51 protein-coding genes, 1 rRNA gene and 1 riboswitch are annotated in these 57671 nt (G+C 60.8%); of the genes, 18 read left to right on the top strand and 34 right to left on the bottom strand.

All coding sequences use genetic code 11. The annotated features are described in order from the left end of the window. Positions 1–102: 102 nt before the first annotated feature. Positions 103–1449 carry a hypothetical protein gene (locus ACFQ6Y_RS28880; RefSeq protein ID WP_378640131.1) on the top strand — a complete coding sequence of 449 codons (1347 nt, stop codon included), beginning with the start codon at positions 103–105 and terminating at the stop codon, positions 1447–1449. A gap of 21 nt (positions 1450–1470) precedes the next feature. On the opposite strand, the gene ACFQ6Y_RS28875 is transcribed toward ACFQ6Y_RS28880, so the two are convergent. The 3 genes from ACFQ6Y_RS28875 to ACFQ6Y_RS28865 all read right to left on the bottom strand — a co-directional run bounded on the left by ACFQ6Y_RS28875 (position 1471) and on the right by ACFQ6Y_RS28865 (position 5315). Continuing rightward, entirely contained in the window at positions 1471–2838 is a 1368-nt protein-coding gene (locus ACFQ6Y_RS28875; RefSeq protein ID WP_378640129.1) for an acetamidase/formamidase family protein, read from the bottom strand. A gap of 113 nt (positions 2839–2951) precedes the next feature. Further along, complete coding sequence (locus tag ACFQ6Y_RS28870) at positions 2952–4070, bottom strand: methyltransferase (protein ID WP_378640127.1); 1119 nt, start codon at positions 4068–4070, stop codon at positions 2952–2954. Between the two features lie 129 nt (positions 4071–4199). After that, positions 4200–5315 (bottom strand): Glu/Leu/Phe/Val dehydrogenase, encoded by a 1116-nt coding sequence (locus ACFQ6Y_RS28865; protein WP_378640125.1) that lies wholly within the window; start codon positions 5313–5315, stop codon positions 4200–4202. A 219-nt stretch (positions 5316–5534) separates the two neighbouring features. Between ACFQ6Y_RS28865 and ACFQ6Y_RS28860 the strand changes: the two genes are divergently transcribed. Then, positions 5535–6047, top strand: a complete 513-nt coding sequence (locus tag ACFQ6Y_RS28860; protein ID WP_003941343.1) for an Lrp/AsnC family transcriptional regulator — start codon at positions 5535–5537, stop codon at positions 6045–6047. 46 nt (positions 6048–6093) lie between these two features. Then, positions 6094–6555: a 6,7-dimethyl-8-ribityllumazine synthase gene (locus ACFQ6Y_RS28855; RefSeq protein WP_003941401.1), complete on the top strand. Its 462-nt coding sequence runs from the start codon at positions 6094–6096 to the stop codon at positions 6553–6555. A gap of 56 nt (positions 6556–6611) precedes the next feature. Here the strand turns inward: ACFQ6Y_RS28855 and ACFQ6Y_RS28850 are convergent, their stop codons facing one another. The 4 genes from ACFQ6Y_RS28850 to ACFQ6Y_RS28835 form a co-directional block, all read right to left on the bottom strand. Continuing rightward, positions 6612–6818 carry a hypothetical protein gene (locus tag ACFQ6Y_RS28850; protein WP_241896139.1) on the bottom strand — a complete coding sequence of 69 codons (207 nt, stop codon included), beginning with the start codon at positions 6816–6818 and terminating at the stop codon, positions 6612–6614. A gap of 160 nt (positions 6819–6978) precedes the next feature. Continuing rightward, positions 6979–7479: a DUF3558 domain-containing protein gene (locus ACFQ6Y_RS28845; RefSeq protein WP_378640121.1), complete on the bottom strand. Its 501-nt coding sequence runs from the start codon at positions 7477–7479 to the stop codon at positions 6979–6981. A 23-nt stretch (positions 7480–7502) separates the two neighbouring features. Further along, the gene (locus ACFQ6Y_RS28840) at positions 7503–7712 is read right to left on the bottom strand and encodes a hypothetical protein (RefSeq protein WP_378640118.1); all 210 of its coding nucleotides are present in this window, start codon (positions 7710–7712) and stop codon (positions 7503–7505) included. A gap of 223 nt (positions 7713–7935) precedes the next feature. Then, the gene (locus ACFQ6Y_RS28835; protein WP_166502978.1) at positions 7936–8430 is read right to left on the bottom strand and encodes a DUF3558 domain-containing protein; all 495 of its coding nucleotides are present in this window, start codon (positions 8428–8430) and stop codon (positions 7936–7938) included. Positions 8431–8643: 213 nt separating this feature from the next. Between ACFQ6Y_RS28835 and ACFQ6Y_RS28830 the strand changes: the two genes are divergently transcribed. The 3 genes from ACFQ6Y_RS28830 to ACFQ6Y_RS28820 all read left to right on the top strand — a co-directional run bounded on the left by ACFQ6Y_RS28830 (position 8644) and on the right by ACFQ6Y_RS28820 (position 12190). Continuing rightward, a complete protein-coding gene (locus ACFQ6Y_RS28830; protein ID WP_378640115.1) occupies positions 8644–10320 on the top strand; it encodes an FAD-dependent oxidoreductase in 1677 nt (558 codons plus the stop codon). 9 nt (positions 10321–10329) lie between these two features. Then, positions 10330–11766 (top strand): ATP-binding protein, encoded by a 1437-nt coding sequence (locus tag ACFQ6Y_RS28825; protein WP_378640113.1) that lies wholly within the window; start codon positions 10330–10332, stop codon positions 11764–11766. 70 nt (positions 11767–11836) lie between these two features. Next, positions 11837–12190, top strand: coding sequence for a UBP-type zinc finger domain-containing protein (locus ACFQ6Y_RS28820; protein WP_378640110.1), 354 nt, complete (start codon positions 11837–11839; stop codon positions 12188–12190). Between the two features lies 1 nt (position 12191). On the opposite strand, the gene ACFQ6Y_RS28815 is transcribed toward ACFQ6Y_RS28820, so the two are convergent. Next, positions 12192–12530, bottom strand: coding sequence for a hypothetical protein (locus tag ACFQ6Y_RS28815; protein ID WP_378640107.1), 339 nt, complete (start codon positions 12528–12530; stop codon positions 12192–12194). Positions 12531–12563: 33 nt separating this feature from the next. Then, positions 12564–13154, bottom strand: coding sequence for a DUF3558 family protein (locus tag ACFQ6Y_RS28810; RefSeq protein WP_378640235.1), 591 nt, complete (start codon positions 13152–13154; stop codon positions 12564–12566). An 83-nt stretch (positions 13155–13237) separates the two neighbouring features. Here ACFQ6Y_RS28810 and ACFQ6Y_RS28805 point away from each other — a divergent pair, with 83 nt between their 5' ends. Then, positions 13238–14293, top strand: a complete 1056-nt coding sequence (locus tag ACFQ6Y_RS28805) for a 2,3-butanediol dehydrogenase (protein ID WP_003941279.1) — start codon at positions 13238–13240, stop codon at positions 14291–14293. Here the strand turns inward: ACFQ6Y_RS28805 and ACFQ6Y_RS28800 are convergent. From ACFQ6Y_RS28800 to ACFQ6Y_RS28790, 3 genes are all read right to left on the bottom strand, one after another. Next, positions 14283–14606, bottom strand: a complete 324-nt coding sequence (locus ACFQ6Y_RS28800) for a 4Fe-4S dicluster domain-containing protein (RefSeq protein WP_378640104.1) — start codon at positions 14604–14606, stop codon at positions 14283–14285. The two genes, ACFQ6Y_RS28805 and ACFQ6Y_RS28800, sit on opposite strands and share 11 nt — an antisense overlap. Next, positions 14603–16192, bottom strand: a complete 1590-nt coding sequence (locus ACFQ6Y_RS28795) for an FAD-dependent oxidoreductase (protein ID WP_378640101.1) — start codon at positions 16190–16192, stop codon at positions 14603–14605. The genes ACFQ6Y_RS28800 and ACFQ6Y_RS28795 overlap by 4 nt, the downstream gene beginning before the upstream one ends. A gap of 105 nt (positions 16193–16297) precedes the next feature. Continuing rightward, positions 16298–16522, bottom strand: a complete 225-nt coding sequence (locus tag ACFQ6Y_RS28790; RefSeq protein WP_378640098.1) for a hypothetical protein — start codon at positions 16520–16522, stop codon at positions 16298–16300. A gap of 244 nt (positions 16523–16766) precedes the next feature. Here ACFQ6Y_RS28790 and ACFQ6Y_RS28785 point away from each other — a divergent pair, with 244 nt between their 5' ends. Next, the gene (locus ACFQ6Y_RS28785) at positions 16767–17147 is read left to right on the top strand and encodes a helix-turn-helix domain-containing protein (protein ID WP_378640096.1); all 381 of its coding nucleotides are present in this window, start codon (positions 16767–16769) and stop codon (positions 17145–17147) included. Here ACFQ6Y_RS28785 and ACFQ6Y_RS28780 read toward each other — a convergent pair. The 5 genes from ACFQ6Y_RS28780 to ACFQ6Y_RS28760 all read right to left on the bottom strand — a co-directional run bounded on the left by ACFQ6Y_RS28780 (position 17144) and on the right by ACFQ6Y_RS28760 (position 22938). Next, positions 17144–18937: an AMP-dependent synthetase/ligase gene (locus ACFQ6Y_RS28780; RefSeq protein ID WP_378640093.1), complete on the bottom strand. Its 1794-nt coding sequence runs from the start codon at positions 18935–18937 to the stop codon at positions 17144–17146. The two genes, ACFQ6Y_RS28785 and ACFQ6Y_RS28780, sit on opposite strands and share 4 nt — an antisense overlap. Next, entirely contained in the window at positions 18934–19395 is a 462-nt protein-coding gene (locus ACFQ6Y_RS28775; protein ID WP_003941330.1) for a MarR family winged helix-turn-helix transcriptional regulator, read from the bottom strand. The genes ACFQ6Y_RS28780 and ACFQ6Y_RS28775 overlap by 4 nt, the downstream gene beginning before the upstream one ends. Positions 19396–19480: 85 nt before the next feature. Further along, complete coding sequence (locus ACFQ6Y_RS28770) at positions 19481–19612, bottom strand: putative transporter small subunit (protein ID WP_003941363.1); 132 nt, start codon at positions 19610–19612, stop codon at positions 19481–19483. A gap of 27 nt (positions 19613–19639) precedes the next feature. Continuing rightward, positions 19640–21292, bottom strand: coding sequence for a sodium:solute symporter family protein (locus ACFQ6Y_RS28765; RefSeq protein WP_378640233.1), 1653 nt, complete (start codon positions 21290–21292; stop codon positions 19640–19642). A gap of 389 nt (positions 21293–21681) precedes the next feature. Next, the gene (locus ACFQ6Y_RS28760) at positions 21682–22938 is read right to left on the bottom strand and encodes a plasmid pRiA4b ORF-3 family protein (RefSeq protein ID WP_378640230.1); all 1257 of its coding nucleotides are present in this window, start codon (positions 22936–22938) and stop codon (positions 21682–21684) included. A gap of 380 nt (positions 22939–23318) precedes the next feature. On the opposite strand from ACFQ6Y_RS28760, the gene ACFQ6Y_RS28755 reads away from it, so the two are divergent. Next, positions 23319–23906 carry a hypothetical protein gene (locus tag ACFQ6Y_RS28755; protein WP_378640091.1) on the top strand — a complete coding sequence of 196 codons (588 nt, stop codon included), beginning with the start codon at positions 23319–23321 and terminating at the stop codon, positions 23904–23906. Between the two features lie 45 nt (positions 23907–23951). On the opposite strand, the gene ACFQ6Y_RS28750 is transcribed toward ACFQ6Y_RS28755, so the two are convergent. The 7 genes from ACFQ6Y_RS28750 to ACFQ6Y_RS28720 all read right to left on the bottom strand — a co-directional run bounded on the left by ACFQ6Y_RS28750 (position 23952) and on the right by ACFQ6Y_RS28720 (position 34264). Then, the gene (locus ACFQ6Y_RS28750; RefSeq protein ID WP_378640088.1) at positions 23952–24974 is read right to left on the bottom strand and encodes an HNH endonuclease; all 1023 of its coding nucleotides are present in this window, start codon (positions 24972–24974) and stop codon (positions 23952–23954) included. Positions 24975–25123: 149 nt separating this feature from the next. After that, the gene (locus ACFQ6Y_RS28745; RefSeq protein ID WP_378640085.1) at positions 25124–25615 is read right to left on the bottom strand and encodes a hypothetical protein; all 492 of its coding nucleotides are present in this window, start codon (positions 25613–25615) and stop codon (positions 25124–25126) included. Next, complete coding sequence (locus tag ACFQ6Y_RS28740; RefSeq protein ID WP_003940667.1) at positions 25612–26466, bottom strand: ParA family protein; 855 nt, start codon at positions 26464–26466, stop codon at positions 25612–25614. The genes ACFQ6Y_RS28745 and ACFQ6Y_RS28740 overlap by 4 nt, the downstream gene beginning before the upstream one ends. A gap of 33 nt (positions 26467–26499) precedes the next feature. Continuing rightward, positions 26500–29424, bottom strand: a complete 2925-nt coding sequence (locus ACFQ6Y_RS28735) for a Z1 domain-containing protein (RefSeq protein WP_378640082.1) — start codon at positions 29422–29424, stop codon at positions 26500–26502. Continuing rightward, on the bottom strand, positions 29421–30938 hold the full coding sequence (locus ACFQ6Y_RS28730) for an ATP-binding protein (RefSeq protein WP_378640080.1): 1518 nt from the start codon (positions 30936–30938) through the stop codon (positions 29421–29423). Before ACFQ6Y_RS28730 ends, ACFQ6Y_RS28735 begins: the two co-directional genes overlap by 4 nt. Beyond that, positions 30931–33054 (bottom strand): hypothetical protein, encoded by a 2124-nt coding sequence (locus tag ACFQ6Y_RS28725; protein WP_378640078.1) that lies wholly within the window; start codon positions 33052–33054, stop codon positions 30931–30933. Before ACFQ6Y_RS28725 ends, ACFQ6Y_RS28730 begins: the two co-directional genes overlap by 8 nt. A 109-nt stretch (positions 33055–33163) precedes the next feature. Next, positions 33164–34264, bottom strand: coding sequence for an LLM class flavin-dependent oxidoreductase (locus ACFQ6Y_RS28720; RefSeq protein ID WP_378640076.1), 1101 nt, complete (start codon positions 34262–34264; stop codon positions 33164–33166). A 296-nt stretch (positions 34265–34560) separates the two neighbouring features. On the opposite strand from ACFQ6Y_RS28720, the gene ACFQ6Y_RS28715 reads away from it, so the two are divergent. Continuing rightward, entirely contained in the window at positions 34561–35562 is a 1002-nt protein-coding gene (locus tag ACFQ6Y_RS28715) for an MBL fold metallo-hydrolase (RefSeq protein ID WP_378539370.1), read from the top strand. A gap of 42 nt (positions 35563–35604) precedes the next feature. Here the strand turns inward: ACFQ6Y_RS28715 and ACFQ6Y_RS28710 are convergent, their stop codons facing one another. Continuing rightward, the gene (locus tag ACFQ6Y_RS28710) at positions 35605–36525 is read right to left on the bottom strand and encodes a universal stress protein (protein ID WP_378539369.1); all 921 of its coding nucleotides are present in this window, start codon (positions 36523–36525) and stop codon (positions 35605–35607) included. After that, the gene (locus ACFQ6Y_RS28705; RefSeq protein ID WP_378539367.1) at positions 36522–37967 is read right to left on the bottom strand and encodes an amino acid permease; all 1446 of its coding nucleotides are present in this window, start codon (positions 37965–37967) and stop codon (positions 36522–36524) included. Before ACFQ6Y_RS28705 ends, ACFQ6Y_RS28710 begins: the two co-directional genes overlap by 4 nt. 160 nt (positions 37968–38127) lie before the next feature. Here ACFQ6Y_RS28705 and ACFQ6Y_RS28700 point away from each other — a divergent pair, with 160 nt between their 5' ends. Both ACFQ6Y_RS28700 and ACFQ6Y_RS28695 read left to right on the top strand, forming a co-directional pair. Continuing rightward, complete coding sequence (locus ACFQ6Y_RS28700; RefSeq protein ID WP_378640074.1) at positions 38128–39921, top strand: alanine racemase; 1794 nt, start codon at positions 38128–38130, stop codon at positions 39919–39921. A gap of 31 nt (positions 39922–39952) precedes the next feature. Continuing rightward, positions 39953–40795, top strand: coding sequence for a hypothetical protein (locus tag ACFQ6Y_RS28695; RefSeq protein ID WP_378539364.1), 843 nt, complete (start codon positions 39953–39955; stop codon positions 40793–40795). On the opposite strand, the gene ACFQ6Y_RS28690 is transcribed toward ACFQ6Y_RS28695, so the two are convergent. Next, a complete protein-coding gene (locus ACFQ6Y_RS28690; protein WP_378539452.1) occupies positions 40796–41770 on the bottom strand; it encodes a TauD/TfdA dioxygenase family protein in 975 nt (324 codons plus the stop codon). A gap of 234 nt (positions 41771–42004) precedes the next feature. Here ACFQ6Y_RS28690 and ACFQ6Y_RS28685 point away from each other — a divergent pair, with 234 nt between their 5' ends. Beyond that, positions 42005–42430 (top strand): nuclear transport factor 2 family protein, encoded by a 426-nt coding sequence (locus tag ACFQ6Y_RS28685; RefSeq protein WP_378539362.1) that lies wholly within the window; start codon positions 42005–42007, stop codon positions 42428–42430. A 3-nt stretch (positions 42431–42433) separates the two neighbouring features. Here ACFQ6Y_RS28685 and ACFQ6Y_RS28680 read toward each other — a convergent pair whose 3' ends face one another. Continuing rightward, positions 42434–42667, bottom strand: coding sequence for a hypothetical protein (locus ACFQ6Y_RS28680; RefSeq protein WP_007729258.1), 234 nt, complete (start codon positions 42665–42667; stop codon positions 42434–42436). A gap of 280 nt (positions 42668–42947) precedes the next feature. On the opposite strand from ACFQ6Y_RS28680, the gene ACFQ6Y_RS28675 reads away from it, so the two are divergent. Continuing rightward, entirely contained in the window at positions 42948–44441 is a 1494-nt protein-coding gene (locus ACFQ6Y_RS28675; RefSeq protein ID WP_020970156.1) for a stealth family protein, read from the top strand. Positions 44442–44492: 51 nt separating this feature from the next. Here ACFQ6Y_RS28675 and ACFQ6Y_RS28670 read toward each other — a convergent pair whose 3' ends face one another. The 3 genes from ACFQ6Y_RS28670 to ACFQ6Y_RS28660 all read right to left on the bottom strand — a co-directional run bounded on the left by ACFQ6Y_RS28670 (position 44493) and on the right by ACFQ6Y_RS28660 (position 48307). Then, entirely contained in the window at positions 44493–45860 is a 1368-nt protein-coding gene (locus tag ACFQ6Y_RS28670; protein ID WP_264613078.1) for an NtaA/DmoA family FMN-dependent monooxygenase, read from the bottom strand. A 20-nt stretch (positions 45861–45880) separates the two neighbouring features. Beyond that, entirely contained in the window at positions 45881–47227 is a 1347-nt protein-coding gene (locus tag ACFQ6Y_RS28665) for an LLM class flavin-dependent oxidoreductase (RefSeq protein ID WP_378539360.1), read from the bottom strand. Then, positions 47210–47323: riboswitch (SAM riboswitch) on the bottom strand. It overlaps the preceding gene by 18 nt. 78 nt (positions 47324–47401) lie before the next feature. After that, positions 47402–48307, bottom strand: a complete 906-nt coding sequence (locus ACFQ6Y_RS28660) for a phosphodiesterase (RefSeq protein WP_378539359.1) — start codon at positions 48305–48307, stop codon at positions 47402–47404. A gap of 339 nt (positions 48308–48646) precedes the next feature. Between ACFQ6Y_RS28660 and ACFQ6Y_RS28655 the strand changes: the two genes are divergently transcribed. Together ACFQ6Y_RS28655 and ACFQ6Y_RS28650 are read left to right on the top strand one after the other, a co-directional pair. Continuing rightward, a complete protein-coding gene (locus ACFQ6Y_RS28655; protein ID WP_378449227.1) occupies positions 48647–50020 on the top strand; it encodes a dicarboxylate/amino acid:cation symporter in 1374 nt (457 codons plus the stop codon). 171 nt (positions 50021–50191) lie between these two features. Beyond that, the gene (locus ACFQ6Y_RS28650; protein ID WP_378640071.1) at positions 50192–50551 is read left to right on the top strand and encodes an excalibur calcium-binding domain-containing protein; all 360 of its coding nucleotides are present in this window, start codon (positions 50192–50194) and stop codon (positions 50549–50551) included. Between the two features lie 51 nt (positions 50552–50602). Here ACFQ6Y_RS28650 and ACFQ6Y_RS28645 read toward each other — a convergent pair whose 3' ends face one another. Next, on the bottom strand, positions 50603–51730 hold the full coding sequence (locus ACFQ6Y_RS28645; RefSeq protein ID WP_378640069.1) for an alpha/beta hydrolase: 1128 nt from the start codon (positions 51728–51730) through the stop codon (positions 50603–50605). A gap of 111 nt (positions 51731–51841) precedes the next feature. Here ACFQ6Y_RS28645 and ACFQ6Y_RS28640 point away from each other — a divergent pair, with 111 nt between their 5' ends. After that, complete coding sequence (locus tag ACFQ6Y_RS28640; RefSeq protein WP_378640067.1) at positions 51842–55024, top strand: SNF2-related protein; 3183 nt, start codon at positions 51842–51844, stop codon at positions 55022–55024. Positions 55025–55137: 113 nt separating this feature from the next. Continuing rightward, on the top strand, positions 55138–55713 hold the full coding sequence (locus tag ACFQ6Y_RS28635) for a TerD family protein (protein ID WP_003940660.1): 576 nt from the start codon (positions 55138–55140) through the stop codon (positions 55711–55713). Between the two features lie 81 nt (positions 55714–55794). Here ACFQ6Y_RS28635 and ACFQ6Y_RS28630 read toward each other — a convergent pair whose 3' ends face one another. After that, positions 55795–57084 (bottom strand): plasmid pRiA4b ORF-3 family protein, encoded by a 1290-nt coding sequence (locus ACFQ6Y_RS28630; protein WP_378640064.1) that lies wholly within the window; start codon positions 57082–57084, stop codon positions 55795–55797. A gap of 495 nt (positions 57085–57579) precedes the next feature. After that, positions 57580–57671, bottom strand: a 5S ribosomal RNA gene (rrf, locus tag ACFQ6Y_RS28625); the annotation flags it as partial.

The following is a 57671-nucleotide window of genomic DNA, read 5'->3' as shown; positions in this document are numbered from 1 at the left end:
GCCTGTGACCCGCTGCAATCCGGTCGACCGGAAAAGGACAGCAGCATTGTCGGAGCCTCGCGTTACCGTATAGGTCTGAGCTTTTGCGGAAGGAGGTGGCTGATGAGCGCAATGGGCTTCGATCTCGATGTCAGTGTCGACCGGGCATGGGCAGAATTTCAACGTCGCCTCGGCGATCACATTTCCATCATGGTCGACGGCGACGTGCTTGCCGTGGAATCGTCCACCGGCGACTTCGATCCAGCTGACGGCGCAGCGCCATGCGTTCAGTTCCTCGTGTGGGACAAGAACACAGTCCGCTGCGAGGTTCCTTCCAACGACTTCCTTCATCCGCGCTATCGACTCGAAGACGCCGATGAACAAAAGTTGATCGCACTGGGATGGAACCCACCGTCCGAGAATCTCGAGGATCCGAACAACTCCCCCGCCTTCTGCGTCGACAAGGCACAGAACTGGGCCGATCAGCTCGCAGCGATGACAGTCGCCGCCTTCCGTGACGTATTCGGTGTGCAGCACCCGGCCTTCCTCGCCAGCGATCTCACCGGCAACGAGCAGACTCCGGATTTCGATCCGTCGGTTGTCGAGTCGACAGAACTTCCGACACTCGACCCCACCGCGGCGTACATGCCCACCGATATCGACCATCTCAAGGAGTTGGTCACTCTCGCATTGATTCCTATGCTCGGCACTCTTCCCGAGCGGGACAGCGACGGGGACATACCAATTCGTGTCGGCTCGACCGTCATGTTCGTGGGTCCGCTGTCCGAGTCCATGGACGTGCAGTTGTTCTCGCCGCTCGTTCAGGACATCAGCAACCGCACCCGCGCAGCCGAGGTCATCGCCGATCTCAACCGCAAATGGTCACGCATCAAGTTCGTCTTGATCGACGACCGTTTGTCGGTGTTCCTCGAGGTAGCGGGTTCACCATTCGTTCCGAAGCAACTGACGGATACGTGCGCGGCCTTGACGTCCTTCCTGCGCACCGTGGACGACGAATTCGCCGCACGTGTCGGCGGAGACCTCTTCTTCGCGAACAAGAACGGTGATTCTTCCTCGCTACAGCCCGATCTGACGGCCGAGGACCTGCCTCCCGAACTCGAGACCCTACTGCACCTCGATCTGGATGTGGCCGAGGATCTCGATGCGGTGGCGGATGTCTGCGGTCGCGATCGCGATCTGATTCTTCAGCTCCTCCACATCAGTAACGAATGGCAGATTCAGCTGCGTAGTCAGGCCGTCGACGCCCACAGTCGCGGGGACGCCGAAGAGGCTGCGGGCTACGAGGATCAGGTCGGTGGGTGGGAACTCATGGTCGACCGCCTGCGCGGGGCTTTGCGACTGGTAGTCCTGCCCAATTCTCGAACCGAAACACCGGCGAAGCCGCAACCTGAGCAGATGGGCCTGTTCGCCGATCCCTTGCAGCAGAGCCTCTTCGACGATCCGTCCTGAGACGACGGATCGCCCTTCTCACTATTCGAAGTGGGATTTGAAGATCTGGCCGTGGACGCCCACGGTTCGATCGACTACCTGTGAGACCGTGAAATCCGCTGCGGCAGAAAGATAGGCGTAGGCCGTCGCTCGATCCATTCCGCGATCATGCTCGAGGAAGTCGAGCGCGTTGACCACCGCGCGCCGCATGGCACCGTTGAGGTCACTGTTCTGCCCGTCGACCGAACCGTTGGGGTCGGACAGGCCGATCGGAATCCAAGCCTCCTCGGTCTCTGCGAACGGGTATCCGAATGCCACCGACGGGGCGTCGCCGGAATCCTTCTTGCACACGCTCAGTCGGAACGTGCCGCGCAGCGAACCTTCCATCGCCGTCAGCGCTGCCTCACCATCGCCCATGGCCATGTGTGGGTCACCGACGTAGAACAGGGCGCCTTCGGCAAAGACCGGCAGGTAAAAGGTTGATCCGACGCCGAGATGCCTGATGTCGATGTTCCCGCCGCCCAGCGTCGGAGGAATGGAGTTCGACGACGGGGATGTCGGATCGGCGTCCGTGGAGTAGGCAACTCCCATCATTCCCATGAACGGACGCAAGGGAAACCGCACCTTCGACTTTCCGAAGGGCATCACGCCTTTGCCGTCTTCGATCGCTGTGAAAGTGGAAACACCGCCGTACTTCAACGGATCCTTTGTCGCCCGCCCGTCCGTGGCGACCGGCGGCATGACTTCGTCCAGAGTGATTCCCGCCGGAGCGGTTCCATCTGCCGTGACGGCGAGAGCGCCCTTGCCGTGTCTGCTCGACACAACACCGTACGGCACGCGGGGAATGGCCTCGAGGGTCTCGATCTTGAGTACGTCCCCGGGCTGTGCGCCCTCGACGAAGACGGGTCCGGTGACGACGTGCGGGCCGTCCTTGTCGAAGTTTCGTTCGGTTCGGTTGTATTCGGCCGCAACGGCAATCGCGTCCTCGAGCACGTCTTGCTCGGAAACGCCTTTACTGCCGAAGTATTCGAGGGGATTGCGACCTTGATCCTCGAGAATTCCCTCGTGCGAGAGGGCGTCGATGGTGACGGTCTGGCCCGACTTCATCCGCATCACTTCGCGGGTATGAATGTTGGGCACATAGCCCCACATGACGTCCGACGGATCCGAACTCAGATAGTGATCGCCGCTGACATTTCCGCGGCCCGGTTGCAGTATCGGAACACCATCGGCGAATGGCAGTGCAGAGGAGGATGATCCAGCCGGCGATGCGTTCGAGTGCGCGCACCCCGAAGCCACACCGGCAACTCCTACGCCCGCGCCGAGGGCAGCGACTGCCCTCATGAATCCGCGTCGGCCAAGTCCTTTCGTCAGGTCTTCGGCTGCGTTGCGGGCAAGAGTGTTTTCCATCGAGTTTCCTCCGGAGTGCGTGACGATGTGCGACTGCGAAGAAAGCTAGACCCGATTTGTTACTCGTTCATTACCATTTCATGGCAAGGAAATACCTTTGACTGAGAATGAATTCAGCGACGGCGAAGCCGCCAGAGCGAGGTCGTCTCTCTTGCCCGGGCTGCGTGAAGCGCATCGGTTCGGTCACTGACCTTTGCGTGCGTCGGCTTGACGTCCATGCGGTCGACAACGGTGAGTCCACCGGCCGCGATCAGGTCGTGCAGTTCGGATCGCGTTCGGAGACCGAGATGTTCGGCAATGTCCGAGAGGATCAGCCACGCTTCTCCCCCGTCGTCCAGATGCGCTGCGACACCAGTCAGGAAGCCCTTCAGCATCGCTCCAGCGGGGTCGTAGACGGCGTATTCGATGGGCGAGGTGGCCTTGGCCGGAATCCAGGGAGGATTGCAGACCACCAACGGAGCGGTGCCTTCGGGAAAGAGGTCTGCTTCCACCACATTCACCTGATCGCCGTAGCCAAGCCGCGAGAGGTTGCTACGGGCGCATTGCAGTGCCCGGGGGTCCTGGTCGGTGGCTGTCACTGTCTTGACGCCGCGCTGCGCCAGTACGGCGGCAAGAACGCCGGTGCCGGTGCCGATGTCGAAAGCCGATTCCATCGACGGCAGTGGTGCAGACGCGACCAGATCGACATACTCGCCGCGGACGGGTGAGAACACTCCGAAGGCGGGATGGATGCGCTCGTCGAGAGCCTCGATGAAAACACCTTTGCGGTGCCACTCGTGAGCGCCGATCGCGCCGAGGATGTCACGCAACGAGCGAACCGACGGCTCACCGGTAATCCCGAAGGCTTCGGTCAACGCCAGTTGCGCGTCCGGGGAGCGCCGAAGTGGAATCGACAAATCTGCATCCAAGGGAATGAGCAGCATGCCGAGAATCTGCGCACGACGCCCTTGGGTCTGCCGGTGGAGATGGAAGGCTTTGGCCGGATCGTCGGAGGCTCGGCGCGGCTTGCGGTCGATGCGCGACGCGACGGCCTTCGTCAGTTGGCGAGCGTTCTGAAAGTCTCCGCGCCACAGCAGCGCCGTGCCTTCGCACGCCAAGCGATAGGCGTCGTCGGCCTTCATCGTGTCGTCGGCGACGACGATGCGCTTGGGCGCCGGGGCGTTGCTCGTCGAACCCCAACGGGCCGATTGTTCGGCGTCGTTCTCGGTCCACACAGCGAATTGTTCAGTCATGTAAGCCCTTCCGGCGTCCGACGCATGGCGGCCGGTCTACCGGCTGAAGTGGTCCAGATCTGCAAAATCTGCTTGTCTGGTGTCCACACTAGTCGGGACCGGCCGCGCTACATGACTGTGAGAGGGATGTCAGCCCTTGGCGACGCGAGCTGCCTCGGCGATCCGAGCCTCGGCGACCGCGTCAGCAGCCTCGCCGGCGAGGATTCCGTCCTTCTTCGACTTCGCGAAGATCTCGGTGACCGTGTCGAAGATCTTCTCGACCTTGAGCTTGACCTCTTCGGCCGAGTTGCCCTTCAGCTCGCCGGCGACCTGGATGAGGCCGCCGCCGTTCGCCACGTAGTCAGGGGTCCAGGTGATGCCGCGGTCACGGAGGATGTTCTCGACCTCGGGGACGGTGAGCTGGTTGTTGGCAGCGCCGCAGACAACCTCGGCCTTGATCGAGCGTGCGGTCGTGTCTGTGAGGGTTGCGCCCATCGCGCAGGGTGCGTAAACGTCGAGATCGGCGTCGACGATGCTGTCGACGATGCTCACCTGCGGGAAGTCCGCCTTGACACGGTCGAGCGCTGCGGCGTTGACGTCGGTCGCGAGAACGGTTGCGCCGTCTGCGAGGAGGAGCTTGATCAGCTCGTAGCCGACCTTGCCTGTGCCCTCGACACCAACGGTCTTGCCCGCGAGCGACGGAGTGCCCCAATGCGACTGCGCTGCGGCGCGCATCGACTGGAATACGCCGAGGGCCGTCATCGGCGCGCTGTCGCCGGAACCGCCGACGGTGGCATTGCGGCCGACGACGAAGTCGGTGTTGCGACCGATGATGTCGAGATCGTTGGAGTTGGTTCCGACGTCACCAGCGGTGATGTAGCGGCCACCGAGGGTCTGGACGAATTTTGCGTAGGCGCCGAGCAATTCGTCGGTCTTGGCCGTTGCGGGGTCGCCGATGATGACAGCCTTGCCGCCGCCGAGGTCGACGCCGGCAACCGCAGCCTTGTAGGTCATGCCGCGCGAGAGGCGCAAAACGTCTGTGACTGCGGCGGATTCGTCGGAGTACGGGTAGAAGCGCGTTCCGCCGAGCGCGGGGCCGAGCGTCGTGGAGTGGATGGCGACGATGGCCTTGAGGCCGCTCGCGGGATCCTGGAAGAAGCTCACCTGCTCGTGGGGGTAATCGCGCAGGTAGTCGGCGCGATCGAACACGCCCGCAGTGTCGTCATGGGAAACAACGGAGTTCACGGGCTCGGCGGTGAGAGTCATTGTGGGATAGACCTTTCCGAAGGATTAACGGGGCGCAGTCGAAATATTGGGACGAATTGGCCATTGGGTACTATTAGGGACAAATAACCCAAAGAGAATCCCGCTGAGCAATTCGTGGAACCAATGCTCTGCCTGAGTTACGATTTGGTCAATGCAAATCTCTTGAACTAGTCAATTCGATCATCCAGTGACTCATATCACTGAGGAGAGGTTCACAAAGTGCTCAGCATCGACAAGCTCGACGTCCAGTTGCTCGGACTGCTCAGCAAGGACTCGAGGATGAGTGTGGCCGAGTTGGCCAACTCGTTGGGCGTCGCCCGCAACACCGTCCAGTCGCGAATGAAGCGCATGGAATCCAACGGACTTCTCACCGGGTTTCGGCCGAATCTCAATCTCCCCGAGGTCGGTATCCCGATTCAGGCATTTGTCGGTCTGGAGCTCGAGCAGGGCAAGATCAGCGCAGTGGCCCGCAGTCTGACCGAGTTGCCCGAGGTGATCGAAATTCACGCCACAACCGGCCGCGAGGATCTGCTCGTTCGGGTTGCCACGTCGACGCACGCGGCATTGCAGAAGTTGGCCGAGCAGATCGTGTCGCTTCCAGGCGTCACGCATTCGACCACGACCATCGCTCTGACCAATCCCCTTCCGTATCGAATTCAGCCTCTCCTCGAGCACCTCACCAATGACGCCGGCTGGGGTCGTTCGACTGCCTTCCCCCGCCAGCAGGACTAGGACGGGTGGTCGCGTCGATGCTTCCCGGTGCGCTAGTTTCATGGTTATGAGTGAGATCCAGGGACAGCGCATCGCGTTCATTCAGGCGACGTGGCATCGCAACATCGTCGACCGTGCACGCGACGGATTCACCGACGCGATCGTCGAGCTCGGCTACCCCAAGGACACGGTTGATTTCTTCGAGGTACCGGGGGCTTTCGAGATCCCGCTGCATGCTCGACGGTTGGCCAAGACCGGCCGCTACCAGGCGATCGTCGCCGCAGGTCTGGTCGTCGACGGCGGTATCTACCGGCATGACTTCGTGGCGACGGCTGTCATCGACGGTCTGATGCGCGTGCAGCTCGACACCGACGTTCCGGTCTTCTCGGTGGTTTTGACGCCGCATCACTTCCACGAGCACGCCGAGCACGTCGACTACTTCAGCACGCATTTCGTGAAGAAGGGCGCCGAGGCTGCGCGCGCGGTCGACGCCACCGTCAAGTCGTTGAAGGCCCTGCCCACCAGCTAGTCGTTACCCAAGTCTCGCTGAGTCGAATGCCATCGGCTCAGCGAGATTTTTTGTGTCTATCGAGGGGTGTCGACGCTTGCCAGTGCGGAGGCGTTCGAGTCGTCGACTTCGCCGTAGCGGTCGACGCATTGCTGGAAGAAGTCCCGCATCTCGGTGACCACCTGGATGTGGCTGGTCAACGACTTCTCCAACGAATCTTCACCATCCTTAGCTTTCTTGGAGAACTTCTCGGCCAGGTTGATTCCAGATTGGAGCGTTCCCATCCCAGAAACATTCGCTATCACGAACAGATTTCTGCGCATCTGATCGAGTTCGCCAAGAAACCCATTGCATGCCGCAACCACATCACGTGCGATGTCTGGCTCAACTTCCAGCCGCGAGTCGTCAGACCCATTGCTTCGATCAGACCAGCTCACCGAGACCTCATTTCGGTAGCGTCGGTTCAAGATTGACCGACAGACGCTGCACAACAACACAACTGGACTCTTGCCGAACCTCAGACAGCTTTCGTTCTACGTTGAACCAGATTGAGCCGTGTTCGACCGAGAAAGCAAGATAACAACCATTGTTGTCCTCGTCGTCGACGCGCTGATACTCGATACCACGCCGCCCACCGACATTAAGTTCCTCGAACCCTCGGAAATCAGGATTCCGTCGAACATCGTCGACGGTGTACGACGATGAATACACGGTCAAGAAATACCAGGACCCGCTCCACCCACAGATTTTCCATCCTGGCTGCTCCACGCCCGCCGCACCAGCTTCCTCGGTAGCCGGATCAAGCCCAACTTCTTCCAGAACCGAGTCCGGAATGTCCTTGCAGGGATCGAACAATCCCTCTTGGCCGGACGCAGGTTGCGGCGCCCCTTGCAACGATGCACTGCACCCCGCCGCCAGTGCGCCCGCGAACAGTACGGCCGCCACCCTGTTGGCCTTCATCCGAGAACTCACGAACCCGGAAGATCCTGGCCCGCGAGCGTGACCGCGTTGGAAGTATCGACACCGCTGTAACTGTCCAGACACTTCTGGAAATAGTCCCGCATCTCGGTGACAACCTGGACGTGGCTCTTCAGCGCCTTCTCCAACGAGTCCTCCCCACCGACGGCCTTCTTGGAGAATTTTCCAGCGAGGTTTTCCGCGGAGGTCAAAGATCCCATGCATTTCACATCGGACACTCCGCCGACCATCCCCAACGCGCCCTCCAACACGAGCAGGTAGCTGTCACAGGCACCAATAAGCCCGTGAGCGACTTCCGGATCCAATTGAAAGGAAGGTCCACCAGCGTCTAGGTCCCACAACAGCGATAACGCTGGTCGGCTGCTAAGGAGTATCTCTGGATTCGTCACGTCGCTCCCCCGTCCTTGCCGATGCCTCGGTCGATCAATTCGGCCATAAACCCTCGAACCTCCCCGCGAACCCAAATGCCAATTGACAGGTCGGCTCCTCGATCGGGCGAATTCCCTTGCGGTAGACCTTCAACCAAACCGACCCTTGCCCTGTATCCACAGCGACGTAACACGCGCCGTCATCCAAGTCCGCCGTCCTTCGGAACTCGATAGCCTTGCGCTGTCCAACCTCGATATCGCGCAGCTGCGCATAGTCCGGATTCGCCCGGATGTCGTCCGTCGAGTGCTCGTTTGCGTACATCGCGGCGAAGTACCACGAGCCTGACCAGGTGCAGATCTTCCACCCGGGTTGCGCAACACCCGCGATGTCAACTTCCTCGGTCGCCGGATCAAGCCCCACTTCCTCCAACACCGAGTCCGGAATGTCCTTGCACGGATCGAACAAACCCTCTTGGCCGGATGCAGGCTCAGCCGCCCCCTCCACGACTGAGCTGCATCCTGCCGCAGCCCACACCAACATCCCAGCCATGAGCAGTCGCCCAACCCCCACCGACCCCCGCATGGCACCCCCTGTTGATGTGGACCCACTCTATTGGATGCATCAGAGACCCCATCGGTTCCCGCAATCTTGAAATTCCCAGGTCACGATCGCCGGTTCACTCAGAGCGCATCTCCAGCGATTGACGCTCAGCTCAGCAGTCGCATACTGGAGAGGTTGACCACGACTTCGGGAAGGCACCGAGTGAGCGCACCGAAAGCCCCGGCCAAACCAGCGATCCTCAGCGTCGACGACGATCCTGGTGTTTCGCGTGCCGTCGTTCGAGACCTTCGCAAACGGTACGGCGAGAAGTACCGAATCATTCGCGCGGAGTCCGGCGACCAGGCTCTCGAAACCTTGCGTGAAATGAAACTTCGCGGCGATGCAGTCGCTGTGATCGTCGCCGATTACCGCATGCCTGGTTTGAGTGGAATCGAGTTCCTCGAACAGGCAATGGACCTGTACCCCGTAGCTCGGCGCGTTCTACTGACCGCCTACGCCGATACTGATGCTGCGATCGACGCCATCAACGTCGTCGACCTCGACCACTACCTTCTCAAGCCGTGGGATCCGCCGGAAGAGAAGCTGTACCCCGTCATCGACGCGCTGCTCGATGCCTGGGCTAGCTCGAGCCATCACCCCTCCGAGGAAACCAAGGTGATCGGCCATCGTTGGTCCGAGCGATCATCCGATGTTCGAGAGTTCCTGGCACGCAACCAACTTGCCTATCGCTGGTACATGTCGGACGAGCCTGAAGGTCAACGACTTCTCTCGGCCGCCGGCACCGACGAACTGCGCCTTCCCGTCGTCATCGCATCCAACGGAGATGTCCTCGTCGAGCCCACCGACGCCGAACTCGCCGACAAACTCGGGCTGAGCACCACTCTCTCCGAAGACTTTTACGATCTCGTTGTCATCGGCGGCGGCCCCGCCGGTCTGGGAGCCGCCCTGTACGGCGCTTCGGAGGGGCTTCGGACGGTTCTCATCGAACGGCGAGCGACCGGCGGTCAGGCCGGCCAGAGTTCGCGGATCGAGAACTACCTCGGCTTCCCCGACGGAGTCTCCGGCGCGCAGTTGGCCGATCGGGCGAGGCGCCAGGCAACCAAGTTCGGCGCCGAAGTCATCACCGCTCGCGACGTCACCGGTTTGGAAATCAACGGCTCGGCCCGCACAGTGCGTTTCGACGACGGTTCGTCGGTCGACGCCCATTCGGTTATCTTGGCGACCGGTGTTTCCTATCGCCAACTTTCGGCACCGGGGCTCGATACCTACACCGGCCGAGGGGTTTACTACGGATCGGCCGTCACCGAAGCCGCTCGGTGCAGCGAGCAGGATGTGTACATAGTCGGCGGCGCCAATTCGGCAGGCCAAGCTGCGGTCTACCTCTCCCGCGGAGCTAGGTCAGTCACCATTCTCATTCGCGGCAACTCGCTCGAAGCATCGATGTCGTACTACCTGATTCAGCAGATCGAGAAGAATCCAAAGATCACCGTGCGCACGTGCACTGAGGTGATCGGAGCCGAGGGTGACGATCACCTTGAACGAATCACGCTGCGTAACAGAGCTACCGGAGAGGAAGACACCGTCGATGCTCAGTGGTTGTTCATCTTCATCGGTGCCGCTCCCCTGACCGACTGGCTCGGCGACGTGGTGGTCCGCGACGGAAATGGCTTCGTCCTTGCCGGCCCGGACCTTCCGTCCGAAGGTGTCACACCGGACGGGTGGCCTCTTGACCGTGCGCCACATCATCTCGAAACCAGTGTCCCCGGAGTATTTGTCGCCGGGGACGTACACGCCGAATCGGCCAAACGCGTCGCGTCGGCCGTCGGAGAGGGCGCGATGGCCGTGATGTTCGTCCACCGCTATCTCGCTCAACAATAGGGAGATTCGATGTCCATTCCTGAGTGCAGCCCCGACCTGCTTCGCACCCTGTTCCTGTTCGAGAAGCTCACCGACGATCAGCTCGAATCGCTTTGCCAGGCAGGCCATATCACCGAGATCGATCGAGGGCAGGTCTACCTCGAAGGTGAGCCTGCCACCTGCTTCTACGTCCTGATCGAGGGCGAGGTCGTGCTGTCCAAGCTGTCGGGCGGCGAAGACATCGAGATCAACAGGACCACCCAGCGCGGCGTCTACTCGGGAGGATGGACGGCGTATCTCGGCGATCGGGTACCGCAGGTGTACGCCGGTTCGATGCGGGTGACGACTCCTTCGACGTTTTTCGTCCTGGACGCCGACAAATTCGGCAATGCGATGCGCGAGTGGTTTCCGATGGCGGTTCATCTACTCGAAGGTGTTTTCTTCGGCAAGAAAAACACCCAGCAGATCATCGACCAACGCGAACGACTGCTGGCGCTTGGATCACTGTCGGCGGGATTGACTCACGAGCTCAACAACCCTGCAGCCGCAGCGGTTCGAGCGACGGCGTCGTTGCGCGAGCGTGTTGCAGGTATGCGTCACAAGCTGGGAATGGTCGCGTCAGGCACCTACGACCGCGATGCACTCGTCACTCTCATGCGGCTTCAAGAGGAAGTTGCAGAGGTTGTCGCCAAGGCGCCGACGCTCACTCCCCTCGAAGCCTCGGATCGAGAGGATTCGTTGGGTGAATGGTTCGAGGATCATTCGATTCGAGAGGGTTGGGATCTGGCTCCGACCTTCGTGCAGGCTGGTCTCGACACCGCTTGGCTCGAGAATGTTGCTGCAGCAGTGGATGAGTCCGTACTCGAAGGTGCAATTCGCTGGTTGAATTACACCATCGAATCCGAACTCCTGATGAACGAGATCGCAGACTCCACAACGAGAATCTCGACGCTCGTCGGTGCGGCCAAACAGTATTCACAGATGGACCGCGCTCCCTTCCAGACCATCGATGTCCACGAACTGCTCGACAGCACGTTGATCATGTTGGGGCAAAAGATCGGAAGCGGAATCGAAGTCGTCAAGGAATACGACCTCACGCTGCCACCGATCGACGCCTACGCCGCCGAACTCAATCAGGTGTGGACCAACCTCATCGACAATGCGGTCTCTGCCATGGACGGATCGGGAACTCTCACCGTTCGGACAACCCGAGACGGTGACCGCGTGTGCATCGAGATCTGCGACACCGGTGCCGGGATTCCCGATGACGTCATCGACAGGATCTTCGAGCCGTTCTTCACGACAAAGCCAGTTGGTGAGGGAACCGGTCTCGGCCTTGATATTTCGTGGCGAATTGTGGTCGGCAAGCATCGTGGTGAGCTGCGGGTCACGTCTGAGCCCGGTAACACCCGGTTCAGAGTTTTGTTGCCAATCGCGGGCCCACCGCGGGATACGCGCGACGACTAGTCGCCCTTGCACGGCCGGTAGGCAAAGCGCACGATGAAATGACCGACTTCAGTCAGTGAGAGGGTGGACCATGACCGACGGACTTCCAGCGGGGATCGATCCGAGCGTGCCGCCCAGTGGCGCGGGATGCGTCGACTGCGATGCGAGCGGCGGTTGGTGGGTGCACCTGCGTCGATGCGCGCAATGCGGTCACGTGGGGTGTTGCGACTCCTCACCGTCACAGCACGCGAGCAAGCATGCGGCCTCGACAAAGCATCCGTTCATGCAGAGCTACGAACCCGGCGAGGATTGGTTCTGGAGCTTCGAAACCAACGAGGCGTACGACGGACCCGAATTGGCGGCGCCCACTTCACATCCCGTAGATCAGCCGACGCCGGGACCTAAGGGTCGTGTCCCAGCCGATTGGCAGCAACACATCCACTGACTCAGTTCGGTTGGTCGATCGACCTCAAAGTCGAGACGTTCGACGACTCCTGATCCAATGCGTTGTCGATGCAGGCTTGAAACTGAGCTTGCATCGACTTGACAGCTTCGACGTGGCTTTTAAGTACGTCGAGTAGGGCGTCCGGCCCACCCACAGCCTTCTGCTCGAATTTGGTCTGGAGCGCTTGTCCAGACACGAGCGTGCCGAAGGCGTCGATCGTCCCCAACTCGATCGCTTTGACAATCATCGCTTGCAGTTCCGCATGCAGCACGTCACACGCATCATGCAGACGGGCAGCGATTCCAGCGTCAAGGAAAAACACATCGCCAATGTCACTCATCGAACCTCCTCGGTCGTCGATTCAATGCCAGTTTCAGTTCGGTAAGTGCGGACGAAGCACAACTGCTTGACGAGTCGCCAATTCGCATAGTTCTTCCTTGTGAGTCTCACCAAAGAGAGCATCAATCCGAACGAATATCGCACCCTGCTGAACGGGTATCGCGACCATGCACAGATTCCCGTCCACATCTCTGCGCTCGCGAAATGTTATTGCTCCCGCCCCGACAGCTGGCGCATCCCGAATATCTGTGTCGTTGGGATTTCGACGAACATCGTCGAGCGTGTGGAATGTCGACCACACTCCGAGCTGATACCAATCCAACATCCAGGTGCATATCTCAAATTCCCCCTGACGGACGCCGAGGATTCCGGTCTCTTCACTCGCGACGTCTGCGCCGAGACCTGAGATCACTTCGTCCGGAATTGCCGAACATGGGTCGAAGAGCCCATCTGCTCCATCTGGGCGAACTGCATTCCCCTCGATAGTCGAGGAACAACCCCCAACCAACAGCGCGGCCGCGACCAAGACCACTGCACCCCTCACTCCCACAGCACACCCCCTCGTTCGCAGCCCGCTCACAGTATTGGACGCTCCCCAGGACCGATCGGTTCCACCCCATTGCATTCCGTTGCAACCCTTCACCCACGCCGACAATCGGCCTAACGTCGATCTACCAGGGGATTCACAACGAAGTGAGGTGCGGATCAATGAAGGCAGCACGGTTCCACGGGCAGAAAGACATCCGGATCGAAGAGATCCCTGAGCCCGAATTGCGGCCAGGAACAGTCAAGCTGAAGGTCGCATGGTGCGGAATCTGCGGCACCGATCTCCACGAGTACCTCGAGGGACCGATCTTCATCTCCGCACCCGGACACCCGCATCCACTCTCACACGAGAATGCGCCGGTCACGATGGGCCACGAGTTCTCCGGCACCGTCGAAGAGGTCGGCGAAGGTGTGACGGACGTCGAGGTCGGTGAAAATGTTGTCGTCGAGCCGTACTTCGTCTGCAACGAGTGCGCCCCGTGCAAGGCGGGCAACTACCACCTGTGTACGAAGATGGGGTTCATCGGCTTGGCCGGCGGCGGTGGCGGACTCAGCGAGAAGGTCGTCGTCGACCGTCGCTGGATCCACAAGATCGGCAACATCCCGCTCGACGAGGCAGCTCTCATCGAACCGTTGAGCGTCGCCCATCACGCAGTCGTGCGCAGTGGAGCCGAAAGCGGCAACGTCGCCATCGTGGGCGGCGCCGGACCGATCGGACTCCTCGTTGCGGCAGTTCTCAAAGGGCTGGGTGTTACGACGATCGTCACCGAACTCAGCGAAGCCCGCAAGGCCAAAGCCCTCTCCAGCGGCGTGGCCGACTACGTCATCGATCCCACCACCGAAGACGTCAAGGCGCGTGTCCTCGAACTCAGCGGAGGCATCGGCGCAGACATCGGTTTCGAGTGTGCAGGCGTCAACGCAGTACTCGACACCATGCTCGACACGGTCAGGCCCGCCGGAGTTGTTGTCAACGTGTCGATTTGGGGCAAGCCCGCGACCATCGACATGCAGAAGCTGGTCCTCAAGGAAATCGATCTACGCGGAACCATCGCGTACGTACGTGACCATGAAGCGGTCATCAAGATGGTCCAGGACGGTGTCGTCGATCTGGCGCCTTTCATCACCGGTCGTATTCAGCTCGAAGAATTGATCTCCGAAGGATTCACCACTCTGATCGAGCACAACGACACTGCGGTCAAGATTCTCGTCAGGTCGTGACCGGACGGGGCACCTCGGGACCCACCGCAGTCAGCGACCCAGGTGCCCGCCCCTTGCCCCATCCCAGCTTCTCTCGATAGCGGCCGATGTGATCGTCCTCGATCACATCGGCCGTTTCCAGCGGTGTGGATTGCGGATGCACGTATAGCGCATCCGTCGGGCAATATGCCTCACACATGAAGCAGGTCTGGCAATCCGATTGGCGCGAAATCACCGGGACACCCGACGCCGTCCGGTCGAAAACATCTGTAGGACAAACGTCTACGCACTTGTCGCAGCCGATGCATGCCGGCGCTGACACCAGCTCGATCATGACGCCACCAGTGCAGGCCCGACAGATTCAGAAGTCCGGGTCCACACCGAATCCAAACCGCTGGTAAGAACGTGATGGTGCTGCGTCACATCGAGTTCGGGAAAATCGTCCCGCTTGCTCATTCCCCGAGTCTCGGTCCGCGCCAACGTCGAGTGATACATCCACCGACCGACAGCCGTGATCGCGGCTGCTTGCCTCGCTGCCATGCGCCCTGCAGGATCGGCACCGAGATCCGCACTCACTGCACCCCACAGCGATTCGAGCTCGCCGAGCGCTGTGGATACTCGATCACCGCTGCGGAGGTAGTTTTTGTCGAAGGGAATCAGCTGTGCCTGAGCAGCTTTCACCACATCGTCGGCAGTAAACCCGGTTCGTGCCGGATTACGCAATCCAACGGTTCCGGCTCCGCGAAGACCACTGGCAGACCCACGTCCGAGCGACAGCGCATAGCGCGCAGCACCGGTTCCCGCCCATGAACCAGAGGACATCGCCCACGCGGCGTTGTGACTTCCCCCGCCGGTAAAACCTCCGCAGATTCGCTCTCGGGTCGCAGCGTCCCCGGCGGCAAACAGTCCTGGAACGGATGACGCGCAATCGTCGTCGACGACGTTGATTCCCCCAGTGCCGCGCACCGTGCCTTCAGCGAGCATGCTGACCTCGAATTTGTCGGTGAACGGATCGATTCCGCGGCGATCGAATTGCAGGAAGAAGTTGGGTTGCCCCAGTCTCATTCGACGCTGCACCTCGGCGTCGGCCCGATCGATCTGCGCGAAGACGGGCTCGTTCCGCAACGTGCTAGCGATGACGGACCTCCCCTTCGCCGAACCGGCTCCTTCGAGCACTCTTCCGTTAGCGTGGAAGAACGTCGCGTACGCGTAGTACGCCGTCTTGGTGATCGTCGATCCGGCCGCTGCGATTCCGTACGCGTTCGAGAACTCCATGCCGGAGAACTCGGCCCCGACTTCCGCTGCCATCAATGCACCGTCGCCGGTATCGACGTTGGTACCCAACGCACCGGAGAGAAACGCACAACCTCCGCTGGCGACCACTACCGCGCCTGCCGAGACGCGGTAGTCCTGGTGTTCGTGGCGTTGGTAGCCCGCAGCTCCGCGAACTCGTCCTTCGCCGTCCACCAACAGCTCCAACGCCGGCGAATGATCGAGGATCCGCACACCGGCTCGACGAATCCAGGTGCGCATCCGTCGCATGTACTCAGGCCCCTGCAAGCCGGTGCGGATCTGCTTGCCCGTGCTGGGGTCGACGGGGAAGGGATATCTGCCCTCCACCGCGAGGAGATCCATGTTGGAGTAGGTCTGCGCGAGGACGCGGTCCATCCAATGGTGATCGGCCAGATATCCGCCTAGCGCCTCGCGTCCGGCCTTTGCCAGCTCACGTGCAGTCGCATCCGGTTCGACGTACCAAACACCCGTTCCGGAGGGGGCCGTTGCGCCGCTCGTTCCGCAGTAGCCCTTGTCGACCAGGACGACGTCTGCACCGGCCTTCGCCGCGCGCAACGCTGCCCACGCGCCGGCGGGGCCACCACCGATCACCAATACATCAGTGGAGAGTTCGAGGACGTCCGTCACTGGCCAGCTCCTGTCAGAGGTCTACGCAACACTTCTGTTGCCGCAATACTCCTCGAACGAACTACCCAGCGCCACAGTCAGAATCACTGTGAACTCAACCGGTCGCTACGACGCTTCCCGCTCCTCGTCGGTGCACAACGCGGAATACTTGGCGAAGGCTTCCTGCAAGGTCAGCGATTTGCGCCGCTCGGCGATGTCGCGGGGCTTTCCCTGCGAAACACATCGACGCGCATGCTCGATCACAGCTTCACGAATGACGCTGGAAATGTCCGCGCCCGTGAGCTCTTGGAGGGTCTCTAGGGCCCTCAGTTCCTCTACGTCGAATCTCACCGTTACCGATCGTCTAGCCACGCTCAGGATGTTACTTGCGGGTACACCAAATTTGGTGGGTTAAATATGCGTCGAGTCGAATATCTTTGGGCGCCAAAACCTTCGAATTCCGATCTACGTGGGTAAATCATCCTCCACCCGTGGCACTCATGTAATGCAACGCACACGGCGCTATCCAGCGTGCCGACGGACACTGTCGCTGTCTATGCTTGCGAAACACTGCCTTCGATCGGAGATACACCGCGTGAGCATCGACCACATCGTTTCCGCAGTCGACGGCGACGCTGCCGAGCGAATCAAGACAGCTCTGGCCCAGAGAGCCGCAACCTCGACAGACACGACCACGCTGGTGTTCAACGGCGTGAGCATCGAGATTCCTCCGTCGGTCGGCGACGCCGTCGTCCAACTCCTGACCTACCTCGCTGCCGGAGACAGCGTCGCCCTCGGGCCCGTCGCAGAGCTCCTCACCACCTCGCAGGCTGCAGAGATCCTCGGCGTTTCGGACACGTATGTACGCAAACTCGCCGACGCCGGGAAACTCCCGATCGAACTACGAGGTACCCACCGCAGGTTCCGCCTCGATGACGTGATGGCTTACCGCGAGCAATTCCCCAAACGCGCCTAGCTCTTCGCGTACATTCCTTCGATCTCCTTCGAGAACCGATCGACGACGACATTGCGCTTGATTTTGAGCGTCGCTGTCATCTCACCGTCTTCCTCGGTCAGATCACGATCGAGAATGACGAACTTCTTGATCGACTCTGCATGCGAGACAGCAGCATTGGCGTCGTCGACGGCCTTCTGCAGCTCCGCTCGAAGGTCCTTGTCGTCACGTAGTTCGGCGACGGTAGCACCAGAAGGCTTGCCGTTCTCCGCCTTCCACTTCTCGAACACCTCGGGGTCGACGGTCAGCAACGCCGTGATGTAGGTCTTCCCGTCGCCGACGACGACTGCCTGCGAGACGATGGAATGCGAACGGATACGGTCTTCCATCGGGCCGGGCGAGACGTTCTTGCCACCCGCCGTCACCAGAAGATCCTTCTTACGTCCGGTGATGGAAAGGTAACCGTCGCTGTCAAGTTCACCGAGATCACCGGTTCGCATCCAGCCGTTGACGAATGTCTCTTCGGTGGCCTTGTCGTTCTTCCAGTAGCCCTTGAAGACAACCCCGCCGTTGAGTTCGATCTCGCCATCCTCGGCGATGCGTACCCCGTTGCCGCCCATCGGCTGTCCGACGGTTCCGATCTTCTGAGCACCCGGGACGTTGACGCAGTGCGCTGCTGTGGTTTCGGTGAGGCCATAGCCCTCGTAGATCGGAACTCCGAGCCCACGGAAGAAGTGCCCCAGTTCAGGAGTGAGGGCGCCGCCGCCGGAGATCGCGAACCAGCACTCGCCGCCGAGAGCCTCACGAAGCTTCGAATACACGAGTTTGTCTGCCACTGCGTGCTTCGCCTTCAAGATCAGCGAGGGACCGCCCTTGCCGAGAGCTTGGCTGTACTCCTTGGCGGTGGCTTCGGCGAAGGCGAAGATCGCGCCTGGGATCTTTCCACCGGACTCCGCCTTGCGTGCTGCGCCGTCACGAACTTTTTCGAATACACGCGGAACACCGAGGATGGTGTTGGGCTTGTACCGCTCGAATTGAGTTGTAATGGTGGCAAACTCGGACCAGTGCGCCTGCGACGCACCAGCTTCGAACGTCGCAAGGGACACCGCGCGGGCCAGTACGTGAGCGAGCGGCAGGAAGGTCAGGACTCGGTTTCCCGGAACCGCCACCTTGCCGATCGATGCCGTGAGAATCCCGCGCACCTCGGACAGGAAGTTGCGATGCGTGAGGATGCATCCCTTGGGACGACCTGTGGTGCCGGAGGTGTAGACGAGTGACGCCAGATCGTCGGCCTTGATGCCCGCGAGTCGCTTCTTCAGCTCGGTATCGTCAACGTCGGCGCCCTGTGCGGTCAGCTTTTCGACTGCTCCGTCGTCGATCTGCATGACGGCCTTGAGAGAGCTTGGCGCGTCCTGGAACAGCTGCTCGTGCGCGCCGGTTTCGACGATCGCGATGACGGCCTCGGAGTCTTCGAGGATCCAGCTGACCTGCCCCTGAGACGACGAGTCGTAGATCGGAACGGTAGCGGCGCCGGCAGCCCAGATGGCGAAGTCGAAGAGCGTCCACTCGTATCGGGTCGCGGAGAGGAGTGCGACGCGGTCGCCTGCCTGCACCCCGGCTGCAATGAGACCGTTTGCGACGCCGGTGACCTGCTCGGCGAACTCCTTGGCTGTGACGTCTACCCAACCCTCTCCCTGGGGGCGGGAGAACACCGTCAGTTCGGGCGTGCGCTCGGCGTGAGTGAAGACGGTGTGCACCACAGACTCATTGTCGGAGATGGTGAACTGGGCTTTGGCGCTGTACTCACTCACAGGGTGTCATCTCCGTTGGTCTGCGATTCGATGCTGATTCTGAAGCGGTGGAGTGCGCGGGCGAAGTCTGCGACCTCGGACTCGGTCCAATCGTGCAGCCTGCCGGCGACTTGGTCGAGCCGACGCGCGTCGGCGGCGTCGAGGTATTTGCGGCCAGCCTCCGTGAGGTGCAGCGGATTGCCCTGACGAACGGATCCCGGATCGGCATATACCCAGCCTGCCTCGATGCACCCGCGCACTTGGCGCGAGATGGTCGAGCGGTTGACGCCGAAGACTTCGGAGATCTCCGTGGCCTTGCATCCGTCATTGCGGCCGATGAAGGAGAGGAACGAATGCTGGGCGATCGACGGGTGGTCATCGGAATGCCGATCCCCCGTCATCAACTGCCGCGTCAGGTGCACCAGCTCGTCATGAACGGCTGGTGGACCGGTGAGCGCCATTGCTCCGTCGTGTTGCACTGGGCAACTATAACGCTGCCCCTAGTCCCGATTGCAATATGACCGCCGCCACCGACAAGAAGTCCGTCGGTGGCGGCGTGAAAAGTTAGACCAGATCCTCACCGTTGCGGCGAGCAGTTGCCCAATCTTTGAAGAATCCTTTGCTGATGACTCCCAAGACAACCAGCACCAACGCCGGCCAGATCAGAACGTAAATGGTCAGTAGAGCTGTACTCATTCGTATTCCTTCCACTTGTCTCGACGGTTACTTTCCGGACGCTCCCACGGCAGGAAGCTCGTCATCGTCGAAGTCTCCCGTCCGCTGCTTGATCAGTTCGAAATCGAACGTCTCACGCTGATTGACGGACATCGCAAAGCACACGACGGTACTGACGGCATAGGCCACCAAAGATCCGCTGAGCGTTGGGTAGTCGTGGAGGAAGCCGATTGCGAACGGCGCGGACAGCACGATCGCCAGGCCACCGACGATCTGCGCAATCTTCAGACCGAAGAATCCAAATACCATGAGCCCCAGCACCACTCCGATGCCGACAACGGCAACGATGTCGGAGAGAATCCCGAACATCCCATCCATCGGCACCCAACTGAATCGGACGGGCAAGAAGGCAGCAAGAGCCACCAGCACCGACACAGTGAAGGCCTTGTTGGTGACCTTTCCCCAATAGAAGCTCGCGATAACCGGGAACACCAGCGCGCCCCACAGCGCGCCGACGAACACCAACAGATCCAGAATGCTCAATTGCAGACTTGCCAAGGAGATAGCCGCCGCCGTGGCAACAATCATCGTTACTCGGCCGATGAGCAGCATCCGTCGAGGGTTCGCATTAGCCTTACCTGCGACGGCTTGGCCGTAAACGTCGGTCATCACGATGGACGAGAGCGCAGCAAGGTCCGAGTCTGCCGTCGATGACAGCGCGCCGATGATCATGACAAAGAAGACAGCCAGCAAAATTCCGGGCAGGTAGGACGCGGCCATCTGCGGAATCAGGTTGTTGACGTCACCATCCATCGGCTCGATTCCGAGGTATAGAGAGAGAACACCCAGCATTCCCACGCCGATGACAGTGGCGCCATATCCCACGGTTGCGGTGATGAAGGTTGGCTTGATCAGGTCTTCGCGGACCGCGAACAGACGTTGGGCAATGGTCTGGTTGCCGATTGCGTAGGCAAGAACTGCCGCGATGTACGGCGCGCCCTGTTCGAAGAAGGCAACGCTCGAGAAGAAGTTGCCCTGCTCTGCGGTGAGGTTGCCTGCGCCCGACTCGAAAGCAGCGGGGAATCCGGCTGCAAAGAAGATGAACGGCACTAAAACCGCTACCGCACCGAGCATTCCGATCAACTGAACGAAGTCGGTCAACACCGAAGCACGGAACCCCGACCACAGCGTGTACAGCAAAACGCCCAGCGCAACGATGAACACACCCTGGATGAAGTTGAACGGCGAAAGCAATGCGATCAGCAGACCACCGGCGAGGAAGTTCGACATCAAACTGATGAGACTGCCGACGATATTGGAGCCCGCGAGCATCAGCTGACTCGAGCGTCCGTGCCGCGCGTACATGACCTCAGCCAGCGTGTGGGCTTTCGGCGCTACTTTGCGAATTCGCTGGCCAAACGGATAAATGAAGAGAATCATCAACGCGCCCCATAAACCGTAGTGAATGGGGCCGGAGATTCCATAGGTGTAACCAGAAGTGGCGGATGCGTACATCGACGACGCCCAAATCCAGGTGGCCGTCATACTCGCGGCCGAAACACCAAATCCTAACTTGTTTCCGGCGGTCATAAAACCGTCGGCATTTTCCTGCTTCTTACCAATACGAAGAGAAATCAGAAAAGTTCCACCATAAAAAGCAACAAGCAGTGAAACAATTACCAAGGTACTGAACTGGACCATGTCGGACCCCGTCACATGCCACATCCTTCGCACATAATCGGCAGAACAAAGCACAAAAACACCTGTTCAGGGTATTTGCGCTTCGCTTCTGCACGCCCTAGGAGCGACCGTCATACCAACACCGGTCACATATTCAATTGACTAGCAACACGCACTTCGTCTTTTCGGAAACCCAACCTCCACAAAATAAATCTTCTGCGCAAGCTTTTGACTCGACCACGCAATTCAACAACTGAGAATCGACCATAGCATGATGGCAATTTCGAACAAAAACTCCAATATTTTCCCACCCGAAAATATTCATGATTCCGCCGCAGAAAAATCGTGCGCTTCCAGCGCATATAACAACTCCGCATCGATTGAAATCGATGCTCGATTCGATCGCTCAGCTACATCGACAGGACCATCCTGGCAAACCGTCGGCCCCACTCGGGATCGGCGGAAACATGCTGGTCCAGCGGATTGGAGACAATCGCCCCGATCATTCGCAAGTACACGAGAGTGTCTCGCACCATCCACGTCCAATCGTCGTCCCCGAGTCGTGTTCCGTCTGTTGTCGACCAACCCAATGCCGTGAGGCCTTCGATCATCACTTCACTACGTTCGGACTCCGACAAGCCGGCAGCCAACGTAAGGAACAGAATTCGGCCGGCTTCCTGCGCCAACTCACCCTTTCCCAACGGCATGGCCGACACAATGTGACGCCACAGCTCGCCTTCATATGCAAGCACTGACGCGCCGAGTCGAGTCAGAAGCAATGTGCCTCGGAGTTTCCGGACAAATCTCAGTGTCTTTGCGACTTCAACGAGTACTGCTAATTGCGAGTCACTTCCTGCCGTGACACCGATCCAGTCGCTGCCCCAATCGAGTTCGTCTCGGGCGGCCGCAACATGGTCCGAAGGAAGTGCCCCGGACGCCGTCAAAACAATCCCACCACCTCGCGCGGAGTTCAGCAGCCACAGCAGTTGGCGGGTTGCTCCCTCACGCATCACCTCGAAATAGTTGTCATATCCGCCACGAAGCTCCGATTTGGCAACTGCGGCAAACAATTTCGGCGCGGAATGAACCGATAGGCGGCGCAAGAACTTCTCGAACACCGAGCTTCCCACAGGTGGTGACTTATGCAGTGCCACTGCAATGGTGACTGCTGCATTGGACTCTGCGGGAACAAAACGTTCGGGATCGAACGGTCCGGTACTCGCCTGCACGTTCAGGAACTCGCGATACCCGATCGGACCGCCAGAATCCTCCGGCGGGCACGCTCTCTCGCCGTCGAGACAGGATGGCTCAGAAATCGGCTGGTCTTCGACAATCTGCTCGAGAACCAACGTGTGACTCCACCTTGCGCGGGCGTTGTACTCATAACGGACGTACTCCCCGACCGCGGTTACTGCCTCGTCGATCCGGACTTCGTCCTCACCAAACTCGTCTTCCTGGTATCCGTCGCGCTCGATCACCTCTGGCGCGATATATCGATCTGGGCCATTGTCCGTTGAATGATGGACACTCACCCACTGATGAGCGTGTTGATCTCCCCACCCCATCACCGCCTGCACAATCGAATGAAGTTGGTCCAGTTCGATATTCGACGGAACCAAAAACCGTCTCCAAATAGGCGGCGTGATGCAATCGAGTTCGATCCGCATGACAAAGTTCGCCACCTCCGGCCGTCGACGCTGATTCCGCATCTGCCTCGGCGTAAGGACCTTCATCTGGCTCTGCGCCGCTTGATATGCAGCTACCAAACGCAGATGTGAAGCTCGCCGAACTCTCTGACCCGTCATGCATGGAGGCTAGATCTACCTACCGACGGCCGAGATACTCACTGCCACAAGGCTGTCCGATTTGTCGAGACACACATGACGTCGCTGGTCGGCTGTTAAGTCCTGATCAGCGCGGACCTGCCCAGGCATCTTAATCATCCACTGCGCGGACAATAGTGTGCGCCGATTACCGTAGACCTGACAGCTACCGCACGAAAACAGTGCCCAGCGCCTGCTCGGACTGGCACAGAACATGAGGATCCATGAGCGACCAAGACACGACCGCCGACCAGCCCCTCCACATCAACGGCGCAATTGCCTTGGTGACGGACGAGCGCGACGAGTTGGTTCGCCTGTGCGTCCAGACCCTCGCCGAACTACTGGGCAGTGAGCCTGCCACCGATGACGACGGCGACATCGTCGTGCCGGTTCACGGGTTTGTCGTCTACGTGACAGTTGCGGATGACGGCCCTCAGATCAACGTCTGGTCCTCGGTCCTGACGGGCCTCGGCAATCCCTCGCATGCCGCAACCCGGTTGATCGAACTCGCGCAGGAATGGCCGCGCCTGCGCTTCGCTTTCAGCGGCGACCACCTACTGGTCTCCACGATGCTCGACGCGGACCCCTTCGCCCCGCAGCATCTGCTGAACCTGATCGACGAGGTTCACGACTTCACTCACGAACTCGACGACGATTTTGCAGAGTCCTTCGGCGGAGACCTCGATTGCGACGCCGATGACGACAGCTACGCCGGAGACTGCAATCCCGGCGGTTGCGGCGACGATTGTGACTGCGCGTGCAGCGATGCAGACGCCGCCGACGGCGATCTTGGTATTAGCCAAGTCAAATAGACTGGCCCCCTTCGATCAGTTCCGCAGAACGCCCGCTGGCGTTTGTCACGAAGCGACATAGATCTGCGTGCGGTGCCAGTCCAGATAGACAACGTCTGGACGCTCCGCCTTGTCCGGCAAGATCAATCGGTCTCTCAACGGCGGCTTTCCGAGTGCCGCGCGAAGGGGACCTTCGATCTCCATATCGCTCTCGACGCCGGGCGCATAGTGGAGGTTCAAGTCCTCATCGACGGTGATGAGCCCTGTATCGAAGGCAATGTCATGCGTCGGGCAAGCGGTGAAACCGTTGCGATAATCGAGTCGCTCTTTGTCAGTGCTGTCCCGCCAGGGCTTGATATGACTTGCAGTCAGTAGGCGCGGCCGGCGTCGGCCAGCGATGTTCGCGCTGAGGCCGCAGAACACGCAGCGGTGCTCGTGATTGCTGAGTACTCCAGCGGCGAACCGATGCTGGCCGATCCGAACTCTGGAGGTCAACAACCGCTGAGTGATCGCGATGGGGATATCGTCGCGTTCGCGAGACCACTTTTCGAGCGACTGCTCCAAGGATCTCTCGATCTCACTTTGGACCAACTCCTCCTGTCCCGCTAGCCACAGCGTTTCGCCACTTTCCAATCCAAGGAAGTCTGGCAACGCACGTTCGCCAATTCCGTGGGAACGCGCCGACCGCAGGATTCGCAGATAGACGTCCTGCATCAACTCACTATCCGAGAGCATCAACGAAGCGATCTCGACCTCATGACGCCCGCCATGACTACGCGTTCCGTCCAGGTTCGCCATCTTTGCGATAAAACTGGTGGGCCGACGCTTAAACAAACTCGAAAATTGCTCGACCGGCGTTCCCGCACGGTGTGCGGAAGAGCTGCCGAACCGGCGATGGTCGATCAACAAAGATGCACAGAGGGACAACACCACCTCGCTCGGAACAAACGGCACCTGCCGGATTCCCTTCGGAACCTCCTGGCGAACGAGCACCGATTTCCATTGCGCTGCCAGCGCGGCGGGCGATGGATCAATAAACTCAGAAATCGCTGAAGGTGCCACTTTTGCGCCTTCCTGGTAGGTGTCCAACCCGCAAGTTCACACAGTAGCCGGCACCACGCGAAATCAGTCGAAGCCACCCGTGCAGAATCGCCATCCGCCGATGAAGGAGGCCGACGAACCTGTGCGCCTTTCTGGTGGCGCCCACTACCAAAAAGGCGCACAGGGGCCGAAGGCCCCTACCGGAACGCACTCCCCTTCGAAGTCAGTGCCTTCACTCGCTCGACGGTCCACACAGCAAGCACATCAACCTTGCGTTTGCGGCCCGTCTCCTTGTGCGTGTCGATCTCCTGCTCCGCGATGATGTCCTTGATCCCGTCGGCATCGAGGGCTGAAAGACGCTCCAAGAGCACCGCTTCCCCATCGGCTTTGAAGACCTCGAACGGATCGAAAGCACCGGGCTCCCGCTTCACCTTCGGAGCCGCAGCACGACGACGCGGCGCCGGCGCAGGAGCAGGTACTGCGGCGACTGCTCCATCGGCAGGAACTGCAAAAGCGTTTTCGATTGCCTTCGCGAAGCGCGGGGTACGGGCAGCTTCCTCCGCGACGACCTGAACCAGCTTGGCCAGCAACACCGAGGCCGAGGCATTAGTTGCACCCAACTTCAAGAGCGCGGCACCGGTCTCCTGCACCTGCACGCGACGACGCGCCTCATCGATACCCGCACTCATAGCTTCGCCTGCGCTTCCGTGAGAATGTTCTGCGTGATCGCACGCATCTGATCGAACTGACCTGCGTTGCCGTACTTCACTTTCAAAGTGCTGTACGGGTGAAACTCCGCCGACGCGGCAATCTGATTCGACTCCGCAAGATACTCCGGCAATACGTGTGGGACGTTGGGATCGCGTCGAAGATTTCGCACAGTCGTACGGTGCACCGCCGAGTTGGACTTGTACTTGGTGATCACCAGACCAAGTTCGAAGAGTTCCCGACCAAGTTCCTTGCCGAACTTCGCGATGTGCGTCTGGATCTGCGGAATGCCGTACGTGGAGAGCACATCCGGGATCGTGGGGATCACATAGCCGTCAGCCATGGCCAATCCGTTGAGTGTGATCGGCCCGAGATTCGGCGGGCAATCGATCAGGACGTAGTCGTAGTACGGCATCACCGGTGCGACGGCATCCCTCAACAATTCAACCGGCTTGGTGGAGTTCCGATCAGCAACCCGAAGGGCACTGATCTCCTCCTGCAGCTCGATCAAATCGAGAGATGAGGGAAGCAGATCCACACCCGTCACTCGCTTGACCGGCGAGACTCCGCGCTGAATCGAGGCTTCGAGATCGAAGTTCGACGTGCCATCGACAGCGTCACGGAAAATGGTTGCGCTGGTAAGCCCTTGCTTGTTGAGTTCGAGCCAGTGATCCTCGCTGATCATCATCGTCGTGAGATTGATCTGCGCATCGAGGTCGATCAGCAACACGCGCTGACCGAATTCGAGCGACATGAACTCGGCCAACCCCGCGGTGATCGTCGTCTTACCGACGCCGCCCTTGAGGTTGATCGTCGCAATCGTCTTAGCCATCAGAACCCATTCCTGTCTCCCACCACAACACACCTAGTTCGCATCGACGATCGCCCCTGTCCCTGACTGCTTCACCCGAAAACCGATTCGCCCCAACGGCTCCGCCGCGTGCGGAAGCGCGTACGAGAACAACGTCGCAAAATCGCGCGAGTCCACGGGACCAGCCTGTGCCCGTTTCAACTGACGAGGAGCCGGATCGTTCGCAAATACCAGAATCAATGCACCGCGAGTCTTCCGATGAAGAGCACCCGCAAGCGGTCCACCGTTCTTCTTCGGGCTGCCCGCAATGTGCTCGATCGCATCGCGCTCACGAACTGCCGTACCGGTGAAACCTGTTCGGTACTCGCGTTCCTGACGCTTGCGATTGACGATCGGAAGTTTCTCGTGCCAACCCTTGATCTCGATCGGCTCCCGGGTCTTGGGATACGGCAGCAGAACGGCAAAATCCTCGAGCAATCCGGATTCGATTGCGGTCGAAAGCGCTTCGCGGTGGGGACCGAAATCCCACCCGTTCGCCCACTCGAACTGGTCGACGGCGGCCAGCACCACATGGGCCGGGACGATGCCGTATCGCGCAGAGAACGATCGCGAAACATCATCCTTGTCAACAAAATTGAAGGACCCTGTTTCGCCCAACGACTTCAATAATGGTGCAACCGCGTCGAAGTGCCGAGCGTTGATCGAACCGTCGCCTCGCGGGGGCTGCATCGTGAAGCTGAAACTTTCACCGCCCATGCCTCGATAAACCAGATCGGCGTTGAACATCTTGTTTCGAGCCGTTGGCCTGAGCCACGGCAGCTGCTGAAACACCATCGGCGGCACATCGCGTGGAGTGACCCACGGTTCGCCCTTCTCGTTCACGCCGCTGAACCTGGTGAGCTCGTTCCGGAACTCCTGCTCGTCCCGAACGATCGCCTCGAACGCCTTGTACATGTCGTAGTCCGCGCCGGCGGGTCCGCCAACCGTGCGGCCGATGAACAGGCGCACCAGGTCTCGGTACCCGGGGCGGAATCCGAACCAGCGTCCCATCTGCATCAACGTGTCAGCTTGGCCCGTTCGACGCGTGTAATACGTGATGGTCAGGCCCTCGACTGTGAAGCCGCGACTCAGCTTCGTTCCGCCGACAAGGATCTTCCACACTCCCCGTTCTTGGAAGTCGAGGGAATCCTGTTTGTAGTCCTTCTCGGCTGCCCCGTTGACCACGATGACAGGGCTGGTTCCCTCCGAAATCCTGTCGTAGGCGGCGCCGATGAACTCCTCCAACTCGACAAAAGACTCAGGGTTCGGCAGTTCACTGCCCCGTGCCGCACTCACCACTGCAAAGTCCTCGGCCCAGAGCTTTTCCAGCCTGGAGAGACTCTTTGCCTGGCTGTACCCCGCCGACTTCCACAAGGCCTTGAAATCGTTGGCCACCGCCTCGTGCTCTGCCTGCTTCACCGATTCGTGCACCAACATCGTGTGGTGCCGATACGGCTTGGCGCCCTTCGATTCCCGGAAAAGCTTGATCGCCCCGGTCAGGACAAACGAGTCGAGAGCCCGCAATTGTTCGGCAGAACGATCCTCGTCGCACTCGGCCCGGAGATCCCGTACGTACGCTTTCTCGTTCGAATTGGCCGGAGTCTTGTCGTCGTCTTCGACGTCGTCGAGATCGTGGAAGTCCGCACCACCCATGTACGGGCCAGGCCGCTCGAGACTGACGATGAAGTCCGAAGGAAAGACGTTGACGCTGTCTTCCGGATCGACAAACACATTGGCAAAAGGTGTTGCGGTGTAACCGATGTACTGGGCACGCTTGAGTAGACCGAGGATCTCGGCGATCTGGCCGTTGATCGCCGTCCGCTCGATCTGCTCGGTTTTTATCTTCTTCGGATCGATCGTGTTCACCGATGCCTGATCGGCTTCGTCGTCGATGATCAGGGCAGGGATCTGATCGAGTTCGGTCGGGACTTTCTTCAGATCGGCCACCAGCTTCTTGAGGCTGGAGACGTTCTTCTTCACGACCGCGATACGAATATTGCTCGGGTACAGATTCTTCGGATCATTCAGAGGAAGAGAGTGATCCACTGTTTCGAAGTGCAGTGCGCTTAGGCCCGCGAGCAGGCTCTTGTAGTCAAAGGTCGAGGTGGTGAGCCGGCGGATAGCCGGGATTTCATTCGTCTTGTTCGGATCGATTTCGTGTTCGAGAAAGTTCCCGTTTCGCCAGTCCTCGTCGTTGGCGTAGTCGTCGTCCACACCGGCACTGATGTTTTGACGACCGACCAATTCCATGTCGAGGCGTCGCTGAGTCTGGCTCCGGAGAATCTCGATAGTGCCGGTCAGAACGATGACCAAGCGGTACCCAGCGTCGATCGCCTTGGCCACTACGCCACTGAAATTCGCCGTCTTCCCGCTCTGGACGTAGCCGACCACCAAACCTTTGGACTGATACGGCTCGGGCCGCGTCGGATCCGCAAGCCGGTGCACAACTTCAGTCGTTGCAATGTCCAGCTTTCCGATTGTCGCCTCGTCCCAGTTCTTGTCGGCTAGAACTCGCTTGTAAGCGCGCCAATAGAAGTCGTGCTCGCGCCGGCGTTCGGAGGTGTACCAGGGGTCCCACGGCTGCTGAGCCGCAATGACAACGGGCCCACCTTCGCGAGGGAAGTGCGCATCCATCTCGGCGTGGGCGTCGACCGGCAATCCCAACAAGTCGTAGATCCGAGCTCGCCGTTCCGGGCTCTGCGGAACAGTCGAGCCCACCCACGTCTCAACACTTTCCGCATCCCACTGCCGGAGACGCGAGGTGAGCGCCGTTCGTACACCGACAGCACTGTCGTCGAGGAACACATCGATGATGTCCGCGATGGTCAGGCCGTCCGGATAGCTCGCTCGCAGGCGCGCGTTGACCGGGTACAGCACGTTCTCGGGCGGAAACCCGTCACCGAGTTCACGTGCAACTGCACGGAATACTTCATCACTCACTGCCCTACCTGCTCCCGGTGCGCTGCCACTGCGGAAATCAACACTTCCTGCCACGCTTGCATCTTTTCCCTCTGACGAGCGCCGATTCTCGTTCCTTCGAACATCTCACTCACCAACAGGAAGACAAGAGTCTTGAGAACCGGAGCATCAGCCGGGTCGAGACTGCGACGTCCGTGCAGATCACGCCGAAAACGCGCGTTGATCCACAGAGTTCGAGTTTTGAGGTCGACTTCGAAGAACTGATCACGCGCCAAGGCTCGCCAACCCACGGCGACTGGATCATCACCAACGCTGAATTCGAAGGCGTCGCTGAAGGAATCGAGCACGTCTTCCGGAAAGCCGGATGCCGGTTCGATAACGCTGATCGGCCGTGGAGCAGAACTACGAGCCGCGCGCACTACCCGCTCGGCGTCGGTCAAATACGAGCGGAATCCACCGTCGCCCTCGCCGAAGGTTGCCCCGTCGACGGCAGCCGACGCAGTAGCGTCGAGCGTCACCCCCGATTTCTCGGGATTGATAGTGATGTGCTGCAGCAGAGAATCGTTCAGGTCGACAGCAATTCGTGCCAATCCGTAGTCCGGTCGGCCCCGCACTATCGCGTTCCAGCCGCCGATCTGCAGGAGTCGATCGTGCCGATAGAAGTAGAGCCCCTGCTGGTCGCGGCCGGGGGCGCCGTGGATGCGAAATTCCGGTGCATTGCTCCGGGCGGGCCACAAGTGAGCTTCGGCGGTTACTGTGGCACCGGCGATCGACACGGTAAGTGTCCGAGGGTAGTTGGGGTCGCCGGTGCGCGGATACCGGAACGGGTCGATGGCACTGACCTTGCGCAGCGCGCCAGCGCGTCCCGCTTCGACGTCGAAGACATCGACAGTCAGAGCGATCCGGCCCGATTCGATGAGACGGTGAAATACGACGCCGAGGTGACTGCGCACGTCGTTGATGGTCTGTTCGAGCCAGCTGGTCTGCTCGTCCGCGTGCGCGGACATGAGAAATGTTGTGATGCCGCGCCATTCGACAACAGTTCCGGTGTCGAAGGGAAAGCGGGGCGTGACTGCGTCGAAGAATTCTTCGGCTTGCCTGTCCTCGATCACCGAAACTGACTGACGCCCCTGCACTGAGGCCGAGTCGATCTCGCGGCCCTGCGTCGGGTGCCCGGACTTTCGAGACCACACTCGGAGCAACCGAGCCTGACTCAACGACGCCGCCTTCATCCCTACACCGAAATGACCCAGGTCCTCGGCGGCATAGTCGCGTCGGCGGCCGTAGGTCATCGCGGAATCAATGGTGTCACTGTCCATGCCGGAACCGTTGTCGATCACCATCATCGACACGATCCGTGTGCCGTCCTGAACGAACCTGATCAGCACGTGGGAGGCCGAGGCGTCGAGGCTGTTGTCGATCAGATCGGCGAGCGCTGTCGCGATGGTGTGGTGCAAGCCAATGGCACCGGCAAGGGACTCGTCCGCCGCAAAAATCTTGGTGCCCACTATGCGGGTGTCCGCGACGTCAGTCATGAGATGCATCCTTACCCTCTGCCTCGTCGATTTCGGATGCTTCGCCGCGCCTCCATGCCGCCTCCAAGAAGTCCAGAATCACGTCCTCACCACGATCTTCGTACGCGCGCAGGATTTTTCGTGGACGGTCTTCTCCGTCCAGGCACACGGCTTCGGCAAGGATCCGCACCACATGTCTTTCGGCAGTTCGCAATGGCTCTCGATTGCCAACCTCTGCGAGTGCCTGACGTAGTGGGTCGATGTCAGAGTGGACGATCGCCGGTCGAACCACGCGGAAGGTTCCGTCTTGCCACAGCTCGAGCAACACGTCTTCGCCCTCGACAGCGGAGAGTTCACGCAGGAATCGGCGGATAGTGCCGAACGTCGGCTGTGCTCCGGTCCACCGAACTGCTTGAAACCCAAGGTGGCTCTCCAACTCGATGGTCTCGCCGCGCGCACAGCCGGCAGCGACCGCAACACCGGCGGGTACAGCAAACCCGGAGCCCCGCAGATGATCAGCGGTCACGGTCAGTCGATACCGCCACGTACTACCTGACCGATACAGGCGGCGAGTCAACTCTGGCGTCTTCGCAGTGTTACGTGTCCGCTTACGCCGGACTATCCCGTCACCACCGACGTTGAACTCGCTGGTTTTTTCAGCCTCTCTCGAAGAAACCGATTCCTCCCCAACGGAATCCGCACTTCCCCAGGCGTGCAGCCGCCACACCCCGCCGTCGAGTGCAACGCGATCGTCGGCCTCGAGCGCGCGCTCGATCGACCGATCACTGCGATCGGACTTCAGCAACTCCACCAGCTCGCCGACGGACTTCGGCGATCCGACGGCTTCGAGCGCGCCGACTGCCAGATCGGAGATCCGGCGCGCACGCGTCAACGCAGAATCCGCCACTACGACAACGCCGCACCACGCAAGCCACTTCTCCAGTTCGACGCGAGACATCGTCACCAATTCGGCGACGTCGTCGAGCGCAACTACACCGTTGGGCGATTCGAAGTCCTCGAGCAAAGTCTGGGTGCGCTTCTTGGCCGCCGCGACCCCCGGAGCGGCCGCCCAACCGTCAGTCACCTCGAAGTAGTCGTCGAGGCGATCCAGAACCAACCACAGCGGAACTCCGTAACCAGGCACCTCCGCCGCGATGGTCGGATGCACGTCGAGAAGCCGATCAAGCGAAGCGACCGGCTGAATCTCGACGCGCAGGCTGGCAAGCAGGTTCCCCACGGCCGTCCCGAATCCGCACGCCGCGTTGAGTTTGGCTTTCACGTCGGCCTCGATCTGCCCGACTCGCCCGGAGCCCACACCGAGCTTGGCTCCGATCGCTCCCCTGCGCTGCGGCACTCGCGCCACGATCCGCTCACGCAAGACCAACGACTCCCGCTCGTCCAACTGGGAGAAGAGATTGTCGATCTCGTCCATCGCGTCGGTACGGTCGGTGTCGGGCAAGTCGTTCGGCGTCAGAGCCGAAATCCGGGCGGCAACTTCCTGAATCGAGGCTGGAGATTCGTCGTCGATCTCGACGGTGACGAGCGGTCTGCTGTCCTGGCCGCGGACCCGGCGCCACATTGCGAGCTGAGCGAGATCATCGAGCAGCGCGGTGATCGCGGGTGGGGCGACTGCTTCCTCGGCGGCCTCGACGCGGGCGAGCGGAGTCGTCATGACCGCACAGACCAACAGGTTGAGCACTATGTCGTGCACCGTCTGTTCGCTCGTTCCGCGCACGCCGAAGATCTCGGCGGTCGTGTGCATCAGCAGTCCGCCGATTGCTTTGTCGGTGGTGAGCCGAGACAGTGCAGTCACTGCGCGAGTATCCAGACTCAACGCCTCCAGCGGGAGATCTTCACCAAGGAGCGGAAAGCTCTCTCTTAATACCGCTGCCGCGTGGTGGGCGATGTAGAGGGACGCCAGCTCGGAGAGAACCTTCTCGAGATCGACCTCGAGAACAGTGAACGACGGCGCTTCGCTGAACCACCAATCAGGCGACGGTGCCAGCGGCTCCAGCAGCGCAGCGCGATCGGATACGTAGTCGTCCAGCCAAGGAAACAGATCGACCCACAGCGTCTGACTCAGCTCGTTCGCGGGAAGCGAGTTCACACCCAACGTCAACGCACTACTCCCACTCACGGATACCTTCATTGCGGTCAAAACCGACCGCGATGTCGGTAACAAGTTACTGCAGCTCGTGAGCGGTCGCAGCGCCGGACCTGCTTACCCGACAGTCAGGCTTCTCCGCTCAATCGACGGCGGTGAAACCCTTCGCCCGATCTTTGTCGGCCGAGGTCCACAGCGTCGTCGACAGTTCTGCCTTCACCAGCGGGATAACCTCCTCCGCAAATCGGCGCAGCGTGTCCTTCTGCTGCTCGAAGTCGAGCACGTGATTGACCGACACCGATTGGAAATCGTGGCCGTAGCTCTGGTGGTAATCGATGATCTTCTCGGCGACCCGCTCCGAAGACCCGACCAACGCCGGCCCGCGGTCGACGGCTTCCTCGATGGTCCGGAAGCTCGTCGACTTTCCGACCGCTTTTGGATCGTGCTTACGCTTGTCGGCCTGCGCAACGGCGCCTTCGTAGATCGGACGGAACTCTTCGATCGCCTGTTCGGTCGTGTCGGCGAGGAACAATCCGCCCGAACCCGATCCGACGTACGCCTTGGACGGGTCGTGCCCGTACGCCAGGTACTGCTCGCGGTAGTGGTCGATCAGCACTTTGTAGTTCTCACGAGGCTGGAAGGCGTTCGCGGTGACGATGGGGTCGCCCCACTTCGCCGCCAGTTCGACGGCCTCGAACGAGGTAGCCGATCCATGCCAGATACGGAACGGTCCGTCGTAGGGACGCGGTAGCGTCGTCGCGTCATCGAGCGATGGTCGGTGAGTTCCCACCCACTTGACGTTTTCCTCGCTGATCAGCAGTTTGAGGAGTTCGTAGTTCTCGGTGAGGTATTCGTACTGCTTGGCGATATCCAGGCCGAGGAGCGGGTATTGAAGGACCTCGTTGCCCTTGCCGATCACAATCTCGAGGCGTCCCCGGCTCAGCTGATCGATGGTTCCGAAATCTTCGGCGACTCGAATCGGGTCGAGTAGCGACAGGACGGTGACACCCGTCGAGAGCAGGATTCTGTCCGTGGCCTGCGCAATCGCCCCCAAAACGACGGTTGGCGCCGACGAAAGAACCGGCCCGGCATGGCGCTCACCCACCGAGAACGAATCGATACCCAACTCTTCGGCGAGAACCGCCAGTTCGACGACGCGGTTGAGCCGATCGGACGGGGCAACTTCCTCGCCGGTCACTGGATGGGGTGGGTTGAAAATGATGTCCAGAACCTGAAAACGCATGACCCGTCTTTCTCGATAACCGCACAGCGCGCCTGTCCCTCGGAGGCTAGTGCGCGGTTGCTCGACGGATCCGCCAACCGACGACGACCCCAACGCAACGAACTCGCGAAACACTCTATTCAGCAAGATCTTTCGAATCAATGAGACCATTCAGTCGATAAAACTCTCACCGATCCGAAGTCGACCGAAAACATGCCGAACTCCCGCCAGGCAGGACCTGTGTCACCAACCAAACGAGCGCACGGTAAACATGAAGTACTAAGAGTGCGTTCCCTTATCGTTAAGAGGTACTTGTTATGAACGGTGCGGCGGCCATCGGTGATGGCATATTCCAGATTCCTGTCCCGATCACGGACAACCCGCTCGGGCACACGCTCGTCTACGCCATGGAATCCCCCGGCGGACTGATCTTGGTCGACGCTGGCTGGGGTGACGACAATGGCTGGCAGGGCCTCAACGCGGGGCTCGCCGAGATCGGGCATTCGGTGACCGACATCGAGGGCGTCGTGGTCACGCACTTCCATCCGGACCACACCGGACTGTGCGGACGGGTCCGCGAGGCATCCGGCGCCTGGATCGCGATGCACGAGGACGACCACTACCTGTTCGATCAGATGTCGACTGCACGCGACGACGAGTGGATGGCATATCAGCTCGAGAACATGGAACGCGCTGGAGCACCCGCAGCCGACCGCGATGCCTTCCGGTTGACTGCCGCGGGTGAGTCTCCGGTGGGCCCCGAGTCCGCTCCCGACCGCCTTCTCGCGGACGACGAGATCATCGCGCTGACCGGGCGCGGCCTCCGCGTTGTCTACACCCCCGGCCACACGCCTGGTCACGTCTGCTTCTACCTCGACGACGCCGACGTCATGTTTACCGGCGACCACGTCCTGCAGAAGACCACACCACACGTCGGCAATTTCGTGTACCCACTCGACGAGCGAGACGCCCTCGCCGACTTCCTCCACTCGCTCGCACGCGTGCAGAACATGAACATCACCCGCGGTCTCGGCGCTCACGGCATTCCGATCGACGACGTCGGTGGCCGCGCCGGCGAGCTGATCGAGCATCACCAGGAGCGACTCGATCACCTGCTCCAGGAGTTCGCCGACGACAAGCTCACCGTGTGGGACGTCGCGGCAAAGATGAAGTGGTACAAGCCGTGGGCCGAGATCTCCCCGATGGGAAAGACGATGGCGCTGTCCGAGGGTGCAGCTCACCTGCGCCATCTGGTTGCCCGAGAGCAGGTCTCTCAGGTTCCCGGCTCCGAGCCCGCGCTCTTCTCCCGCTCGATCTGAAAGATCAGGGCCGACAAGCACTCCGCTCGTCGGCCCTGATCTCTATTCCGCTTCGGCCTGATCGACTATTCGGGTCGACGCCGATCGCGGCACCACTACCACCGGAACCGGTGAGTACCGCACGATCTTCGCTGCGCGACTGCCGAGGAACACCCGCGCCAGTGGACCTGCCTTGCTCGAGCCGACCGTCAGAACGTCACCTCGATCCCACTCGACGCCCTCGAGCGCCTCGGCCCAGTTACGACCATGGCTGATAACCGATTCCATGACGTCAGGAATTTCGGGCAGTGCACGCACACGCTCGAAGGCAGCGTTGGTCTCGCGCTCGACTACCTCGGCCCACTCGGAGATGACCGGTGAATCCCCCTCGGTCCCGAGTGTGGTCGTGTACTGCGCGTTTGCACGAACTGCAAACGCCGCCAATCTGAGTCCGGCATCGACACGCGCAGCCACAGTCGCGGCGGCGAGCACCAGATCGTCCTGATCGGGTGTGCCCGAGTAGGCGGCGGTAACGCGGCGAACCACCTCACCGGGCTTGGTTCGAAATCCCCTCGGCGCCAGCGCGACCGGAACGTCGGAGCTGTGCAGCAAGCGGGAGGTGACACTGCCGAGAGCCACGTGACCGAACACCCCGGCCGTCGACGAATCCAGGATGATCATCTTGGCTTCGTGCTCGTGAACGAGATCGAGCAGGCCACTCGACGTCGACTGAGCCTCATGCACGACATAGGTCACGTCGACGTCCGAGGGCATGTCGGCCCGCGCTTTCGCCAGCGCCGCTTCGGCTTCGGCTCGCAATTGCTGGTGGTATTCGGCGTCGACACGCGCCATTCCGGGCGGTGGCGGCGAGGGAATCACCGCGCAGATCACCAACGGTTCACCGGACGAGCGCGCCAACAGCGTTGCCAGATGGACGGTTCCGGAACTGTCACCGTCGGGTGCGTATCCCGCGAGCAGCGTCATGACTCGGACTCCGATCCCAACTCGGTGCGGTTCTTCGCACCGAGGCGCGAGTGCTTCATACCGTAGGCGAAGTACCAGATGATCGCGACGGTCACCCAGACGAGGAACACGTAGATCGTCACGGTTCGGAGGTCCTTGATGATCCACAGGCAGCCCAGGATCGAGAGGATCGGTGTCACCGGATAGCCAGGAACTTTGAAGCTGCGCGGCAGGTCCGGGTCACTGCGCCGCAGGATAATGACCCCGACCGACACCACGAGGAAGGCCACCAGGGTTCCGATGCTGGTCATTTCGGCGAGAAAGTTGATCGGAATGAAACCGGCCAGAACGCTGATGACGACACAGACGATGATGGTGTTGGGCACCGGCGTCAGAGTCCGCGGGTTCACCTTGTGGAAGATCGACGGAATCATGCCGTCGCGTGACATCGCGAACAAAATACGGGTCTGACCGTAGATGACCACGAGCGTGACGCTGCAGATCGAGATCACCGCACCAGCGGCCAGAAGCGTTCCCGGCCAGGTAGATCCGGTCACTTGTTCGAGGATGGCGGACAGTCCGGCTTCCTGACCTTCGAACGATGCGGAATTCTGCGCACCGATCGCGACGGCGACAACGGCGATGTAGATCGCGGTGACGGACACGAGTGCAATGAGGATCGCGAGAGGGAGATTGCGACGAGGGTTCTTCACTTCTTCGCCGGCGGTGGACACGGCGTCGAGGCCGATGTACGAGAAGAAGATGATTCCGGCGGCGGACATGACGCCGCTGAATCCGAACGGTGCGAAGTCGGCGAAGTGATTGCTGTTCCATCCGGCGATGCCGACCACGATGAAAAGCAACAGAATTGCAAGTTTGATCGAGACCATGATGGCGTTGGCCTTGGCCGATTCACTGGCGCCGCGGATGAGCAGAACACCGCACAGGCACACCAGGATCACTGCGGGCAGATTGATGATGCCGCCCTGCTCCGGCGCTTGTGACAACGCGTCGGGAATCTGGAACCCGAAGAGGTTGCCAAGCAGCTGGTTCAAGTATTGCGACCATCCGACGGACACCGCCGCGGCCGAGACTCCGTACTCGAGAAGCAGGCACGCGCCGACGGCCATGGCCGGAAGCTCTCCGAGCGTCGCGTAAGCGTAGGAATACGACGAGCCCGACGCCGGGACAGCTCCGGCCAACTCCGCGTAACAAATCGCTGTGAGTCCCGCGACGACACCGGCCACAACGAAGGAGATGATCACTGCCGGACCGGCGACCGGGACTGCCTGCGAGAGGACGAAGAAGATACCGGTGCCGATCGTGGCGCCGATGCCGAACATGGACAACTGCGCCAAACCGATACTGCGGGTCAGCTCGCCGCCGTTGGCATCGGCGCCGGTCTCCTGGTCTATCTGTAAAGCCGGCTTGCGCCGAAGTACGTGTTTGACGAGAGTAGCCATCGACGCTCCTCTAGAGTGCCTGGTAGGAAACTGTTGTATCCTCATACTGCACGTAAGTGTCCTGCGACACAACAGTTGGAGCAAAGTTGCCCAGCTCACTCCAACCGTCCGGTCTGGAATGCCCGGATCGTGAACCGCCATCGGAGAAAACGGGGAGATCATGACCGGACCGACCATCACCGTCGACCTGCGTCGTATCGAACAGAATGCGCGCGTCCTCGTCGAAGCGTCCAATGCCAAGGGTATTGCGGTGGCCGGCGTCAGCAAATCTACGTGTGGCTCCCCCAAGGTGGCGCGAGCAATGGTCCGCGGTGGCGTCGCACAGATCGCCGACTCCCGCCTGGACAACCTGGCCCGCATTCGCCGCGACGGCATCACCGTCCCCCTGATGCTGATCCGTGCACCGTCGTTGAACGAGATCGACGACACGATCCGATACGCGGACATCAGCCTCAACTCCGAGTTGACGACAATTGTTGCTCTCGGCAGAGCAGCACGGGCGCGAGGAGTCGTCCACGACATCGTGCTGATGATCGACCTCGGAGATCTCCGCGAAGGGATCCTGCCGGCGGAGGCGTTGGATGTAGTCGCCGAAATCCTTCCCATCGAGGGCATCAGACTGATCGGAATCGGCGCGAATCTCGCGTGCGTCGGCGGCATCCAGCCGACCGTCGACAACCTGTCGAATCTGGTCTACCTAGCCGACGAAATCACGAAGCGGTTCTCGATCGAACTGCCGATCGTTTCCGGCGGCAATACGTTCTCTCTGCCACTCCTCGAGACCGGAACGATGCCCGAGGGGATCAACCATCTGCGTTTGGGCGCCAGCATCGTTCTGGCCGAATCACCGACTCCCCCAGGACTGTACGAACTGCTGAACAACGACGCCTTCACTCTCACCGCGGACATCATCGAGGCCAAGGTCAAGCCGTCGCGGCCGTATGGAGTCTCAGGGGAAGACGCATTCGGCCGACGCCCCGTCTTCGACAACGCGGACAAGCCGAGCCGACGCCTGATCTTGTCCATCGGCCGCGAGGACATCTCGCCGGAAGGCTTGACCCCGATCGATCCGCGCCTGAAGGTGATCAGCGCCAGTAGCGATCACCTCCTCGTCGACGCCGGAGAAACAGGCGACGAATACCGACTCGGTGGCACCGTCGACTTCACGATCGATTACGGCGCGCTCTTGATGGCGATGACATCGCCCTACGTCGAAAAGCGCTACGTCCTGGGCACCGAACCGATCGATGCCAATGCGACCGTCGAATTGATCGACCTCGAAACTAGCGGGCTGGCAAGCCATCTCCTCGATCACGGTCTACGCGAAGACATGTCCGGAATCGGTTTCAGCTGCATTCAAGCCGAGAACGCCGCCGCGGATCTCACGACGTTGCCGCTGTGGCTCACTACCGAGGCCTGGCAGAACACCAGAATTCCGATCGCCACCGAACCCGGAACCGATTTGGGTGCAATCATTTTCGCCTCCCACGGCGATATCGAACAACTGCTGTCGTCGGCAGCGGATCTGCACGGCCCCAGTTTGGAGAACACCGTCTTGGTGGGCGTCAAGAACGCCACGGTCGATCACAAGCGCGCACTCGACGAGTACGAGGTATTGCTGGTGACGATCGACGAGATCGATCGCCATGGCATGGCGGCCTTGATGCCTCGCGTTCTCGCCGCGGCGGGACAGGGTGTGAACGGCGTCCACGTCCACTTCGACATGGACATCATCGACGGACGCGTTCTCGGAGTCGACGACACGACACATCTGGGCGGCCTCACGTTCCGAGAGGCCCACCTCGCCGCCGAATTCATCAGCGAGACCGGCCTGACGAGATCGATCTCGATCGGCAGCGTTGCGGCAGCGAATTCCGATCCTCTCGGCCGTCAGGCGACCTTCGTCGACGGACTGGTTGCATCGCTGCTCGGGCGCAAGGTGGTCAAAGCCTGACGTTGTCGGCAGCCCTTGCGAGAATCGTTCGATGAAGACGCGGAGGCCCGGTCAGCACGTATTCATCGCACTCGGCACGCCCTGGATTGATGCCGTGGTCGCGTTTCTCGAACCCCGAGCCCGTGTCGATCCCTGGATCATGCGCGGAAAGATGGCGACCGGTGACCTGCTGGTCACGGTTCTCGACACCACTCCTCGCACGGTGCTCTGCGTCGAGACCGTGGCTGCGCCGTTCGACGGCACGTCGTGGATGGAAGTCGATGAACGCCCGTACGAACTCCACGGTTTGCCCACCGTTCCAGAACTCGAACAACGATGGTCCATCACCTTTCCCACGGATCCTGGGCCGGTCGACGACGCACTGGCCGACCGGATTCTCACGGCCGGCCAGTCACACTATGCGCACTACTTCGGCGACATCGACACCCTGGATCCGACGTCCACGGCTGCCCACGCCCGAACTTTGATGCGCGAGCGAGGAAACTGCACAGGTTGCGGCTCACCGATGCCGTTGCGAAAGTTCAACAGCGGCGATCGCCTTCACTTTCATTCCGCATCACGGATCTTCAGGCAGGCCGAACCTGGGGACGACTACCCAGCCGTGCTGTGCCGCAAATGCAGCGGAAGGATGGCCACGTCCGGGCACACCAACTTCATCGACTACATGCTGTCGAAGAATCCACTGTGCCCGCAGTGCGGTGCACACAGAACCGCTCAGTGTGCCCCGGGGATGCCGGTCCATCCGTTTGATCACCTACCGTGGCTCGCCGGAACGGGCTGCGTCGTGGGGCCGGACACCCCGGAATGGACGTGCCGAGCGTGCAGTCACTCATGGGGACAGATGTTCCCGCCGGATCACCCGCAGCACGACTGATCAGTTCGCGGCGAAGCCGGGAAGCCGATCGATGTCCGCGATGACCGAATACTCCGCGGCGTCACCCTGGAGGATTCGACTCTGCTCGCCGTGGACGTCGACGGGGACGTCGCCGGCCAATGTCACACGGTGCACACTGCGGGCCTGAGTCCCGTAGTCGGCGATACCGTAATGCTGAGTCGCCTGGTTGTCCCAGATCGCCAGGTCGCCGGCCGACCAGTTCCATCGAACAGTGTTTTCCAACTTGATGATTCGTGCCTGCAGGATCTGGTAAAGAGCGACCGACTCCGACGGCTTGAGCCCGACGAACTCCTTGAAGAAGTGACCGAGCAGGAGGGTCTTCTCCCCCGTCGCCGGATGGATACGCACCACCGGGTGTTCGGTCTCGTAGATCTCACGGGTGAATTCGGCGTAGTAGGCCTGGCGCTGCGCGTCTACCGGGTTCGCCTGATCGACAACCTCGGCATAGTCGTAGGCATTGGTGTGAACGGCCCGCAAATTCTCGACCAAGACCTTGAGCGAAGCCGGCAGTTGGTCGTACGCAGCGGTAGTCGACGCCCACGTCGTCGCTCCGCCGTACTCGGGAATGGTCGTCGCTCGCAGAATCGAGGCTTTCGGGATGCGGTCGACAAACGTCACGTCCGTGTGCCAACTGTTGGCGGCACGGTCGAGCACCAACAGCTTGTCGCCCCTTGACTTCACCGTCGGGTGCGGGGTGGTCTGGGTGCCGAGGGTTCCGGCGAATTCGTACTGCGACGTGTCGTCGAGATGCTGCTGCCCACGGAAGAACACAACCTTGTGCGCTGCCAGCGCATAGTTGATCGCGTAGGCGGTCTCTTCGGACAAGTCCCCGGAGAGGTGCACACCGTCGATACGGGCGCCGATCAGTTCACCGACCTTGTGGACAGTGATTCCGCCGGCAGCGTAGATCTGCTCCGGGGTCTGGGTGACACGTTCGAGTTCGGTGACGGACATGGCGATCTCCTGTGAGTCGGTCAAGCCTACGGGCGCGGCAGTCGTCATGGCGCTGCCTAATGTGAACACTCAATCATTTACGCTGCGGGCTCGAATACGGTTGAACTCGAGGTGATCTCAAAGTTCGCCGCTCCCTCGCCGGAGAATACTGCCGCTCACTGGGACGAGACCGTCGTCGTTGTCGTCATGAGCTGTAGCGTGCGATCTGCCGCACCCACGTCTACGGAGGACAGCATGCAACCCGAGGGCCCTGCCGAACAGATTCGTTCAACGCTCGCTCGGATCGCCCATCTGGCTGACACCGGCTCTGTCGAGGACTACGTCGAGCAGTTCACCCGCAAGGCCGAATGGAACATGCCCGCCAATCCCGATCGCGGTATCCCCGCACAGGTGCGGCGAGGCCGCGAAGAAATTGCTGCTGGAGTAGCCGAGCGTCGAGCCGCCGGCATTCAAGGCCCGGGCACATGCACACGTCACGTCACCACAGCGATCGCCGTGGACGTGACGTCGGAAACTACAGCCCGCGTGGATGCGGTCTGGACGTTCTACGTCGACACGACCACAATTCCCAAGCTCAGTGGCGTCGGGAGTTACGCCGACGAGTTCGAACTCGAAGACGGGCGGTGGCGACTGTCGCGACGAGTGATCTCGCGCGGCTGACGCTCAGTCTTCTTCGCCGGTGATCGCCTCACACCAGTCTTCGACCTGATCGATCCCCTCTTCCGTCCATTCCGGGCTCATGTCCTCGAGTGCATCGAAGACCACCTCGCAGGTCAGCATCTCCGGTGAACCCTCCGACCCCGCTGCCTCGGTTCGCTCCGCAGACGCTGTCGCAACTGGGCCGGCGGCCAGCGCAACCGCCATCGCGCCCGTTCCGACCATCGCTTTCACACGCATCGGTTCTCCTCCTTCACTCTCGCTTCGGTCCTCGGGGTACCCGACTCGCCCCGCGTTACCCATCGCCGTCACTCATGTCCGACTTTCGGCGCCGACGGCATAGACTGAGTTCGTCGCCACCACGCTCTCGCAGCGTCGGGGGCGACAGATACACAGCTGGATCAGAATCGGAAGGCATCCCATTACAGAATCTCCCGCTCCGCACGACATCTACTTCGTACCCCCGGAGCAGGACAGCCCCAATCCCGTGGAACCGGCGTCGGCCGCGTCACGCGCACGGATGGGCGAGCTACCCGAGACCGTCCGATTCAAGAATCGTTTTGCCCTCGCGATCACGACCACCACGCCGCTCGAAGCGATGGTCGAAGATCTCCTCTTCATCCGCGACATCCTCGACGCCGCAGGAATCGAGTATCTACTCGTCCGCGGAAACGACGAGCGCCCCGTGATCGCGGTGAGCTGGACCGAGCGCAAAAACCTGCGGCAGGCACTTGTCGAGGGATGCGCAAACGCACCCTTCTATTCCAAAACCGTCGACGCGAAGAAGAGCCCAGCGCTCCTTGTCGCGGACGGTGCCCTGTCGAAAACCAACAAGTCACGGATCTTCCGCTTGTTCCGTCCGCGGGTTCACGTCGCAAGCGGCATGAACTACGGCGCGAACATCGGCGTTCAAATCGAATTGTGGTCGATTTCCGACGAAGAAATCGTCCTACCCGTCGAGAACTCACTGACACGACGAACCGTCCTCCCCGAAGAAGCTGTCCGAGGAACCGTCGAGCGATTCGGCCGGATCTGGCCGACTATCGAGAACATGTTCGCCGATCATGCCTCCGATATCAGCTTCGATATCGATCTGGTCTTTTCCTGGGTCGACGGCTCTTCCAAGGAGTTTCAGGCTCAGCGCGCCAAGCGCATGCAGAACTACATCGTCGGAGAGGGCGACGAATCAGAAGCGCGCTTCCGTCAGATCGACGAGCTCAAATACGCGCTTCGATCCATCCACATGTACGCGCCGTGGATCCGGCGGATCTTCGTCGCAACCGATTCCGATCGTCCGGACTGGCTTGCCGACGATCCGCGAGTCACGTTCATGCCCAGCGAAAAATTCTTCGCCGATCCAAGTGTGTTGCCTACCCATAATTCTCAAGCTGTCGAGTGCCAGCTGCACCATATTCCGGGTCTGGCAGAGCATTTCCTCTACTCCAATGACGACATGTTCTTCGGTCGCCCCGTTGGCCCGGACATGTTCTTCTCCCCCGGTGGGATCAGCATGTTCATCGAGGCCGACACCAGAATCGGATTGGGACACAACGACAACGACCGCAGCGGGTTCGAGAATGCGGCTCGAGTCAACCGCCGGCTACTCCAGGACCGCTTCGGTCTGATGACCACCAGGCATCTGGAGCACGCAGCGACGCCACTACGCAAGAGCGTGATGGCCGAGATGGAACGCGAGTTCGCCGAAGACTTCGCGGCCACTGCAGCAAGCACCTTCCGCGCGAGTTCCAATATCTCGGTGACCAATTCGCTCTACCACTACTACACGCTCATGAGTGGACGGTCGGTGGTGCAGAAGTCCGCAGCCGTCAAATACGTCGACACGACGGTCAAGGCCGGTTTGCGCGACATGGACTCACTGCTCGCCAAGCGCTCCATGGACTTCTTCTGCCTCAACGACGGCAGCGCTCCGGAGATCGATCTGGAACTTCGCACACGCAAGATCACGGAGTTTCTGGAGAGCTATTACCCCATCCCGGCGCCCTGGGAAGCCTAGACGAAACAAGGGCCCAGCCGATTTCGGCTGGGCCCTTGCTACTTCGGTCGATCAGCGTGCTGTCGCGCGCTCCCGCTGCACCGGGATGGGCAGTCCGAGATTTTCACGCAACGTCGTTCCTTCGTAGTCACTGCGGAGGACACCTCGATCCTGCAGCAGCGGCACCACGTCGTCGACGAACTCGTCGAGGCCGGTCGGCACAAGGTGCGATCCGAGGATGAACCCATCCGAACCGTCGTTGCTGACAAACGAATCTATTTTCTCGGCAACCTGCTGCGGTGTACCGACGATCGGTCCACGCTCGAACTGATCGATCACCACTTCGCGCAGATTCAACTTCTTGCTCTCGGCTACCGCGCGAAGTTTTGCGACGGTCGCGAAACGATCTTGGTGAATGAAGGCGCGGCCCTGGATGATCGGCGGAGCTTCGGGATCCGGAGCGATGTCGGGTAGTGGTCCTTCGGGGTCGTACTTCGACAGATCGAGATTCCAGATCTGTTCGAGCAGAACCAAAGCGGTCTGGCCGGTGACCTGCTGGTCGCGAATCTCTCGGTATTTCTCGATCGCATCTGCCTCCGAGGTGCCGAGAACAAAACTCGCCGACGGCAGGATCTTGATGTCACCCGGGTCACGTCCGGCCGCAACGGCACGTGCTTTGATATCGCGATAGAAATCGGCCGCCTCGGGCAACTGACCGTACGGTGAGAAGATCGCGTCGGCATTGCCGGCAGCAAAATCGCGCCCCTGCGGCGACACCCCGGCCTGCAGAATAACCGGGCGCCCTTGCGGGCTACGCGGCACCGTGAATCGGCCGTTCACATCGAAATGTGATCCGTGGAAAGCGAATTCACCGGCATCCGGTCGCGCGAGAAAGCGCCCTGATGCCTTGTCTGCCACGATGTCGTCGCTTCGCCACGAATCCCACAGTTCACGCACCAGCGCTACGGTCTCCTCCGCACGCTCGTATCGTTGCGCGCGGTCGAGGTATCCGCCGCGGCGAAAGTTCTGGCCGGTGAATGCGTCGAACGAGGTGACGACGTTCCAGGCGGCACGCCCTCCGGACAACTGATCGAGCGTCGCGAATTGGCGGGCCAGTTCGTACGGCTCGTTGAACGTGGCATTGATAGTGCCGGCCAATCCGAGGTGTTCGGTTACCGCCGCCAACGATGCAAGGACCGTGAAGGTGTCCGGCCTACCGATGATGTCTTGGTCGAAAATCTGTCCCGCACGCTCACGAAGGGCGAGGCCTTCGGCGAGGAAGAAGAAGTCGAACTTCCCACGCTCGGCGGTTCGAGCGGTGTGCTCGAAAGAATCGAACTCTATCTGGCTGCCCGCCTGCGGATCCCACCACGCAGTGTGATGGTTGACGCCGCCGAGGTAGGCACCCAGGATGACCTGCTTACGCTTCTGAGAACTCATGAGAATCTATTCCTCGTCTGTCAGGCGGCCGGAGTACCGGCGGCGTAGCGGTTGGGAACGTCGATGGGTAGACCAAGGAGTCCGCGAAGATTCGCCTGCGGATATTCGGTGCGGAATACGTTGCGTCGCTGCAATTCAGGCACCAGCTCACCTGCGATGGCGTCGAGGTCGTCCACGACAACGCCCGGCCGCAAACGGAAGCCGTCGATTCCCAACTGCTGCCACCGGAGAACAAGATCCGCCAACTCCGCAGCAGAGCCGGTGAAGGTCAGTGCGTCCGAACGGTATTCGGCGCCGGCCTGCGCGTCGAGGCGAGCGAGCCGTTCCTTTCCGGTTTCTTCCGGCGTATCGAAGAAGACGACGATGTCGGTGAAGACCCGAAGAGGTTCGCCGGTGCGCTGCACGTGTTCTTCGGCTGCTCGCACTTCACCCAGGATTGCCGTGACCTGCTCCTCGTCGAACGGCGTCACGAACACCAGATCGGCCGTCCGCGCCGCCAGTTCGTACGCGACCCGCTGATGTGCCAACGCGGTAACGACGGGATGCCCCTGCGGCGGGCGCGGGGTCACCGACGGTCCACGGACCGACAAATACTTTCCCTCGAAGTCGATGTAGTGCAACTTGTCCCGGTCGATGAATCGGCGCTGCTCCACGTCGCGGATCTCGGCGTCGTCCTCCCAGCTGTCCCAGAGTCGCCGGATGACGTCAGCGGCCTCCGCAGCTTCGTCGAACAGGTCACGTACGAAGTCCGGGAGGACACCTGAAACGATCGACTGACGCTCGGCATCGGTGAGCGCTGGGATGTCGCGTCGCCCGAACTGGGCCGCCTCGGACTCCGAAGCCGACACCTTCACCTGCCATCCGGCGCGACCACCCGAGGTGTAGTCCAGGGTGGCAACGGCTTTGGACACGTGGAACGGTTCGGTGTGAATGGTGGTGATGGTCGGGATCAAACCGATGTTGCTCGTGACGGGTGCCAGTCGGGCCGCCACGAGATGTGCGTCGAGCCGCGCGCGTACCCGATCAACGGCGTCGTCGACGGGCGCGAGTGGATCCGCCGGAACCGAGAGGCTGTCCTCGATGGTGACGAAATCGAGCAGACCACGCTCGGCGGTCGTCACCACGTCAGTCCAATACGACGCGCTTAACAGCTCACTCGGGCGCGAGTGTGGCTCTCGCCAGGCTGCAGGGTGCCAACCGGCACCGTCCAGCGCTACGGCGAGATGAAGCGGAGCAAGATGAGAAGAAGGGGTGGAGGTCATCGGCGCATACTCCTGTTCGAGAACTACTCGGGAGCGCACAGTGCCGACCGCAGAAACCGTCAGCACCCGACTGACGGTTCTCGTGGCGACTGCCGCTTGCGACACGCACCGCGCGTGTCGCCAGGTGTGATTCCGGGGCACCCCATCGGCATGAAGGGTTGCCGTCCAGCTAGCCGGTCCTTGTTGCTGGAGCTCTGCACCTACCTCGACGGTAGTGAGTACGCGACCGCCCGACAATCAACCCGAACCGTGCCGGCCCGCCGGAAACCGCCTGCCACCTCAGACGATCGAGCGCCTCGCCTTTTCGCTCTCGAGGATTCGAATGCCGGCGGCGCCGAGCCTCCGGACTCCCTCGGCCGCGTCGACGGGCTCACCGACCGTCACGTGAGCGCCGAGAGGAACGACCGAATGAACAATCGTCTCGTCGTAGACGTGCACCAGGTTGCACCCCTGAGCCCCGTCTCGACCACGCTGCCCACCGACTTCCACGTTCAGGTCCTGGGTGTAACACGTCGACGACGCCACGGACACGGGAATCCCGGCGAACGTCGCCGTCGTCGAATAGTGAAGGTGTCCGGCAAGAATCGCCCGAACATCACTGCCTCGCAGGACGTCTGCCAGCCGGGGCTGATCGCGCAACTCCACCAAGACTGCAAGATCCTGAATACACGGAACCGGGGGGTGATGCAGCGCCAGTATCGTTCCGTCGGGCGCGGGGACCGCCAACTCTGCTCGTAGCCAGTCCAATTGACGATCCGTGATCTCACCGTAGTGATGACCCGGAACCGACGAGTCCAGGGTGATCACCCGCAGTCCGTCGAGATCGTAGACGTTGTCGACGGGATGATCTGCTGCGTCCTCGCCCAACAGCAACGATCTGAAGGTGGGGCGGTCGTCGTGGTTACCCATAGCCCAGATGACCTGTGCATCGATCTCGGCCGCCACGGGTTCCACGATGGCTTTCAATTGCGCGTACGCGTCGGGGTGCCCCTCGTCGGTCAGGTCGCCGGTGAAGAGGAGTGCGTCGGGGCGTGCGCCCGAGGCCACTATCCCGCGGAGCACTTCCCGCAACCTCGTCGACGCATCCACGGCGTCGTACAACTCCCCCTGTGCTACCAGATGTGTGTCACTGAGGTGCACCAGAAAATGCTTCGGACGCGGGTACTCGGCATTCCGAACGCTCATCGGTCTCTCGCTTCCGCTTGCCGACGCGTAGGCGCCGGTGCGGCACCTACTGATCGTCGACACTAGTCAACCGACCAACAGTGACTGATCGGGGCACACCCGACGAACACGAAGCGAACTCCCGCGGCGACCCTCGGGATCGAGTAGTTGAAGCTGCGAGTAGTGTGTGGACAGTGTTGTTCCTGACCAGTCGGCGTTACGTCGACCTTCGCCTGCAGGCGAGCGCAATGTGTACGTGCTCGCTCTGACCTGACGCGTACCAGGAAACATTTCTTCGAATCTGCCCGGCCTCTGGTGCCGCGCTGCGTTTCGCTCCCTTGATTTTCGAAAGGCATAGTCATGCCCAGCTCCACCTCCACCGGCGTGCCGGAAAAGTCCACGTCCCGTTTTCCGTCCTGGGCGACGGCATTCGGACCGCAGATCGTCGCCGGCCTCGTACTCGGTGTCATCATCGGTCTGGTCGCCCGGGCCATGCCTGATGCGGCCGACGGCAACGTCAACTGGTTGGTCGGCACCGTGCAGACCATCGGTTCGAGTTACGTCAAGCTGCTCACCGTTGCGGTGATCCCGCTGGTGTTCACGGCCATCGTCAGCTCCATCGCCAACCTGCGACAGGTCGCCAATGCAGCTCGCCTGGCCGTGCAGACCTTGCTCTGGTTCGCGATCACCGCGTTCATCGCTGTGATCATCGGCATCATCGTCGGCCTGATCACCGATCCCGGTTCACGGACCGACGTCGCCGCCGAAGCAGCGAAGGAACCCAAGAGCTCCGGTTCGTGGTGGGCGTTCATCACCGGACTGGTTCCGAACAACTTCCTGGGGCTGGGCGCAAAGACTTCCGTCACCGAAGGTGTAGCGACCACGTCGCTGAGCTTCAACGTCCTGCAGTTGCTCGTCATCGCCGGTGCAATCGGTATTGCTGCGCTCAAGATCGGACCGAAGGCTGCTCCGTTCCTCGAGTTCAACGCGTCGCTCCTCGCGATCGTTCAGAAGGTCCTGTGGTGGATCATCCGCCTCGCCCCGATCGGCACCGCCGCGCTGATTGCCAACGCTGTCGCCACCTACGGCTGGGATGCGATCGGCTCGCTGGGCGTCTTTACCGCTGCCATCTACATCGGTCTGGCGATCGTGTTCTTCGTGGTCTACCCCATCCTGATTGCCGCACATGGCCTCTCGGTCCGGAGCTTCTTCTCCGGCGTCTGGCCCGCGACTCAGCTCGGCTTCGTCTCGCGCTCGTCGATCGGTACCCTGCCGCTGACCGAACGCGTCACCGAACGCAACCTCGGTGTTCCTCGTGAGTACGCCTCGTTCGCCGTTCCGCTCGGTGCCACCACGAAGATGGACGGTTGCGCCGCAATCTATCCCGCGATCGCGGCAATCTTCGTAGCCGGCTTCTACGACGTTCCGCTGACGTTCACCGACTACCTGCTGATCGTCGTCGTTTCGGTCATCGGCTCGGCAGCAACGGCCGGAACAACCGGTGCGACAGTCATGCTCACACTCACGCTCTCCACCCTGGGTCTTCCGCTGGCCGGCGTCGGCCTGCTCCTCGCCGTCGAACCGATCGTCGACATGGGTCGTACCGCAGTCAACGTCACCGGCCAGGCACTGGTCCCGGTCATCGTCGCAAAGCGTGAGGGAATCCTCGACAAGGAGCGCTTCGACGCTCCCCGCAACGGTGATCCGTTCGCCGAGGAACTTGTCGACGCGTAACCCTCTCTGACAACAGCAGCGTCCCCGCACCTGAGCAATACGGTGCGGGGACGCTGCTTTCACCCCAGATTTCACCCTTGCCGAAATAAACCATTTGGTCGTTATGACCAGTATGCTCAGCCGGCACAGCCCTCCGAAGTGGAAGGGCTGCCCAGTTGAACACGAGGTCACATGAAGCTCCGCCGTCTGGCATTCAGCGTCGCAGGTTGCGCCGCAATCACTCTGGTTGCCGCACCCGCCGCTCAGGCATCCACGGTTTTCGATTTCCTACCCATCGAGATCGCACGCATGATTCCGACTGGCTCTGCAGACGCAGTCCAGCCGTTCCTTCCCCCGGTCTTCGTACCGCCGGCGCCGCCCGCTCCGCAAGCGCCCCAGAACCAGCCTGCGCCGCAGAACACTCCCGCACCGGCGCGGTACTACCAGAACTGCACTGCCGTGCGTAACGCCGGAGCATCTCCGTTGTACCGGGGTCAGAACGGGTACGCCCCGCATCTCGACCGGGACAACGACGGCATCGCCTGCGAGTGATCCAACGCTCGGGTTGTGGTGAGCCACAACCCGAGCCCCGTTATCGAACCGTCAGACGCCAAGTGCCCGGGACAGAGTCGGCCACGCCTTCGGCAGTCGTTCACGCCAATACGCCCACGCGTGTGTGCCGTTCGGCTCGTAATCCACCTGCGCCGGAATCTTCAGCTCCTGCAACCGAGCGTCGAACATCTTGGTGCAGGCATGCGCAGCAACCTCGATGCCGCCGCCGATCACCAGACGCTCGAGCAGTTCAGGAGTCTGCAGCGTCTCGTCGGATCCGGGAAGACCGTTCGCCGTCGACACGTAGATTTCCTTGCCTCGCAACTTCTCTGCGTTGATCAAAGAATCGTGCGCCTCCCACTCCGGGCCTCCTGGCACACCCCAGATGTTGGCCGGATCTCCGCTTCGAGAAGAAATCGTGGCCTGAACGGCAGTTCGCCCAAGCGGATCCATCGTGGAGTAGCAGCCACTGAAAACCGCGACGCCCCGGTACATGTGCGGAAAGCGTTGGGCGAGCATCATTGCGCCCATCGCGCCCATGGAATTGCCAGCAATCGCGTTGATGCCGTTGGTCTCGAGTCGTGCGTCGATCAGCGGTGGCAGCTCTTCGGTGATGAAGGTTTCCCACTTGTGCAGTCCCAGCCGCGGATCCGGATTCTCCCAGTCCGAGTACAGGCTCGCGATTCCGCCATTGAGCATCACGACGTTGACGTTCTTGTCGGCGAAGAACGCCGGAGCGCCGCCGATCGTCATCCATCCGCTGCTTTTCTCTCCGGCGTCGACACCCTCGAGCATGTACAGCGCTGGGCGCGGAACCGAATTGTCAGCGGGTAGCAAAATCTCGACGCCGACCTCGCGTCGAAGTGCAGGCGACGCCACCGTCAGCCTGACCGCCTGTGGTGCGGTCACCTTCTCGCCGACGATGGCCGGGACGACGATGTCGTCGCGCATGTCCGGTTTGGGGCCCGGATCCTCCTGAAGTGGTCCCGGGATCGTCGACCCCGAGCTCACGCTTCCCTCGACGCTGCCCAGACTTCCCGAGCTTCCCGAACTACCCGAACTTCCGGAACTCGGCGCTGCCGTCGACAGTCCGCCCAATTGCAAAGAAAGTGCACAGACGGCCAAACACACCGCACCTGTGCGCGCAGATCGAATCCACGCACGCCGCTCAGTCCTCATGAAACTCCCAAACAAGTCAAAGATGTTTCCGTGAACATACCGTGCAGTTCGGACTTTCTTGGACAAACGACCACGACAAGATCTGTCGGACGCCGCCACTAGGCTGGCCCCGTGCAACCGGACTCAGTCAAGGCACTCGACCTCGACCGAATTCGCGCTGTCGTCGGCACGACAACCTACGACCGCGGACTTACCTACCTTCAGCAGAATGCGGTCGTATCCATCAGTTGGAACGACACCCCGGATACCTTGACCGGCGCTGTGGCGGGGACCGCGCGGGAGCCGTACGCCTGCACAATCTCCATAAGTCACAGCGCGACCGGTGCTGCCACATTCGCGCGTGGCCTCTGCACGTGTCCGGTGCGGATGAACTGTAAACACGTGGCCGCGTTGGTGCTCGCAGCGGTCGCCGAGGCGAACACGACGCCACGACAACTCGGGTGGGACGGCGCGCTTGAGGAGTTGCTCCAGCCAGACCCCCACGACCGCACTACTCGTGGACTCGGCATTCAATTCACCACCCGAACCAAGGGCACATCGACACGGCTCCTCCTCAAACCCGTACAGCCAGGAGCGAGAGGGTGGATCTCCGGCGGACTTGCCTGGAACAAACTCGGAAGCAGCTTTCAGTTCCCCGCCGACCACATCCGGGTTTTACGCGACATTCATCTTCTCCACAGCGCGGGCAACCATTACCGAAATCAGAATGCAGCGGAAATCGATCTTGCCGGGTTTCCGAGCCCGCAACTCTGGTCGCTTCTTGATGAGGCGATCAGCGTCGGCGTTTCACTCGTTCACTCGAAGGCCGGCCTCGGCAACATCTCCCTACTCGACGACGCCAACATCTGCCTCGACGTCCACGGAGCAGAAGACGACAACCTCCGTCTCACTCCCCGAATTCAGACCGATGGGCACATCATCACCCATTCCGACTGGGGACTTGTCGGTACGCCGGCACATGGTGTCTTCGCGCTCGACGCCGCCAACGCGATCACGCTCGCACCGCTGCACACGCCGGTCACCCACCAATTGAGGCAGTTGATCGACTCCGGAAAGTCAGTCGACATACCCGCCGAGCATCGGGATGCGTTCACTTCGCGGTTCGTGTTCAAACTCGGAAGCCTCGCTCCCGTCCTATCTTCCGACGGTGCTTACAACCCACCGACTGTGTCCGGTCCTCGGCTACAACTGATGGCCACTTACGAAGGCGACCACCGCATCGACATCGAGTCGGCATGGAAGTACACCGTCGATGCCGACGAACTGATCATTTCTACCGCCGATGCAACCACCGACGAGTCCGAGGTCCGCAATCACGCTGCCGAAGATGCCATCACCAACAGCCTCGGCGCGGCCGCGGCGAAGGCCACTCTCGCGGGAACTTTGACCGGCCTCGATTCCATGCAGTTCACACTCGACCTCCTGCCCCAACTCGAAGCGCACGACGCCATCGACCTCACGGTTGCAGGAACCCCCGCCGACTACCGGCCTGCAGACGACGCTGTCGTGATCGGCCTCAGCACATCAGCCCCCGACGGGGACAGCGGATCCGACTGGTTCGACCTCGATGTCACCGTCGATGTTGCGGGACAAAGCGTTCCGTTCACAACACTGTTCTCTGCTCTGAGCAAGGGCGAGACTCACATACTGCTACCGGACGGCGCCTTCTTTCGGCTCGACGCACCTGAACTACTCGGCCTGCACCGTCTCATCACCGAAGCGCGGTCGCTACTCGATCGGCCTACCGGCAAACTCGGGATCAGCAAATTTCAGGCCGGACTGTGGGAAGAATTGACGGCGCTCGGAAGGGTCGAACATCAAGCAGCAGCTTGGAAGAAGCAGATCGCAGGATTGCTCGGCAGTTCGGGCATCGATCCCGTCGAAGTCCCGGACACGTTGACGGCAACGCTACGTCCCTATCAGGTCGACGGATTCCGTTGGCTCAATTTCCTGCGCCAGCACAGCCTGGGCGGCATACTCGCCGACGACATGGGCCTGGGCAAGACACTGCAGACCCTCGCAATGATCTGCGCTGCAAGGCAGTCGAATCCAGCCGCGCCTCCCTTTCTGATCGTCGCACCCACCAGCGTGGTCTCCAACTGGAAGTCCGAAGTGGCGAAGTTCGCACCGACCCTCCACACTGCTGTCATCACGGACACGCTGCGCCGCAGAAAAACCGATCTGGCCGCACTCGTCGACGGGGCGGACATCGTCGTGACGTCGTACGCCCTCTTCCGACTCGACACCGATGCATATTCCGCGGGCCGCTGGTCCGGACTGGTACTCGACGAAGCCCAATTCGCCAAGAACCACAAGTCCAAGGTCCACCAGTGTGCGAGGGCGGTGAACGCACCGTTCAAACTCGCGATCACCGGAACACCCATGGAAAACAATCTTTTGGAGTTGTGGTCGCTGCTCGCGATCACTGCACAGGGACTGTTTCCCAGCCCCACCACCTTCACCGACTTCTACCGCACTCCCATCGAAAAAGACGGTGATGCAGAACGATTGGCGCAACTGCGACGACGCGTCAAACCGCTGATGGTGCGGCGGACCAAGGAACAGGTGGCCGCAGACTTGCCGCCCAAGCAGGAGCAGGTACTCGAGATCGAGTTGCATCCGAGCCATCGCGCAATCTACGACACTCATCTACAGCGCGAACGGCAAAAGATCCTCGGCCTGCTCGACGACGTCGACAAGAACCGATTCACGATCCTGCAATCGCTGACGATACTGCGCCAACTCAGTCTCGATGTCTCACTCGTCGACAAGGACAGCGGATCGATACCGTCGGCCAAAGTCGACGCTCTCGTCGAGCAACTGGACGACGTCATCGCCGGCGGACACCGTGCGCTGATCTTCAGTCAGTTCACCGGGTTCCTCAGCTCGGTGCGCACCCGACTCGACGCGGAAAACATCCCGTACAGCTATCTCGACGGTTCGACGCATAATCGCGGTGAAGTGTTGGAGGAGTTCAAGTCTGGCTCGGCCCCAGTCTTTCTGATCAGCCTCAAAGCTGGTGGCTTCGGCCTCAATCTCACCGAGGCCGACTACTGCTTCATCCTCGACCCCTGGTGGAACCCGGCCGCCGAGGCACAAGCGGTCGACCGTACTCACCGCATCGGGCAGACACGAAACGTCATGGTCTACCGCCTCATTGCCAAAGACACCATCGAAGAGAAGGTCATGGCACTCAAAGCCAAGAAGTCGGCATTGTTCTCGAATGTCATGGACGCCGAAGGCACACTGGGCACCGGACTCGACGCCGAGGATCTTCGCGCGCTGTTCGAGTGAGGTGCCTATTCGCTCGAACCGCACCTACCCGCTCACGGTAATGTGAGTCGAGAACGGACAACACAGAACTCCCGAACGAAGAAATCCACTTCGTTCGAACGAGAGGAACCTGAATGGGCGTCACACTTGCCAAGGGCGGCAACGTATCTCTGTCGAAGGCCGCACCCAACCTGACCAAGGTCGCAGTCGGTCTCGGCTGGGATGCACGCAGTACCAGCGGCGCCGACTTCGACCTCGACGCCAGCGCGTTGGTCACCGGCCCGGAACGCAAGGTCCTTTCCGACCTGCACTTCGTCTTCTACAACAACCTTCGCTCGCCCGACGGATCCATCGAGCACACTGGCGACAACCTCACCGGTGAAGGTGACGGCGACGACGAGGTCATCAACGTCGATCTTCCTGCCGTACCGCCCAACGTCACCAACATCTTCTTCCCGGTCTCGATTCACGACGCCGATGCCCGACTCCAGTCCTTCGGACAGGTCACCAACGCCTACATCCGCGTCGTAGATTTGTCGAATGGCTCCGAGCTGGCACGCTACGACCTCTCCGAAGATGCATCGACCGAGACCGCCATGCTTTTCGGCGAGCTCTACCGTCACAACGGTGAGTGGAAGTTCCGTGCAGTCGGACAGGGATACGCATCCGGACTCGCCGGCATCGCCCGCGACTACGGCGTCAACATCTGATCTCCACCGGTACACGAAACGGGGTTCGATCCGGTATTCCCGGTTCGAACCCCGTTTCGGTTGTCTGCGTCAGTTCTCGGGTTAACGCTTCAGAATCGCCCTCGCGAGATGAACAGCCCAGGACGAGTCCGCTTTGGTGCCGAACTTCCCCAACTCGTAACCCGTAGCGCCGATCAAACCAAGCACCTCGACGGTGCTCCCGGACGTGTCACGTTTGGAAATCTGAGCCCCGGACATGAGGATGCTCGACGACCGAATCGGCTCTAACGCTCCCGCGACGAAACGATGACGATCTGCCGGCGACAAGCCAGCGGCTACGGCGAGGAGGACAAGGAGTTCCACCGCTCTCTGCGAGCCGCCCGGCGCGACCGGAACACCCTCGACGATCACCGACCACGTCATTGACGCGTCCCGCTCGGCTGACTGTCCCCGCTTCGTCAGTAAAATTTGCCCTTTGTGCTTTCGCACCAGGCCGAACTTCTTGAGCACTGCGAAGAGTGATCGCCCTTGGGGGAGGTTTACCGGTCCCAGTTCAGGTTCGTCGAGCATCGCATCGACCGTCATGAAGAAATCATCGGCGTCGATCCCTTCGACACCGATCAGCGCCAAGACCGTCTGAAGGCGTTGGCCCGCCTCGACGTGGACCAACTCTCCGATTGCCGACTCATCGTCAATGCCGGCTCGGGCGAGGACCGCGTGCAGTTCCGGGACTCGCGAGGGTTCCAGGCATTCGACGAGCTTCGCCATGTCGTACGGCGCAACGATCTCGTCCGGTCGAGGTGTATGAAGTCGATTGTTGACCTCAGCGATCTCGAATCGTGTCGGCTCGAATTCAGTTTGCGGCCATTCGAGGGTCCATTCGTGGGAGCGCAACTTCTCCGAAGCGAGGACACCGAGAAGCTGCTCGTACTCGTCAGGCCCGACGCATTCCTCCGGCGGACAAGCACCGCGACCCGCTGCACATACAACTTGGAATCCGTCGGGCAGTACTTCCGAAGATTCAAGCGTCAGTGTGTGGCGCCAGTTCCCGAAGCGTCCGTAACGATAACTGATTTCATCGCCAGGCGAGACCATGACCTCGTCCAGACGTACGGCGGACTCCACGATCGCCACTCGTCCGGCGCGACGCTGCTCGGCGCTGCTTCCGGAAGCGACGTACTCTTCGACCTCGCCCGGAAATCGGCTGCCGGACTTGGACCACGCGTGCGAATGACGGTCACTCCACCCCATTGCCCGTTGGACCACCGAATGCAAGTCATCCAGATTCAGATCCGACGCGACGAGGATTCGTCTCCAGATCTGGGTGGAAACATTGTCGACGCTGATACGTATCGCGTATTGCGCCGGTACCGCGCGCCTCTTCGAACGCAACGATCGCGCTACCTGAAGGCCCCCACGCCCTCCGCCAGTTTCTTGTACAAATCTTCGCAGTTCTTCCGGTTCCGTCGGAACGAGTCGCAAATGCGACACCCTCGAGCTGCTCAACCCCACCATGCCACTCAGCCTAGGCCAAAGTGCTAGGGACGAAGGCACAAAATCGGAGAGTACTTCGGACTTATGAGACGGTTCACAATCTATACCTTGGCTAACAAGTCGCTATGTGCGTCGGCGCCAGCATCTTCCTCGCCCCGCCTTTGCCTTGCCCTGCCCTGCTGGTGTGAACGTACCGTTCATCTCGTTGAAGGCGACGGAAGTGCCGTTCGCTCGATCCCGGCGCGTCGTCGGTCACGCCCCTGCCCGGATGGTGTGAACGTACCGTTCATCTCGTTGAAGGCGACGGAAGTGCCGTTCGCTCGAAGGCGGGGGGTGTTTTGGGTACGAGAAAGCCCCCCAACCATCACTGGTTGGGGGGCTTCTCTAAATTGTGTTCGGCGGTGTCCTACTCTCCCACACCCTGTCGAGTGCAGTACCATCGGCGCTGAAGGGCTTAGCTTCCGGGTTCGGAATGGGACCGGGCG

Source organism: Rhodococcus sp. NPDC056516, assembly GCF_042794655.1.
Lineage (GTDB): Bacteria > Actinomycetota > Actinomycetes > Mycobacteriales > Mycobacteriaceae > Rhodococcus_F.
Note: the sequence above shows the minus strand (reverse complement) of the source record. Positions and strands in the feature narration are given on the sequence as shown.

Bases quoted from the DNA above. Each gene is read 5' to 3' on its own strand.
- ACFQ6Y_RS28855 (WP_003941401.1), top strand. From the start codon at position 6,094: ATGAGTGAGATCCAGGGACAGCGCATCGCGTTCATTCAGGCGACGTGG.
- ACFQ6Y_RS28645 (WP_378640069.1), bottom strand. From the start codon at position 51,730: ATGAGGACTGAGCGGCGTGCGTGGATTCGATCTGCGCGCACAGGTGCG.
- ACFQ6Y_RS28745 (WP_378640085.1), bottom strand. From the start codon at position 25,615: ATGAGTGCGGGTATCGATGAGGCGCGTCGTCGCGTGCAGGTGCAGGAG.
- ACFQ6Y_RS28635 (WP_003940660.1), top strand. From the start codon at position 55,138: ATGGGCGTCACACTTGCCAAGGGCGGCAACGTATCTCTGTCGAAGGCC.
- ACFQ6Y_RS28755 (WP_378640091.1), top strand. From the start codon at position 23,319: ATGAGCGACCAAGACACGACCGCCGACCAGCCCCTCCACATCAACGGC.
- ACFQ6Y_RS28880 (WP_378640131.1), top strand. From the start codon at position 103: ATGAGCGCAATGGGCTTCGATCTCGATGTCAGTGTCGACCGGGCATGG.
- ACFQ6Y_RS28760 (WP_378640230.1), bottom strand. From the start codon at position 22,938: ATGCGGATCGAACTCGATTGCATCACGCCGCCTATTTGGAGACGGTTT.
- ACFQ6Y_RS28815 (WP_378640107.1), bottom strand. From the start codon at position 12,530: ATGAGTGACATTGGCGATGTGTTTTTCCTTGACGCTGGAATCGCTGCC.
- ACFQ6Y_RS28740 (WP_003940667.1), bottom strand. From the start codon at position 26,466: ATGGCTAAGACGATTGCGACGATCAACCTCAAGGGCGGCGTCGGTAAG.
- ACFQ6Y_RS28800 (WP_378640104.1), bottom strand. From the start codon at position 14,606: ATGATCGAGCTGGTGTCAGCGCCGGCATGCATCGGCTGCGACAAGTGC.
- ACFQ6Y_RS28655 (WP_378449227.1), top strand. From the start codon at position 48,647: ATGCCCAGCTCCACCTCCACCGGCGTGCCGGAAAAGTCCACGTCCCGT.
- ACFQ6Y_RS28720 (WP_378640076.1), bottom strand. From the start codon at position 34,264: ATGCGTTTTCAGGTTCTGGACATCATTTTCAACCCACCCCATCCAGTG.
- ACFQ6Y_RS28680 (WP_007729258.1), bottom strand. From the start codon at position 42,667: ATGCGTGTGAAAGCGATGGTCGGAACGGGCGCGATGGCGGTTGCGCTG.
- ACFQ6Y_RS28700 (WP_378640074.1), top strand. From the start codon at position 38,128: ATGACCGGACCGACCATCACCGTCGACCTGCGTCGTATCGAACAGAAT.
- ACFQ6Y_RS28810 (WP_378640235.1), bottom strand. From the start codon at position 13,154: ATGCAATGGGGTGGAACCGATCGGTCCTGGGGAGCGTCCAATACTGTG.
- ACFQ6Y_RS28870 (WP_378640127.1), bottom strand. From the start codon at position 4,070: ATGACTGAACAATTCGCTGTGTGGACCGAGAACGACGCCGAACAATCG.
- ACFQ6Y_RS28840 (WP_378640118.1), bottom strand. From the start codon at position 7,712: ATGGGATCTTTGACCTCCGCGGAAAACCTCGCTGGAAAATTCTCCAAG.
- ACFQ6Y_RS28820 (WP_378640110.1), top strand. From the start codon at position 11,837: ATGACCGACGGACTTCCAGCGGGGATCGATCCGAGCGTGCCGCCCAGT.
- ACFQ6Y_RS28875 (WP_378640129.1), bottom strand. From the start codon at position 2,838: ATGGAAAACACTCTTGCCCGCAACGCAGCCGAAGACCTGACGAAAGGA.
- ACFQ6Y_RS28695 (WP_378539364.1), top strand. From the start codon at position 39,953: ATGAAGACGCGGAGGCCCGGTCAGCACGTATTCATCGCACTCGGCACG.
- ACFQ6Y_RS28835 (WP_166502978.1), bottom strand. From the start codon at position 8,430: ATGGCTGGGATGTTGGTGTGGGCTGCGGCAGGATGCAGCTCAGTCGTG.
- ACFQ6Y_RS28650 (WP_378640071.1), top strand. From the start codon at position 50,192: ATGAAGCTCCGCCGTCTGGCATTCAGCGTCGCAGGTTGCGCCGCAATC.
- ACFQ6Y_RS28765 (WP_378640233.1), bottom strand. From the start codon at position 21,292: ATGGTCCAGTTCAGTACCTTGGTAATTGTTTCACTGCTTGTTGCTTTT.
- ACFQ6Y_RS28850 (WP_241896139.1), bottom strand. From the start codon at position 6,818: ATGGGAACGCTCCAATCTGGAATCAACCTGGCCGAGAAGTTCTCCAAG.
- ACFQ6Y_RS28770 (WP_003941363.1), bottom strand. From the start codon at position 19,612: ATGAGTACAGCTCTACTGACCATTTACGTTCTGATCTGGCCGGCGTTG.
- ACFQ6Y_RS28705 (WP_378539367.1), bottom strand. From the start codon at position 37,967: ATGGCTACTCTCGTCAAACACGTACTTCGGCGCAAGCCGGCTTTACAG.
- ACFQ6Y_RS28670 (WP_264613078.1), bottom strand. From the start codon at position 45,860: ATGAGTTCTCAGAAGCGTAAGCAGGTCATCCTGGGTGCCTACCTCGGC.
- ACFQ6Y_RS28690 (WP_378539452.1), bottom strand. From the start codon at position 41,770: ATGTCCGTCACCGAACTCGAACGTGTCACCCAGACCCCGGAGCAGATC.
- ACFQ6Y_RS28825 (WP_378640113.1), top strand. From the start codon at position 10,330: ATGTCCATTCCTGAGTGCAGCCCCGACCTGCTTCGCACCCTGTTCCTG.
- ACFQ6Y_RS28805 (WP_003941279.1), top strand. From the start codon at position 13,238: ATGAAGGCAGCACGGTTCCACGGGCAGAAAGACATCCGGATCGAAGAG.
- ACFQ6Y_RS28660 (WP_378539359.1), bottom strand. From the start codon at position 48,307: ATGAGCGTTCGGAATGCCGAGTACCCGCGTCCGAAGCATTTTCTGGTG.
- ACFQ6Y_RS28865 (WP_378640125.1), bottom strand. From the start codon at position 5,315: ATGACTCTCACCGCCGAGCCCGTGAACTCCGTTGTTTCCCATGACGAC.
- ACFQ6Y_RS28675 (WP_020970156.1), top strand. From the start codon at position 42,948: ATGGGCGAGCTACCCGAGACCGTCCGATTCAAGAATCGTTTTGCCCTC.
- ACFQ6Y_RS28730 (WP_378640080.1), bottom strand. From the start codon at position 30,938: ATGACTGACGTCGCGGACACCCGCATAGTGGGCACCAAGATTTTTGCG.
- ACFQ6Y_RS28685 (WP_378539362.1), top strand. From the start codon at position 42,005: ATGCAACCCGAGGGCCCTGCCGAACAGATTCGTTCAACGCTCGCTCGG.
- ACFQ6Y_RS28715 (WP_378539370.1), top strand. From the start codon at position 34,561: ATGAACGGTGCGGCGGCCATCGGTGATGGCATATTCCAGATTCCTGTC.
- ACFQ6Y_RS28710 (WP_378539369.1), bottom strand. From the start codon at position 36,525: ATGACGCTGCTCGCGGGATACGCACCCGACGGTGACAGTTCCGGAACC.